61 protein-coding genes (2 of these 61 running past the window's edge) are annotated in these 56179 nt (G+C 66.3%); 25 read left to right on the top strand and 36 right to left on the bottom strand.

Features of this window, described 5'->3' with window-relative positions; all coding sequences use genetic code 11:
• Positions 1-217, top strand: partial view of a hypothetical protein gene (locus tag M1247_RS31350; protein WP_317160319.1) — the 3' portion only. It extends 83 nt beyond the left edge of the window; 217 of the gene's 300 nt are visible here — the last part of the coding sequence; its start codon lies off the left edge, out of view; its stop codon occupies positions 215-217.
• Positions 218-522: 305 nt separating this feature from the next.
• Positions 523-675, top strand: coding sequence for a hypothetical protein (locus M1247_RS31345; protein ID WP_317160318.1), 153 nt, complete (start codon positions 523-525; stop codon positions 673-675).
• A gap of 49 nt (positions 676-724) precedes the next feature.
• Here M1247_RS31345 and M1247_RS31340 read toward each other — a convergent pair whose 3' ends face one another.
• The 7 genes from M1247_RS31340 to M1247_RS31310 all read right to left on the bottom strand — a co-directional run bounded on the left by M1247_RS31340 (position 725) and on the right by M1247_RS31310 (position 7174).
• A complete protein-coding gene (locus tag M1247_RS31340) occupies positions 725-1201 on the bottom strand; it encodes a MarR family winged helix-turn-helix transcriptional regulator (protein WP_317160317.1) in 477 nt (158 codons plus the stop codon).
• A 199-nt stretch (positions 1202-1400) separates the two neighbouring features.
• The gene (gene pstB, locus M1247_RS31335) at positions 1401-2177 is read right to left on the bottom strand and encodes a phosphate ABC transporter ATP-binding protein PstB (protein WP_317160316.1); all 777 of its coding nucleotides are present in this window, start codon (positions 2175-2177) and stop codon (positions 1401-1403) included.
• A gap of 9 nt (positions 2178-2186) precedes the next feature.
• On the bottom strand, positions 2187-3101 hold the full coding sequence (pstA, locus tag M1247_RS31330) for a phosphate ABC transporter permease PstA (protein WP_317160315.1): 915 nt from the start codon (positions 3099-3101) through the stop codon (positions 2187-2189).
• Positions 3102-3132: 31 nt separating this feature from the next.
• The gene (gene pstC / locus M1247_RS31325; RefSeq protein ID WP_317160314.1) at positions 3133-4185 is read right to left on the bottom strand and encodes a phosphate ABC transporter permease subunit PstC; all 1053 of its coding nucleotides are present in this window, start codon (positions 4183-4185) and stop codon (positions 3133-3135) included.
• 48 nt (positions 4186-4233) lie between these two features.
• Positions 4234-5373: a phosphate ABC transporter substrate-binding protein PstS gene (gene pstS / locus M1247_RS31320; RefSeq protein WP_317160313.1), complete on the bottom strand. Its 1140-nt coding sequence runs from the start codon at positions 5371-5373 to the stop codon at positions 4234-4236.
• A 113-nt stretch (positions 5374-5486) separates the two neighbouring features.
• On the bottom strand, positions 5487-6386 hold the full coding sequence (mshD, locus tag M1247_RS31315) for a mycothiol synthase (protein ID WP_317160312.1): 900 nt from the start codon (positions 6384-6386) through the stop codon (positions 5487-5489).
• Positions 6383-7174 carry a winged helix-turn-helix transcriptional regulator gene (locus M1247_RS31310; RefSeq protein ID WP_317160339.1) on the bottom strand — a complete coding sequence of 264 codons (792 nt, stop codon included), beginning with the start codon at positions 7172-7174 and terminating at the stop codon, positions 6383-6385. Before M1247_RS31310 ends, mshD begins: the two co-directional genes overlap by 4 nt.
• Before the next feature lie 166 nt (positions 7175-7340).
• On the opposite strand from M1247_RS31310, the gene lmeA reads away from it, so the two are divergent.
• The 8 genes from lmeA (at position 7341) to M1247_RS31275 (ending at position 11549) form a co-directional block, all read left to right on the top strand.
• On the top strand, positions 7341-8144 hold the full coding sequence (lmeA, locus tag M1247_RS31305; RefSeq protein WP_317160311.1) for a mannan chain length control protein LmeA: 804 nt from the start codon (positions 7341-7343) through the stop codon (positions 8142-8144).
• Complete coding sequence (locus M1247_RS31300; protein WP_317160310.1) at positions 8141-8563, top strand: thioredoxin family protein; 423 nt, start codon at positions 8141-8143, stop codon at positions 8561-8563. Before lmeA ends, M1247_RS31300 begins: the two co-directional genes overlap by 4 nt.
• A gap of 29 nt (positions 8564-8592) precedes the next feature.
• Positions 8593-8682, top strand: a complete 90-nt coding sequence (locus tag M1247_RS36485) for an Ms5788A family Cys-rich leader peptide (RefSeq protein ID WP_410506970.1) — start codon at positions 8593-8595, stop codon at positions 8680-8682.
• 93 nt (positions 8683-8775) lie between these two features.
• Positions 8776-9252, top strand: coding sequence for a DUF4395 domain-containing protein (locus M1247_RS31295; RefSeq protein ID WP_317160309.1), 477 nt, complete (start codon positions 8776-8778; stop codon positions 9250-9252).
• Between the two features lie 36 nt (positions 9253-9288).
• A complete protein-coding gene (locus tag M1247_RS31290) occupies positions 9289-10125 on the top strand; it encodes a sulfurtransferase (RefSeq protein ID WP_317160308.1) in 837 nt (278 codons plus the stop codon).
• A 1-nt stretch (position 10126) separates the two neighbouring features.
• A complete protein-coding gene (locus M1247_RS31285) occupies positions 10127-10429 on the top strand; it encodes a DUF1416 domain-containing protein (protein WP_317160307.1) in 303 nt (100 codons plus the stop codon).
• 224 nt (positions 10430-10653) lie between these two features.
• On the top strand, positions 10654-11283 hold the full coding sequence (locus tag M1247_RS31280; RefSeq protein ID WP_317160306.1) for a heme-binding beta-barrel domain-containing protein: 630 nt from the start codon (positions 10654-10656) through the stop codon (positions 11281-11283).
• Complete coding sequence (locus M1247_RS31275) at positions 11283-11549, top strand: hypothetical protein (RefSeq protein ID WP_317160305.1); 267 nt, start codon at positions 11283-11285, stop codon at positions 11547-11549. The genes M1247_RS31280 and M1247_RS31275 overlap by 1 nt, the downstream gene beginning before the upstream one ends.
• Positions 11550-11789: 240 nt before the next feature.
• Here the strand turns inward: M1247_RS31275 and M1247_RS31270 are convergent, their stop codons facing one another.
• Positions 11790-12674, bottom strand: a complete 885-nt coding sequence (locus M1247_RS31270; RefSeq protein ID WP_317160304.1) for an aminodeoxychorismate lyase — start codon at positions 12672-12674, stop codon at positions 11790-11792.
• 63 nt (positions 12675-12737) lie between these two features.
• Between M1247_RS31270 and ygfZ the strand changes: the two genes are divergently transcribed.
• Both ygfZ and M1247_RS31260 read left to right on the top strand, forming a co-directional pair.
• The gene (gene ygfZ / locus M1247_RS31265; protein WP_317160303.1) at positions 12738-13805 is read left to right on the top strand and encodes a CAF17-like 4Fe-4S cluster assembly/insertion protein YgfZ; all 1068 of its coding nucleotides are present in this window, start codon (positions 12738-12740) and stop codon (positions 13803-13805) included.
• Between the two features lie 142 nt (positions 13806-13947).
• A complete protein-coding gene (locus tag M1247_RS31260) occupies positions 13948-14118 on the top strand; it encodes a DUF3073 domain-containing protein (RefSeq protein WP_317160302.1) in 171 nt (56 codons plus the stop codon).
• A gap of 39 nt (positions 14119-14157) precedes the next feature.
• Here the strand turns inward: M1247_RS31260 and purM are convergent, their stop codons facing one another.
• The gene (purM, locus tag M1247_RS31255) at positions 14158-15249 is read right to left on the bottom strand and encodes a phosphoribosylformylglycinamidine cyclo-ligase (RefSeq protein WP_317160301.1); all 1092 of its coding nucleotides are present in this window, start codon (positions 15247-15249) and stop codon (positions 14158-14160) included.
• A gap of 48 nt (positions 15250-15297) precedes the next feature.
• Positions 15298-16839, bottom strand: coding sequence for an amidophosphoribosyltransferase (gene purF / locus M1247_RS31250; RefSeq protein WP_317160300.1), 1542 nt, complete (start codon positions 16837-16839; stop codon positions 15298-15300).
• Between the two features lie 209 nt (positions 16840-17048).
• Here purF and M1247_RS31245 point away from each other — a divergent pair, with 209 nt between their 5' ends.
• A complete protein-coding gene (locus M1247_RS31245; protein WP_317160338.1) occupies positions 17049-18398 on the top strand; it encodes a DoxX family protein in 1350 nt (449 codons plus the stop codon).
• A gap of 1 nt (position 18399) precedes the next feature.
• Here the strand turns inward: M1247_RS31245 and M1247_RS31240 are convergent, their stop codons facing one another.
• Positions 18400-18780 (bottom strand): sterol carrier family protein, encoded by a 381-nt coding sequence (locus M1247_RS31240; protein WP_317160299.1) that lies wholly within the window; start codon positions 18778-18780, stop codon positions 18400-18402.
• Positions 18781-18796: 16 nt separating this feature from the next.
• Here M1247_RS31240 and M1247_RS31235 point away from each other — a divergent pair, with 16 nt between their 5' ends.
• The 3 genes from M1247_RS31235 to M1247_RS31225 are packed head-to-tail and all read left to right on the top strand — an operon-like array spanning position 18797 to position 21778.
• Positions 18797-20005, top strand: coding sequence for an MCE family protein (locus M1247_RS31235; RefSeq protein WP_317160298.1), 1209 nt, complete (start codon positions 18797-18799; stop codon positions 20003-20005).
• Positions 20006-20045: 40 nt separating this feature from the next.
• A complete protein-coding gene (locus tag M1247_RS31230; RefSeq protein ID WP_317160297.1) occupies positions 20046-20468 on the top strand; it encodes a PPOX class F420-dependent oxidoreductase in 423 nt (140 codons plus the stop codon).
• Between the two features lie 44 nt (positions 20469-20512).
• A complete protein-coding gene (locus M1247_RS31225; protein WP_317160296.1) occupies positions 20513-21778 on the top strand; it encodes an APC family permease in 1266 nt (421 codons plus the stop codon).
• Here M1247_RS31225 and M1247_RS31220 read toward each other — a convergent pair.
• Genes M1247_RS31220 through M1247_RS31195 form a run of 6 tightly spaced genes read right to left on the bottom strand, consistent with a single transcriptional unit; the run spans position 21699 to position 29831 of the window.
• On the bottom strand, positions 21699-22349 hold the full coding sequence (locus M1247_RS31220) for an Rv0804 family intramembrane glutamic endopeptidase (protein WP_317160295.1): 651 nt from the start codon (positions 22347-22349) through the stop codon (positions 21699-21701). The two genes, M1247_RS31225 and M1247_RS31220, sit on opposite strands and share 80 nt — an antisense overlap.
• A 5-nt stretch (positions 22350-22354) precedes the next feature.
• The gene (locus M1247_RS31215; protein WP_317160294.1) at positions 22355-24061 is read right to left on the bottom strand and encodes a dihydroxyacetone kinase subunit DhaK; all 1707 of its coding nucleotides are present in this window, start codon (positions 24059-24061) and stop codon (positions 22355-22357) included.
• Between the two features lie 41 nt (positions 24062-24102).
• Positions 24103-25830: an alpha/beta hydrolase gene (locus tag M1247_RS31210; protein ID WP_317160293.1), complete on the bottom strand. Its 1728-nt coding sequence runs from the start codon at positions 25828-25830 to the stop codon at positions 24103-24105.
• On the bottom strand, positions 25827-28145 hold the full coding sequence (gene purL / locus M1247_RS31205) for a phosphoribosylformylglycinamidine synthase subunit PurL (protein ID WP_317160292.1): 2319 nt from the start codon (positions 28143-28145) through the stop codon (positions 25827-25829). The genes M1247_RS31210 and purL overlap by 4 nt, the downstream gene beginning before the upstream one ends.
• A 60-nt stretch (positions 28146-28205) precedes the next feature.
• A complete protein-coding gene (locus tag M1247_RS31200) occupies positions 28206-28553 on the bottom strand; it encodes a VOC family protein (protein ID WP_317160291.1) in 348 nt (115 codons plus the stop codon).
• A 15-nt stretch (positions 28554-28568) separates the two neighbouring features.
• Positions 28569-29831, bottom strand: a complete 1263-nt coding sequence (locus tag M1247_RS31195; protein WP_317160290.1) for a M18 family aminopeptidase — start codon at positions 29829-29831, stop codon at positions 28569-28571.
• 49 nt (positions 29832-29880) lie between these two features.
• On the opposite strand from M1247_RS31195, the gene M1247_RS31190 reads away from it, so the two are divergent.
• Positions 29881-30894: a Dyp-type peroxidase gene (locus tag M1247_RS31190; protein ID WP_317160289.1), complete on the top strand. Its 1014-nt coding sequence runs from the start codon at positions 29881-29883 to the stop codon at positions 30892-30894.
• On the top strand, positions 30891-31688 hold the full coding sequence (locus tag M1247_RS31185; protein WP_317160288.1) for a family 1 encapsulin nanocompartment shell protein: 798 nt from the start codon (positions 30891-30893) through the stop codon (positions 31686-31688). Before M1247_RS31190 ends, M1247_RS31185 begins: the two co-directional genes overlap by 4 nt.
• 90 nt (positions 31689-31778) lie before the next feature.
• Here M1247_RS31185 and M1247_RS31180 read toward each other — a convergent pair whose 3' ends face one another.
• The 6 genes from M1247_RS31180 to M1247_RS31155 all read right to left on the bottom strand — a co-directional run bounded on the left by M1247_RS31180 (position 31779) and on the right by M1247_RS31155 (position 35862).
• The gene (locus M1247_RS31180) at positions 31779-32081 is read right to left on the bottom strand and encodes a hypothetical protein (protein ID WP_317160287.1); all 303 of its coding nucleotides are present in this window, start codon (positions 32079-32081) and stop codon (positions 31779-31781) included.
• A gap of 434 nt (positions 32082-32515) precedes the next feature.
• Complete coding sequence (locus M1247_RS31175; RefSeq protein WP_317160286.1) at positions 32516-33880, bottom strand: hypothetical protein; 1365 nt, start codon at positions 33878-33880, stop codon at positions 32516-32518.
• A gap of 2 nt (positions 33881-33882) precedes the next feature.
• The gene (locus tag M1247_RS31170) at positions 33883-34167 is read right to left on the bottom strand and encodes a type VII secretion target (RefSeq protein WP_317160285.1); all 285 of its coding nucleotides are present in this window, start codon (positions 34165-34167) and stop codon (positions 33883-33885) included.
• A 111-nt stretch (positions 34168-34278) separates the two neighbouring features.
• Entirely contained in the window at positions 34279-34953 is a 675-nt protein-coding gene (purQ, locus tag M1247_RS31165) for a phosphoribosylformylglycinamidine synthase subunit PurQ (protein WP_317160284.1), read from the bottom strand.
• The gene (purS, locus tag M1247_RS31160; RefSeq protein ID WP_317160283.1) at positions 34950-35189 is read right to left on the bottom strand and encodes a phosphoribosylformylglycinamidine synthase subunit PurS; all 240 of its coding nucleotides are present in this window, start codon (positions 35187-35189) and stop codon (positions 34950-34952) included. The genes purQ and purS overlap by 4 nt, the downstream gene beginning before the upstream one ends.
• Positions 35190-35199: 10 nt before the next feature.
• Positions 35200-35862 (bottom strand): ATPase, encoded by a 663-nt coding sequence (locus M1247_RS31155; protein ID WP_317160337.1) that lies wholly within the window; start codon positions 35860-35862, stop codon positions 35200-35202.
• Between the two features lie 31 nt (positions 35863-35893).
• Here M1247_RS31155 and M1247_RS31150 point away from each other — a divergent pair, with 31 nt between their 5' ends.
• The gene (locus M1247_RS31150; RefSeq protein WP_317160282.1) at positions 35894-36532 is read left to right on the top strand and encodes an MBL fold metallo-hydrolase; all 639 of its coding nucleotides are present in this window, start codon (positions 35894-35896) and stop codon (positions 36530-36532) included.
• 2 nt (positions 36533-36534) lie between these two features.
• Here the strand turns inward: M1247_RS31150 and M1247_RS31145 are convergent, their stop codons facing one another.
• From M1247_RS31145 to M1247_RS31130, 4 genes are all read right to left on the bottom strand, one after another.
• Positions 36535-38178, bottom strand: a complete 1644-nt coding sequence (locus M1247_RS31145; protein ID WP_317160281.1) for an FAD-binding dehydrogenase — start codon at positions 38176-38178, stop codon at positions 36535-36537.
• 21 nt (positions 38179-38199) lie between these two features.
• Positions 38200-38904 carry a DUF2334 domain-containing protein gene (locus M1247_RS31140; protein WP_317160280.1) on the bottom strand — a complete coding sequence of 235 codons (705 nt, stop codon included), beginning with the start codon at positions 38902-38904 and terminating at the stop codon, positions 38200-38202.
• Positions 38905-38984: 80 nt separating this feature from the next.
• Positions 38985-39482 (bottom strand): glutathione peroxidase, encoded by a 498-nt coding sequence (locus tag M1247_RS31135; RefSeq protein ID WP_317160279.1) that lies wholly within the window; start codon positions 39480-39482, stop codon positions 38985-38987.
• Positions 39483-39499: 17 nt separating this feature from the next.
• A complete protein-coding gene (locus M1247_RS31130; RefSeq protein WP_317160278.1) occupies positions 39500-40042 on the bottom strand; it encodes a TetR/AcrR family transcriptional regulator in 543 nt (180 codons plus the stop codon).
• Positions 40043-40124: 82 nt separating this feature from the next.
• On the opposite strand from M1247_RS31130, the gene M1247_RS31125 reads away from it, so the two are divergent.
• Together M1247_RS31125 and M1247_RS31120 are read left to right on the top strand one after the other, a co-directional pair.
• The gene (locus M1247_RS31125) at positions 40125-40544 is read left to right on the top strand and encodes a DoxX-related protein (protein WP_317160277.1); all 420 of its coding nucleotides are present in this window, start codon (positions 40125-40127) and stop codon (positions 40542-40544) included.
• Between the two features lie 67 nt (positions 40545-40611).
• On the top strand, positions 40612-41601 hold the full coding sequence (locus tag M1247_RS31120) for an IS481 family transposase (RefSeq protein WP_317160276.1): 990 nt from the start codon (positions 40612-40614) through the stop codon (positions 41599-41601).
• On the opposite strand, the gene M1247_RS31115 is transcribed toward M1247_RS31120, so the two are convergent.
• Positions 41598-43742 (bottom strand): S9 family peptidase, encoded by a 2145-nt coding sequence (locus tag M1247_RS31115; protein WP_317160275.1) that lies wholly within the window; start codon positions 43740-43742, stop codon positions 41598-41600. The two genes, M1247_RS31120 and M1247_RS31115, sit on opposite strands and share 4 nt — an antisense overlap.
• Positions 43739-44626, bottom strand: a complete 888-nt coding sequence (locus M1247_RS31110) for a phosphoribosylaminoimidazolesuccinocarboxamide synthase (protein WP_317160274.1) — start codon at positions 44624-44626, stop codon at positions 43739-43741. Before M1247_RS31110 ends, M1247_RS31115 begins: the two co-directional genes overlap by 4 nt.
• A gap of 30 nt (positions 44627-44656) precedes the next feature.
• Between M1247_RS31110 and M1247_RS31105 the strand changes: the two genes are divergently transcribed.
• Positions 44657-45280, top strand: coding sequence for a hypothetical protein (locus M1247_RS31105; RefSeq protein WP_317160273.1), 624 nt, complete (start codon positions 44657-44659; stop codon positions 45278-45280).
• Between the two features lie 90 nt (positions 45281-45370).
• On the top strand, positions 45371-46270 hold the full coding sequence (locus M1247_RS31100) for a PDDEXK-like endonuclease domain-containing protein (protein ID WP_317160272.1): 900 nt from the start codon (positions 45371-45373) through the stop codon (positions 46268-46270).
• Here M1247_RS31100 and M1247_RS31095 read toward each other — a convergent pair.
• The 4 genes from M1247_RS31095 to purB are packed head-to-tail and all read right to left on the bottom strand — an operon-like array spanning position 46215 to position 50383.
• Positions 46215-46820: a DUF1707 SHOCT-like domain-containing protein gene (locus M1247_RS31095; protein WP_317160271.1), complete on the bottom strand. Its 606-nt coding sequence runs from the start codon at positions 46818-46820 to the stop codon at positions 46215-46217. The genes M1247_RS31100 and M1247_RS31095 overlap by 56 nt on opposite strands.
• Before the next feature lie 19 nt (positions 46821-46839).
• The gene (locus M1247_RS31090) at positions 46840-47763 is read right to left on the bottom strand and encodes a tellurite resistance/C4-dicarboxylate transporter family protein (protein WP_317160270.1); all 924 of its coding nucleotides are present in this window, start codon (positions 47761-47763) and stop codon (positions 46840-46842) included.
• Positions 47760-48968 (bottom strand): cytochrome P450, encoded by a 1209-nt coding sequence (locus tag M1247_RS31085; protein WP_317160269.1) that lies wholly within the window; start codon positions 48966-48968, stop codon positions 47760-47762. Before M1247_RS31085 ends, M1247_RS31090 begins: the two co-directional genes overlap by 4 nt.
• Positions 48965-50383, bottom strand: coding sequence for an adenylosuccinate lyase (gene purB, locus M1247_RS31080; RefSeq protein WP_317160268.1), 1419 nt, complete (start codon positions 50381-50383; stop codon positions 48965-48967). Before purB ends, M1247_RS31085 begins: the two co-directional genes overlap by 4 nt.
• A gap of 50 nt (positions 50384-50433) precedes the next feature.
• Between purB and relZ the strand changes: the two genes are divergently transcribed.
• Positions 50434-52146, top strand: coding sequence for a bifunctional ribonuclease/(p)ppGpp synthase (relZ, locus tag M1247_RS31075; protein WP_317160267.1), 1713 nt, complete (start codon positions 50434-50436; stop codon positions 52144-52146).
• On the opposite strand, the gene M1247_RS31070 is transcribed toward relZ, so the two are convergent.
• Entirely contained in the window at positions 52143-53564 is a 1422-nt protein-coding gene (locus M1247_RS31070; protein ID WP_317160266.1) for an APC family permease, read from the bottom strand. The two genes, relZ and M1247_RS31070, sit on opposite strands and share 4 nt — an antisense overlap.
• A gap of 17 nt (positions 53565-53581) precedes the next feature.
• Positions 53582-54211, bottom strand: a complete 630-nt coding sequence (locus tag M1247_RS31065) for a TetR/AcrR family transcriptional regulator (RefSeq protein ID WP_317160265.1) — start codon at positions 54209-54211, stop codon at positions 53582-53584.
• Positions 54212-54330: 119 nt separating this feature from the next.
• Here M1247_RS31065 and M1247_RS31060 point away from each other — a divergent pair, with 119 nt between their 5' ends.
• Entirely contained in the window at positions 54331-55146 is an 816-nt protein-coding gene (locus M1247_RS31060) for an alpha/beta hydrolase (protein ID WP_317160264.1), read from the top strand.
• On the opposite strand, the gene purD is transcribed toward M1247_RS31060, so the two are convergent.
• Positions 55143-56179, bottom strand: the 3' portion of a protein-coding gene (purD, locus tag M1247_RS31055) for a phosphoribosylamine--glycine ligase (protein ID WP_317160263.1). The gene runs 232 nt beyond the window's last position; the window shows 1037 of its 1269 coding nt (coding positions 233-1269); its start codon lies off the right edge, out of view; the stop codon is at positions 55143-55145. The two genes, M1247_RS31060 and purD, sit on opposite strands and share 4 nt — an antisense overlap.

Genomic DNA, 56179 nt, shown 5'->3' with positions numbered 1-56179 from the left:
CAAACACTCGACGTTCGCGAAGCTCACCCAGTCCGACGCCCACCACTTCGCCGCCGTGATCGTCGGCGATCATCTGCACCACGACAATCCGGCCGAATCGCTACAACACCGGTTGCGCACGATATTGAGCGGCCAGGACAGCCTCACATGGGAAGACCCACAGTCGGTCTATCAAGCATTCGCGATCGCGGCTCAAGTGGCGGCCATCAACCGATGACCGAATCGCATCCAGCTTCTGCGAGTCCTGCCGCCGAGTGCTTGCGACGTCGATTCGCCCGCGCATCCGCAATTGCGGTGATCGGGGCGCTGGCCGCAACCAGTTGTCATGGACCCAATAATCCGCCGACCGCCACTGCATCCCAGCCGTACATAGGTGTGTCGATAAACCCTTACGATGCAGACGATCTCACCGAATCCATCGCCGCAGCCGGACTGCCGCTACCACACCTGCACGATGTGACCGATCGCGATTGTCCGATGATCGGGTGCCACGACAGAATCGAATCCGACACAGTTTCCGTCATGACGTTCCCCACCGCCGGTGCCGCCGAACTCTTCGCCGGTTCGACACACCGCCGCTTCCAGATCGTCAACGTCGTCATGGAATTCGCGCCCACGGTGCCCCCCGACCGCCAACAGGCATACGAAGCCGCACTCTCCCGTACCATCGAATGAATCATGAAGCGACCCACATACTCTCCGGATCGTCTTGACCCGAAATAGATCACATGCCAATGTGGGCGGATGGCTCACCGCCGGCCATAGTGAACGCGGTCAGCGCGCTGACCAGGCCACGGCGTTCACGCGCGGGCATGCTTTGTACCACCCGCGCGATCTCGGTGCGGCGCCGTGCCGTCACCGTATCCACAACCTCACAACCTCGAGGAGTCAACTCCACCATCAACTCCCGGCGGGAGCTCGGATGCGGTCGACGGTCAATCAACCCCGAGACGACCAGCCGCTCAACCATCCGCCCTATAGTCGAGGGCTGCACATCTAGCAAGGCCGCCAAAGCCGCCAGATTAGACGGTCCGCGTGAGGACAAGATCACCAAGGCCCGGAACTGCGGAATGGTTATCGATTCATCTACCTCGGCGATCGAGCGGGCAGAAATCGCCACCAACAAGCGTGAAGCGGTCACCAACGCATCGGTGATCACATCTGCCGAATCATCAACAGCTGCCTTATCCCGGACAGTCACATCGCACCCTCTCGATCACACCTGCAACCGGTATACCAGCACACTGAGCGGTCAGGCGATAACCAGATTTGACGGTGCCCAAGTCACCAGCCGCTACGCGACGTGATTCGAGAGGCAACGCTCGTCAGCGAGACGGGTTTACCCAGCATACAATGCAGTTGCTGCCAGAGTGGCAGCTGATCCGACTGGCGGCTTGGGCTCAGCCGAAGCGGCCGGAAATGTAGTCTTCCGTGGCCTTCTGCGTGGGGTTGGAGAAGATCTTCTCGGTGTCGTCGATCTCGATCAGACGACCCGGCTTACCGGTCGCCTCCAGATTGAAGAACGCCGTCTGATCGCTCACCCGGGCGGCCTGCTGCATGTTGTGGGTGACGATCACGATGGTGAAATCCTGCTTGAGCGTGGAGATCAGATCTTCGATCGCCAACGTGGAGATCGGATCCAGCGCCGAACATGGCTCATCCATCAGCAGCACATCCGGTTGCACCGCGATGGCCCGGGCAATGCACAACCGCTGCTGCTGACCGCCCGAGAGTCCGCCGCCGGGCTTGTCGAGCCGGTCCTTGACCTCGTTCCACAAATTGGCACCCTTGAGCGAGCGTTCGGCCACCTCGTCGAGGGCTTTGCGGTTTCGGACGCCCTGCAGCTTCAGCCCCGCCACCACGTTGTCACGAATCGACATGGTGGGAAACGGGTTCGGGCGCTGGAACACCATCCCGATGGTCTTGCGCACACCGACCGGGTCGACGCCGGCACCGTAGATGTCCTCGCCGTCGAGCAGCACCGAGCCCTCCACCCGGGCACCGGGAATGACCTCATGCATGCGGTTGAGGGTGCGCAGCACGGTCGACTTGCCGCAGCCCGACGGGCCGATGAAGGCGGTCACGCCGCGCGGCGGCACCGCCAGTGCCACGTCGGCTACCGCGTGGAACGCCCCGTAGTAGATGTTGACGTCTTTGAGATCCAGCCGCTTAGCCATGGATAACTCCTAAACCTTCTTGGGGGAAAAGAATTTCGCGAGCACTCGCGCCCCGACGTTGAGCACGGCGATCAGCAGGATCAGCGTCAACGCCGCACCCCAGAGCCGATCGGTGGGCACCGGGTTCGCCCCCGCCCCCGCAGAGATCTGGTCGTACATCATGCCCGGCAGCGATCCCATGAAGCCGCCGAACATGTCGAAGTTCATCGCCTGGGCGTATCCGACCAGGACCAGCAGCGGTGCGGTCTCGCCCATCACCCGGGCCAGTGCCAGCATGACGCCCGTGACGATGCCCGACAACGCCGTGGGGATGACGATGCGCATGATCGTCTTCCACTTCGGTACCCCGAGGGCATAGCTCGCCTCGCGCAGGTCCATCGGCACGATGCGCAGCATCTCCTCGGTGGAACGCACGATCACCGGAATCATCAACAGCACCAACGACAGTGACACCGCGAAACCGGACCGCTCGAATCCGAGCGTGGCCACCCACAATGCGTAGATGAACAGCGCCGCGACGATCGAGGGCACGCCGGTCAGAATGTCGACCATGAACGTGGTGAGCTTGCCCAAGCGGGTGCCGCCGCCGTATTCGACGAGGTACACGCCCACCATCACGCCGATCGGAATCGAGATCAGCGAACACACGAGGCCTTGGAGCAGGGTGCCGACGATGGCGTGATAGACACCGCCGCCTGCGGCGAACGCAGTCATACCGGACTGCGAATTGGTGAACCACAACGGCGACGTCAAAGCCTTGATGCCCTTGGTGATCACCGAGTACAGCACCCACAGCAGTGGCACCAGCGCAACCAGGACAGAACCGCTGACCAGGACCGTCGCAATGTTGTTCGTCACGGTCCGGCGCAGGCCCACACCCCTGAAAGTGGGAACCTTGACCGGCTTTTCCAGGGTGGTCGTCATCAGTACCGTCTCCTCTTCGCGCGAGCGCTCATCAGCGTCCCTTCCCGCCCACGGCAGCGCGAGCCAGCGAGTTCACCACAAAGGTGAGGATGAACAACACCAGGCCCGCAGCGATGTACGCGCCCGCCTTGTACTGATCGTTGAATTCGCTTGCGGTCGCGGCGATCTTGCTTGCGAACGTGTACCCACCGTCGAACAGCGACCACCCGAACGCGGTCTGCGTACCCCGCAGGATGATCAGCAGGGCAATCGTCTCACCGAGCGCCCGGCCCAGACCGAGCATGGCGCCACTGATGTAGCCCGACATGCCGAACGGCAGCACCGTGGTTCGCACCACCTCCCAGCGCGTCGCGCCGAGCGCCAGTGCCGCCTCGATCTGACCGCGCGGGGTCTGCACGAAGACCTCGCGGGTGACCGCGGTGATGATCGGCAGGATCATCACCGCCAGCACGATGCCTGCGGTGAAGATCGTGCCGCCACCGGCCACCGAGGCGGTGCCCGTCTTGAACAGGAACAGCCACGACAGATTCTCGTTGAGCCACAACGCGAACGGCTTGAGGACGGGCGCCAGCACGTACAGGCCCCAGACGCCGTAGACGATCGAGGGCACCGCGGCCAGCAGGTCGACCATGTAGGCCAGCGGTCCCGCCAGTCGGCGTGGGGAGTACTGCGTCAGGAAGATCGCGATCCCGAGCGCGACCGGCATGGCCAAGAGCAGCGCGAACACCGACACGAACACCGTCACCTGCAGCAGGTCGAGGATGCCGAAGTGCATCGCCGAGGTGTCGGTGGTGATCCAGTTGCCGCCGTAGAGGAAGAAGTTCTCCTCGTTGCGGGTCAGTGCGGGGATCGCGCGCCAGAGCAAAAACACCGCGATCGCCGCGATGAGCGCGACGATCAGGATGCCCGCACTCTCGGCGAGTGCCTGGAAGATCCGGTCTCCCAGGCGTACCTTCGCCCCCTTTGAAGGGTTGGTGGAGATGGGTTCCGGCTCGGGGAAGGGTGAAGCGAGGGCTTCACCCGACCCCGAATCGGCTGGATTAGGTGTGGTCACTGTTATCCCGTCGGGGACCCGGTCGGTCATATGGTCCGAAATCCATCCTCACCAGAATCGTTCTAGTGCGCCAGCCGACTAGCTGATTGCATTGATCGATGTGAGCAAACGCTCCTTGAAAGCGTCGGGCAGCGGCACGTACCCGGCAGCCGACAGGTTGGCCTGGCCTTCGTTGGCCGCCACCGTCAAGATTGATTTCACCGCGGCCGCGGTCTCCGCGTCATAACCCTTGGAGCAGACGATCTCGTACGTCGCCAGCACCAGCGGGTAGGCGCCGGGCTCCTTGGTGCCGTACAGCGAATTCAGGTCGAGGGCCAGGTCGTTGCCCTCCGCGGCGAACGTCGCGGCGTCGATGGCCTTCTTGGCCGTCTCGTCGGTGAGCTCGACCGCGCCGGCGCCACTGTCGATCTGGGCGAACGGCAGGTTGGCCTGCTGGGCGAAGCCCTTCTCCACGTAACCGATCGAGCCGGGGGTGGCCTGCACGGCCTGGACCACACCGGAGGATTTCTGGGCGCCCTCACCGGCGCCACCGTTGAACTCGCTGCCGTCGCCCTTGGTCCATGTCTGCGGGGCGGCCGCCGTCAGGTACTTCTGGAAGTTGTCGGTGGTACCCGAGGAATCCGAGCGGTAGATCGGCTTGATGTCCACGTCGGGCAGGGTGGTGCCCTCGTTGAGCGCCGCGATGGCCGGGTCGTTCCACTTGGTGATCTGGCCCTGGAAGATCTTGGCCAGCAGGTCGGCGTTGATCACGAGCTTGTCGACGCCCTCGATGTTGTAGGCCAGCGCGACCGGGCCGAACACCAGCGGCAGGTTCCACGCCGGGTTGCCGCCGCAGCGGTCCGCCGCTGCCTTGATCTGGTCACCGGACAGCGCTGAATCAGACCCTGCGAAGTCGACCTGCTTGGCGATGAACTGCTCACGACCCGCGCCGGAGCCGGTTGGGTTGTACGACAGGTTCTTACCCGCGCACAGCGTGCCCCACTCCTTGTTGAACTCCGCGATCGCGTTCTGCTGTGCCGTCGAGCCTTCGGCGGTGACGGAATTCTTGCCAGCGCACTCCGCCGAGGCCGAGGCGCTACCGGAGGTAGCAGAGCTGGACGTGGCGCCCGTGTTGTTGTCGCTGCCGCACGCAGTCAGCGCGAGTGCCGCGATCGCCGTGGCAGACACCGCGATACCGAACGGTTTGCCGACACTCTTGCCAATGCTGTTGAGCTTCACTAGTCCCACTTTCCGTTGACGGCTTTCAGACTCTCCGGCAACGTATGCGGCCGCGGTGGACAGATCGCGGATACCGAGTTAACGCGCGGTGAACAGGTTCAGCGTGTTCACAGCTAGCTGGGCTGTGGCGCGGCATAGGCCGCGTCCACGCTGACCACCTCGAAACCCAACTTTCGGTAAGTGTTCACCGCAGCTGAGTTATCTGCTTCGACATAAAGCATGACTTCAGACTGTGAATGCGCTGAAAGCTTCTTCGCAAGGTGGTGAAGGCCGGCCAGCGTCAGAACCGATCCCAGCCCGCGGCCCTGGGCGGCCGGATCGACCCCCACCACATAGACCTCGCCGAGATCGGCGGCATGGACCTTGGTCCAGTGAAAGCCCAGCAGCGCACCGGTCTGATCGTCGAACGCCAGAAAGAGGCCTTCCGGATCGAACCATGCCTCGGCCCGGCGTTCGGCGATCTCGCGTTCGGTCCAGCCGCCCTGCTCGGGGTGCCAGGAGAACGCCGCGTTGTTGACGCGGAGCAGTTCCGCATCATCACCGGGTCCACGGTAGGTACGGATCGTTGCGCCGTCGACGTCTTTGACCGCAGGGAGATCGGCCAGCGGGCGACGCATCTGCAGCAGCTCCCGGACCACCACGAGCCGCAACGACGCGGCCATCGCCCGCGCCGGTTCCAGATTGCCGTGCGCCCAGATCCGGGCGGCCGCGCCGCCCTCGGTCAGCGCGGTGCGTGCCATGTCGGAGCCGATCCCGCGACGCCTGGCGTGCGGGTGCACCACGAGTTCGGCCATCGCCGGCTCGTCATCGCCCGCAGGGGTCAGGTTCAGGTAGCCGACCAGGTCCTGTCCGTCGGTGGCCACCAGGTGTCCGGTGCGATCGTGTGCGAGCTCGCGCAGCACCTGATCACCGACCGGCGCCACCCCGTCCTCGGCAGTCCCCGCCGCAATCAGGTCGCGGATCTGCTGCTGATCGGCGCCCGACAGCTCGGTGCGCCAGTCGATCGCGGTCATGAACTGGGCAACCGGCCGGCCAACGGTCCGTCGACATCGTTACGTACGGGTCCCAATCCCGCGTCCTCCCCGTCCTCGTCGAGATCATCGTCGGGCACCTCGGGCACCGGTGTCCGTCCCCTGGACGGCCGCACCGCCTTGTATCCGACGTTGCGGACGGTGCCGATCAAGGATTCGTATTCGGTGCCGAGCTTGGCGCGCAGCCGCCGTACGTGCACGTCGACGGTGCGGGTACCGCCGAAAAAGTCGTATCCCCACACCTCCTGCAGCAGCTGGGCACGGGTGAACACCCGACCGGCATGCTGCGCGAGGTACTTCAGCAGCTCGAATTCCTTGTAGGTGAGGTCGAGCGGGCGACCGCGCAGCCGCGCGGTGTAGGTGCCTTCGTCGATGACCAGTTCACCCAGCGTGATCTTGCCGACATTCTCCTGATTGGCCGCACCCCCGCGCCGTCCGACCAGCAGGCGCAGGCGCGCATCGATCTCGGCGGGTCCGGTGCCCGGCAGCAGGATTTCGTCGAGACCCCACTCGTGGTTGACCGCGACCAGCCCGCCCTCGTTGATCACCGCGACGACCGGGATCGAGGTTCCTGTCGTTCCCAGCAACCGACACAGGCCGCGAGCGGCGGCCAGGTCTGTGCGCGCGTCGACGATCGCGACGTCCGCATTACCCGCCTCCAACAGCGAAGACACCTCTGTCGGCGCGGTGCGCACCGTGTGCGCCAGCAGCGCCAGCGACGGCAATATGGACTCGGGATGCGGGTCGACGGTCAGTAGCAGCAGATCCAAGAGGTCCTCCGGCGCGCCGGGAATCGCTGACGGAAATCCCCGGACCCCGATGTCCGGTTGATCGCCCAGATTCATGACTGACATGTAGCCGTTACCGGCTGTTAGTCACCTAACGATAACGCGTCACCAGGTGATTAGCCTCGCCGAGCTGTCGGTGGGCAACAATATGCCAGTGCGGAAACTGCTGATCGGACTCGCCGCGGCCGTGACCGCGCTCGTCGTGGCTGCCGTCGGAACCGATTTCGGTGCCGCCATCTACGCCGAATACCGGCTGGCCCGGACCGTGCGCAGCGCTGCAGGCCTGGGCAACGACCCGTCGGTGGCCATCCTGGGTTTTCCCTTCATCCCACAGGCCCGCGACCACCGGTACCGGGAGGTCGAGATCCATGCCGGCGGGGTCGATCACCCGGTGGTCGGCAAGGCCTCCCTGGAGGCCACGCTGCACGACATCGACCTGACCCACAGCTCGTGGCTGGTCCGACCCGATGCGCCGATGCATGTCGGCAAGGCGGAAAGCCGCATCATCGTCGACTCCACGCACGTGGGACGGTTCATGGGCATCGATGACCTGCTGGTGGAGGCGCCTGCACGCGAGACCAACGACGCCACCGGCGGTACCACCGAATCCGGGATCTCCGACAACCACGGGCTGGTGTTCACCGGCACCCCGGCGGCCGCCGGGATCGACGAGCGCGTCAGCGTCGCGGTCGACCTGACAACCGCCGGAGAAGACCAGACCACGCTCGTGCTCACCGCCACCGGCATCCTCACCGGCCCCGGCACCGCCGACCACGCGGTCGCCGAGGATGCGACCGCCGCGGTGCTCAAAGAATTCAGCACCACGATCACCGGGCAGAAGTTGCCCTTCGGCATCGCACCGACCAGTGCGGGCGTCCGTGGCTCCGACATCATCGTCGAGGGCATCGCCGAGGGAGTAACCATCGACCTGAGCGGGTTCAGACAGACATGAGCGCATCCTGGGTCGCAGTGACCGCAGTGCTGATCGCGGCACTCGGGTTGGCATTCGTGATCGGCCGGCTGCTCACCCTGCGGGCCGGATTGCTGAAAGCGGCCGCTGAACCCATCGACGTGGACACCACCGGCCTCGGTTTGTCCAGCACCGGGCCGACCATCCTGCATTTCAGTGCGGTCTGGTGCGGGCCGTGCGCCGGGGTGCGCCGCGTGGTCACCCAGGTGTGCACGGAACTGCCTGCCGTCGCCCACGTGGAGATCGACATGGACGCCAATCCTTCGGCAGCGCGACAACTTTCGGTGCTGTCGCTGCCGACCACATTCATATTCGATGCCGACGGGCGTCAGCGGTACCGCACCAGTGGGGTGCCCAAGGCCGCTGACCTGCACTCGGCGCTGGAGCCACTGTTGGCTTGACGCCACAATCATTGGGTAAGCTGTCGCACGTGTTCGCCCGCCTTGAGCTTGTGCTCACCAAGCGCCGCGCAGTCGATCTGTGCCGCACCGCGGGCTGCTGCTGTTGTTGTTGCTGTTGAGCGCAGTCGCGCGTCACTGACGCGTCCGCCCGGAGCCTGTGCTCCGAGCCTGCCCCCAACCAGACGATCCGCAACAACAGGAGTTTGTGTTCGATGTCAGTTTCCAGGTCAGTTCCCAGCACCGTCCCGCCCGCCGGCGTGGACGTGCGTGGCCCCCGGTTCAGCGCCTGGGTCACCACCGGGGTGCTGATCCTCACCGTGCTGGTGTCCGGTGTCAGCACCGTGGCCGCGGCCGTGCTGCTCGGTGTGCAGGCCGTGGTCTTCGCGATCGGCGCCTACGGTGGCCCCCGCAGGCATCCCTATGGCCGGTTGTTCGCCACTCTGGTGGCGCCGCGGTTGGGCCCGGTCACCGAGCGCGAGCCGGTGGCGCCGCTGAAGTTCGCTCAACTCGTCGGGCTCGTATTCGCCGTCATCGGTGCTGTCGGGTTTGCACTCGGCGTCACCGCACTGGGTCTGCCCGCCACCGCGTTCGCGTTGGTGGCGGCCTTCCTCAACGCCGCCTTCGGCATCTGCCTCGGCTGCCAGATTTACCCGCTGGTGGCGCGGTTTCGCACACCCACCACCGCGTGAAACGTCAAAAGTAAAGTAATCGAAAGGATTTCGTACATGGCACGCTCCGACGTCCTGGTCTCAACGGATTGGGCCGGGAACAATCTCGATACCGCTGGCGTGGTATTCGTCGAGGTCGACGAGAACACCAGCGCCTACGACGACGAGGGACACATCCCCGGCGCCGTCAAACTGGATTGGCGCGACGATCTGCAAGACGCCGTCAAGCGTGACTTCGTCGATCAGCAGCAGTTCTCGAAACTGTTGTCCGACAAGGGCATCAGCAATGACGACACGGTGGTCCTGTACGGCGGCAACAACAACTGGTTCGCCGCCTACGCCTACTGGTACTTCAAGCTGTACGGACATGCCGACGTCAAGCTGCTCGACGGCGGCCGCAAACGCTGGGAACTCGACGCCCGCCCGCTGGTCAAGGACGCCGTGAGCCGTCCCGCGACGTCGTACACGGCCCAGGCGCCGGACAACAACATCCGGGCGTTCCGCGACGAGGTGATCGCCGCGATCGGCGCGAAGAACCTGGTCGATGTGCGCTCCCCCGACGAGTTCTCCGGCAAGATCCTTGCGCCGGCACACCTTCCGCAGGAGCAGAGCCAGCGCGCCGGGCATATCCCGGGCGCCATCAGCGTTCCGTGGAGCAAGGCTGCCAACGAGGACGGCACGTTCAAGTCCGATGAGGAGCTGGCCAAGCTGTACGCCGCGGCCGGCCTCGATGGCGAGAAGGAGACCATCGCCTACTGCCGAATCGGTGAGCGTTCTTCGCACACCTGGTTCGTGCTGCAGGAGCTCCTCGGGCACAAGAACGTCAAGAACTACGACGGCAGTTGGACGGAATACGGCTCCCTGGTGGGTGCCCCGATCGAGTTGGGAAGTTGATATGTGCTCTGCACCGAAGCAAGGACTGACGTTGCCGGCCGGCGTTGACTTGGAGAAGGAAACCGTGATCACCGGTCGCGTCGTCGACGGCGCCGGTCAGGCGGTCGGCGGCGCGTTCGTGCGTCTGCTGGACGGCTCCGACGAGTTCACCGCCGAGGTCGTGGCGTCGGCAACCGGTGACTTCCGGTTCTTCGCCGCCCCGGGCACGTGGACGCTGCGCGCCCTGTCCCCCGCGGGCAACGGCGACGCCAGCGTCGCACCGACCGGCGCAGGCATCCACGAGGTCGACGTCAAAGTCGCCTGACAATCCGCTCGAACGTGAGCTTGTTTGCGAGATTTTCGCGAATCCTCGTAAACAAGCTCACGTTCGGCTGGTGCCCGGCGTCCCCACCCGGGGCGCCGGCATCCCCGACCAGGAACTAGACTCATCGCCGTGGTGCTCTTCTTCGAGATCCTGCTGGTTGCGGCCGTGGTTGTCATCACGTGGTTCGCGCTCTACACCGTCTATCGACTGGTCACCGACGAGTCGTGACCTCCGGTGACGAGGCAATAGCCGCGGCCGCCGAACGGGCCCGAGTCACGGCGGCCAGAAACGTCCCGACGTTCGGGGATCTGCCCGTACCCGCCGATACCGCGAACCTTCGCGACGGCGTCAGCCTGAACGACGCACTGCTCGCCCTGCTGCCGCTGGTCGGCGTCTGGCGTGGCGAAGGCGAGGGCCGTGACCTCGGCGGCGATTACCGGTTCGGCCAGCAGATCGTGGTGTCCCACGATGGCGGCGAGTACCTCAACTGGGAAGCCCGGTCGTGGCGACTCACCGAGACCGGCGAGTACGACACCCCCGATCTGCGCGAAACCGGCTTCTGGAGGTTCGTCGACGATCCCGGCGATCCGGCTGAAACCCAAGCCATCGAACTGCTGCTGGCGCACTCCGCGGGCTACGTGGAGTTGTTCTACGGGCAGCCGCTCAACCAGGCGTCCTGGGAGCTGGCCACCGATGCGCTGGCACGCACCAAATCCGGCACGCTCGTCGGCGGCGCGAAACGGCTGTACGGAATCGTCGAGGGCGGCGATCTGGCCTACGTGGAAGAACGCGTCGACGCCGATGGTGGCCTGGCGCCGCACCTGTCGGCCCGGCTGTCCAGGTTCGTCGGCTGATGCGGCGCATACGGTACGCGGCAGCAGTTGCGGCTGCGGTGGTTGTCCTGATGCCGGCCGCGGCCTGCTCGTCGGGTGAATCGACACCGGAAGAGTCGTCGACGTCAGTCGAACCGGCCAGCCACGGCTCGTACGCCCAGTGTCTGAGCGAACACGGTGTGCCCACCGCCCCGGGACCCGTCGTCGGCGCCCCGCCGGGTGTCGATCCCGAGACCTGGACTCAGGCAGTGCACGCCTGCTCATCGCTGGCGCCCGGACCCGGTTAGCGTCCCGGTCAGCCCCACCCGGATATGGAGCGGCCCCCGAGCCGTAGATCCGGTTGGACTGACCGAGGGCTCGGGGGCCGGGTGGCTGCGGGGAATTCGCCAGCGCGCGCAGGCGTGTCCCCGGCGCTGCTAGCGGGCAGCCACCTCACATGTCCATAAACCAATCAATTTCTCGGACCACCTCCTTCCCTGTGTACGAGCGACCGTACGCGCGTCCCGGCACCGGAGACAAGCGATTTTTCACACCTCCCGATCACTCGTGATTGCGGTGTCGATCAGGGCGGTGATCTCGGTTGCCAACGGTGCCGCCGGAAGCTGCCTACCGTCCAGGGTGTGCACCCGCGCCGCAAGGGTGATGCTCGAAATCAGCCAAACACCGTGCGCGGTAAGCAGGTCGGCGGGGCTCAAGGCGCGGTAGTCGCAGTCGAGCCCCTTGTCGCGGGCGACTTCGAACAGCGCCCGCTGGGTGGTTCCGCGCAGGATCGGGTACCAGGGCGGCGGGGTGAGCAACACCGGATTGCCACCTTCGCCGGCGACCGCGATCACCACGGTGGAACGCGGCCCCTCCAGAACATGGCCGTCCGAACTGATGAAGATCACGTCGCCGGCGCCCTGGCGATCGGCATGCCGCAGTGCAGCCATGTTGACCGCGTACGACAGCGTCTTGGCGCCGGCCAGAAGCCAGGGCAGCTCCGCGGCCTCGGAGGGCAGGCCCCGGTCCAGCGTGATCGCCGCCACGCCGTCGCGTCGCGCGGCCGCCACCCGGTCGGGCAGTGCGCCGATGGTGGCGAACGCCGTCGGCGGGCCGCCACTCTCCCGGCCCCGGCTGTAGGACAGGCGCAGCACCCCGTCGTCGTCGTGTCCGGACGCCCAGTGCTGTGCGGCCACGGCGACGGCGGCCCGCCACGCCGACAGGTCGGGTGCGGGGAGATCCAGCATGCGGGCGGAGTGCGACAGCCGTTCCAGATGGGCATGGAGCAGGCACGGCCTGCCGTCGCGCACCAGCAGGGTTTCGAAGATGCCGTCACCGCGCACCGCCCCGAGATCGTCGGCGTGCAGTAGTGGCGTCTGCGGGTCGTGGAGCTTGCCGTCAAGGGTTACCAGCACTGCTGGTGGGCTGGCCATGGGGCGTCAGCGTAGCGCCGATGAGCCGCTTGCGCGAAGAGCACCGAACCGTAGTGTTGATGTATGTCAGCAGTCCTCGCACCTGACACCGGGCCCGACGCCGGTGTGGTTTGGCACTTCGGCGATCCGCTCGGTGAGCAGCGCGCCGCGGCCTCCAACGCAATCCTGGTCGATCGGTCGCACCGTGCGGTGCTGACGCTGACGGGCAAGGACCGCCAAACCTGGTTGCACAGCATTTCCACGCAGCATGTCAGCGCGCTGCCCGATGGTGCGGTCACCGAGAATCTGAGCCTCGATCTGCAGGGGCGTGTTGAAGATCACTGGATTCAGACCGAGCTCGGCCGCATCACGTATCTGGACACCGAGTCCTGGCGCGGCGAACCGTTGCTGGCTTACCTGCGCAAGATGGTTTTCTGGTCCGACGTGCAGGTCGAACCGGCCGAGTTGGCGGTGCTGTCGTTGATCGGGCCCGGGCTGACCAGGGATCCGGTGCTCAATGCGCTCGGGCTGACTTCGCCACCGGAGGAATCGACGGCTGTGGCGTTGCCGAGCGGTGGTTTTCTGCGCAGACTCGCCGCTCCCGGGATGGAATTCGACCTGGTCATCGGCCGTGACCGCGTCGACGAGTGGACACAGCGGCTGACCGCCGCGGGCGTGCAGCAGGCCGGGGTGTGGGCTTACGAGGCGCACCGGGTGGCCACAAAGCGCCCCCGCCTCGGCGTCGACACCGACGAGCGCACGATCCCGCACGAGGTCGGCTGGATCGAGTCCGCCGTCCATCTGGACAAGGGCTGCTATCGCGGCCAGGAGACCGTTGCCCGGGTCCACAACCTGGGCAAACCGCCGAGGATGCTGGTGTTGTTGCAGCTGGACGGTTCCGCCGACCGGCCGGCCACCGGTGACCCTGTGACGGCGGGCGGACGCACGGTGGGCCGGTTGGGCACTGTCGTCGAACACGTGGACGAAGGCCCGATCGCACTGGCACTGCTCAAGCGCGGCCTACCTGCTGACACCGAGCTCGTCACCGGTGGCGAGGTTGCCGTTCCCGCGGCCATCGATCCGGACTCGATGCCCGCGGCCGACACCGCAGGTGCGGGACGCCTCGCGGTGGAACGGCTGCGCGGCCGATAGCAGCCGCGTGCCGCCTGCGGCGAGGAGGGCCTGCCAGCACTTCCCGGGCGGGCACGGTAAAGTGTTGGCAGGACAATAAAGACACACAGATCGGAGCCGCCTAGTAATTGGGCCGCTCCGTTATTGCGCGAGGGGGTCCCCCATGGGCCGCGGCCGGGCGAAGGCAAAGCAGACCAAGGTTGCACGTGACCTGAAGTACAGCTCGCCACAAACCGATTTTGATCGGCTGCAGCGCGAGCTGTCGCACGATACCGGTGCCGACGAGTTGAAGGACGCCGACGACTGGGCGCCCGAGGACGACTGGCGGCGCTGAGCCCGCCAGCGTCGTCCCTGCGGCGCCCGGTGATCTTTCCTAGAACCGCGGGTGCTGGCCGACCATCTGGGCACGCAAGGCATCCTTGCCACCCTTTTCGACGGTGCCCAGGGTCCAGCAGGTCAGGTGCCGGGCAGTCAGGATGGCCAGAGCGCGATCGGTGTCCTCCGGCGCGACGACAGCCACCATGCCGACACCCATGTTGAACGTCTTCTCCATCTCGGCGCGTTCGATGCGTCCCCGCTGAGCAATCATCTGGAACACCGGTGCGGGCGTCCAGGTACCGCGATCCAGCTCGGCGGTGAGCCCCTGCGGGATGACGCGTTCGAGGTTGCCGGCCAGACCACCGCCGGTGACATGGCAGAAGGTGCGCACCTGCGTTTCGGCAGCCAACGCCAGGCAGTCCTTGGCGTAGATGCGGGTCGGCTCGAGAAGCTCCTCACCGAGGGTGCGGCCGAACTCCTCGACATGGCCGGCCAGGTTCATCCGGTCGATCTCCAGCAACACCTTGCGGGCCAGCGAGTAGCCGTTGGAGTGCAGCCCGCTCGATGCCATGGCGATGATCACATCGCCCGGCCTGACACGATCCGGCCCCAGCACATCGTCGGCCTCGACAACGCCGATTCCGGTCGCCGAGATGTCGTAGTGGTCGGGCTCCATGAGGCCCGGATGCTCGGCGGTCTCCCCGCCCAGCAGGGCACAGCCCGCCTGCACACATCCGTCGGCGATGCCGGACACGATGGCGCTGACGCGTTCGGGGACCGTACGCCCGACGGCGATGTAGTCCTGCAGGAACAGTGGCTCGGCCCCGCACACCACCAGGTCATCGACGACCATGGCGACCAGGTCGAGCCCGACGGTGTCGTGCTTGTCCATGGCCTGGGCGACCGCGAGTTTGGTGCCCACCCCGTCGGTCGAGCTGGCCAGCACCGGCTCGCGGTACCCGCCCCGTAGCGCGAACAGCCCGGCGAACCCGCCGAGACCGCCCCGCACCTCGGGTCGGGTCGCCCTGGCGGCGAGTGGTTTGAAGAGCTCGACGGCACGGTCACCGGCTTCGATATCCACCCCGGCCGATGCGTAGGAAATGCCGTCTTGTTCGGCGATGCCGTGCTGTGCGGCGCCTTTAGTCATCGCAAGCAAGGTTACCGCCCCCGTGCCTGGGTGGTGGCAGGAGATGCGTTAAGGACGCCTCAACGCCGACACGTTGTCATTGTCGGACTGCAGCGGGATGCCGGTGCGGGCGGCGGTGGTCAACATCTGTTCGATGACGTTTTTGCCCAGCGCTGTTTCACCCGGCAGCTCGATCGGGTAGTTCCCGTCGAAGCAGGCCGAACACAGCCGGCTGGTCGGTTGTTCGGTGGCCGCGATCATGCCCTGCTGGGAGATGTAGCCGAGGCTGTCTGCACCGATGGCGTGCCGCACTGCCTCCAGCATCTCGCCCTCGTGCTCCTTGCTGGCCGCGTTGGCGATCAGCTCGGCGGGAGTGGCGAAGTCGATGCCGTAGAAGCACGGCCACCGGACCGGCGGGGAGGCGATCCGGACGTGGACCTCCACGGCCCCGGCCTCACGCAGCATTCGGATCAGGGCCCGCTGGGTGTTTCCGCGCACGATCGAGTCGTCGACGACGATCAGTCGCTTGCCCCGGATCACCTCTTTGAGCGGGTTGAGCTTGAGTCGGATACCGAGTTGCCGAATCGTCTGGGAGGGCTGGATGAAGGTGCGGCCCACGTAGGCGTTCTTCATCAGACCCTGGCCGTATGGGATACCCGAGCCTTGGGCGTAGCCGACGGCGGCGGGGATGCCCGATTCGGGGACGCCGATCACCAGGTCGGCCTCGACGGGATACTCACTGGCCAGGCGACGGCCGATGTCTACGCGGGTGGCGTGCACCGAACGTCCGGCCAGGGTGCTGTCCGGGCGGGCCAGGTACACGTATTCGAACACGCAGCCCTTGGGCGTCGGATTGGCAAAACGCGTGGACCGGACGCCGTCGGCGTCGATGGCGAGCAGTTCGCCGGGTTCGATGTCGCGGACGAACGAGGCGCCGACGATGTCGAGCGCCGCGGTCTCCGAGGCGACCACCCATCCGCGGTCGAGCCGGCCCAGCGACAACGGCCGCACGCCGTGCGGGTCGCGCGCAGCGTAGAGGGTGTTCTCGTCCATGAAGGTCAGGCAGAACGCGCCGCGCACCGTGGGCAGCAGCTCGAGGGCGGCCTGCTCGAGGGTGGCATCGGCGGCGCCATGGGCCAGCAATGCGCCCAGGATGTCGGAGTCCGTGGTGGCGGCGGCCATACCGGCCGGTCCCCTTTTGCTGATGAGCCCCGCTTCGCGGGCCCGTCCGGCCAGCTCGGTGGTGTTCACCAGGTTGCCGTTGTGCCCCAGCGCGACGCCGGTGCCTGCCGCGGTGTTGCGAAATACCGGTTGGGCGTTCTCCCAGGTGGTGGACCCGGTGGTGGAGTACCGGCAGTGGCCGACGGCGACGTGGCCCGGCATGGCCGCCAGCGTCTGCTCGTCGAATACCTGACTTACCAGGCCGAGATCCTTGAACACCAACACCTGCGACCCGTCGGCAACCGCGATGCCTGCGGCTTCCTGTCCACGGTGTTGCAGCGCGTAGAGGCCGTAGTAGGTGAGCTTGGCGACTTCCTCGCCAGGGGCCCATACCCCGAATACGCCGCACTCTTCACGAGGCTCGTTTTCTTCGAGCTGCTGATCGGTCACGATAGGGCTGCTCCCGGGGCGGCGGTTGGTGACATAGGCGAGTCTACGGTCAATGTGGGTCCAGAACGGAATCGAACATCCTCGACCCGCCATCATTTGCAGCAGCGAACGCCGCGATCTCATTCCCGGCCGGGGAATTCATGGTGTGGCCTGCCGTACCCGCACTCGGCGGGATACCCCCATCGACCGACCCGAACAGGCACGAGACGATGGTTCCCGTGACGCGTCAACTCTCTGAACAGACCGCTGACCCCGTCGATTCCGCTCCGGAGCACGCGACCCGCCCGTGGTCGATGGTGACGAAAATCGCATTTCGGTTCTGCTTCGTCTACTTCGGTGTGTTCTGTCTGGCCTTCGCCCAGATCACCTTCGCCTTCCTCGGCATCGTCGGCACGTGGCTGCCGCAAGAGGCGGTGATGTGGCAGATGGTGACGCTGGACCCGGTACTCGGCTTCGTCGGCCGCGCGGTGTTCGGTGTGGACGCGGGACTGAACCGCGATTCGGGCAGCGGTGATCAGGCCGTGATCTGGGTGCTGGTGTTCTGTGTCCTGGTCGTCGCCATCGTCGCCACCATCGTCTGGTCGGTCCTCGACCGGAGACGACCGGCGTATCCACGCCTGTGGGCCTGGTTTCTGACGTTCCTGCGGTTGTGTGTGGCCGGCCAGATGCTGTTCTACGGTTTCGCGAAGCTCATCCCGACCCAGATGCCCGAGCCGTCGTTGACGGCGCTGCTGCAGCCGTACGGAAACTTCAGCCCGGCCTCGGTGCTGTGGTTGCAGGTGGGTAGCTCCCAGCCGTACGAGATCATGCTCGGCGCCGTGGAGGTCGCGGCCGGGCTGCTGCTCTTCATTCCCCGCACCGCGACCCTGGGCGCCCTACTCGGCCTGACCAGCATGGCTCAGGTGTTCCTGTTGAACATGACCTTCGATGTGCCGGTCAAGATCCTGTCCGGACACCTGCTGCTGATGAGCCTGGTACTGCTTGCCCCGCAGGTGCGGCGGTTGGCGAATGTCCTTGTATTACAGCGTCCGTCTGGCCCGATGAGTCAACCTGAACTGTTCACCGGGGCTCGGGCCAACCGGATCTCGACCATGGTGCAGGCCATTCTGGGACTCTGGGTGCTGGTCGGCTGCGCGGTCGCAGGCGTGCAGTCCTGGACCGAGTACGGGGGCGGGCGGGCCAAACCCGAGCTCTACGGGATCTGGGCGGTGACCGAGTTCAGCATCGACGGCAAACCCGTCGCACCGCTGACCACCGATGAGACACGTTGGCAGCGCCTCATTTTCGACGCACCCGGGGCCATGACCTACCAGCGGATGAACGGTGAACTCGTCGACGCACCCGGCGAGATTGATGCCGATTCCATCGTCGTGTCGGCGCCGGACGGATCTGCACTGGCCGACTTCACGGTGTCACGGCCATCGCCGCAAGAGCTGCACCTGGAGGGCCGACTCGCAGGCCGCGCCGTGCAGATATCTGCCGACAGGGTCGATCTGAACCAGTTCACCCTGCGCAACCGGGGTTTCCACTGGGTCCAGGAGTATCCGTACTTCCGGTGAGTCAGCCCTGAATCGGCACCAACGGCAACCACTGCGCCACTTCCCCGGCACGCGATCCCGACAGTTGCACCGCGGCGTCTGCGAGCGACAGCAGCCCGGTGGCCAGGAGCAGCCAGGTGCGCGGATCGGTTTCGACGACGTTCGGCGGGTTGCCGCGTGTGTGTTTCGGGCCCGAGATGCATTGCACGGCAACAAACGGAGGTACCCGAACTTCGACGCTGGCACCCGGTGCGATGGCGGCCAGGGTCCGGGCGGTCAGCCGCACCGCTTCCGCGAGCTCGGCGCGGGCCGGCTCCGGCCGGTCGCCGTCGCGCAACCAGTCAGTCACCGCCGCCACGGCCGCTCGGGTCTTGGCTGGATCGGCACTACGGCGGGCTGCCATACCCTAGTGTCTCAAAGTGTTTGTCGATCGCCACGATCCGCCGTACAAGGTGGCCGGAGCCGTGTTCATGGCGATCCTTGCGCTGGTGTTGGGACTCATCGCATTGCAGTTCCGGGGAGCGTTCGAACCAAAAAGCCAGTTGACCCTGCTGGCCTCGCGCGCCGGACTGGTGCTGGATCCCGGGTCCAAGGTGACGTACAACGGTGTGCCGATCGGCCGGGTCGCCAGGGTCACCACCGATGCCTCCGACGGGGTGCGGGCGCGGGTGCTGCTCAACGTCGACCCGCGTTACCTCAGCATATTGCCCGCAAACGTGGAGACCTCGATTCAGGCCACCACGGTGTTCGGCAACAAGTACGTCGCGTTCCGGTCGCCGCCACAGCCCAGCTCCGACCGGGTGACCAGTGACACGCCGATCGACGTGACCGCGGTGACCACCGAGTTCAACAGCCTGTTCGAGACCGTCACGGCAATCACCGAACAGGTCGACCCGATCAAACTGAACCAGACCCTGACAGCCACCGCACAGGCGCTGACCGGCCTCGGCGCGAAGTTCGGTCAGTCACTGGTCGACGGCAACACGATTCTCGACGACCTCAACCCGCGGCTGCCGCAGTTGCACCGCGACATCGCGGGGCTGGCCGATCTGGGCGAGGTCTACGCCGGAGCAGCCCCCGACTTGTTCGGGGGCCTCGACAATGCCGCGCGCACCGCGGCCACCTTCAACGCCCAGCGCGGGAATGTCGATGCGGCGCTGCTGGCGGCGATCGGGTTCGCCGGCACCGGCGCCGACATCATCGAGCCGGGCGGGCCCTACCTCGAGCGCGGCGCGCAGGATCTGATTCCCACGTCGAAGCTGCTCGACGAGTACCAGGGGATGATCTTCTGCACCCTGCGCAACTACCACGACGTCGCGCCCGGTCTGCATCAGGCACTCGGCGGTGACAACGGCTTCTCCCTGGAAGCCACCGGGACGCTCTACAGCTTCGGTGTCGGCAACGCCTATGTGTACCCCGACAATCTGCCACGGGTGAATGCCAAGGGCGGCCCCGAGGGGAGGCCGGGGTGCTGGCAGCCGATCACCAGGGAGCTGTGGCCGGCTCCCTATCTGGTGATGGACACGGGCCTGTCGATTGCGCCGTACAACCACATCGAGCTCGGATCGCCGATCTTCGTCGACTATGTCTGGGGCCGCCAGATCGGCGAATCCACCATCAACCCATGATGTTTGACATCAACATTCGTTGAGGTTCTACCGTGGGCGCATGCTATTCAAACCACATGAGATCACCTTCCTCCGTGATGCCGACCTGGGCCGTCTGGCCACCGTCCAACGCGACGGCACGCCACAGAACAGTCCGGTCGGCTTCACCTTCAACGAGGAGCTCGGCACCATCGACATTGCCGGCTACCAGATGTCACGCAGCCAGAAGTTCCGCAACATCGCACATCACCCGAAGGTGGCGTTCGTCGTCGACGACATCACCTCGCGTGACCCGTGGCGGGTGCGCTGCCTGGAGATCCGTGGCATCGCCGAGCAGGCCGAGATGCCAGCGGCCACCGGGGGCGCGGGCGATGAACTCGACACCGCGATCATCCGGGTGAGGCCCCGACGCATCATCAGCTTCGGCATCGACGACCAGGAATCCGAACCGCACCAGCTCATTGCCGACATCAGGACGGTCTGACCGGCTCTACGATCGGTCGATGGGATCCACACGGGGGTATGGCGATGCCTAAGCGGGCGGTGTCCGAATTCGACGATGCCGACCGCTCCTGGCACACCGCACTGCCCGATTGGCGCGCGACGGGTCTGTCGATGGCGGTGGTGGGCAGCGCCGCCTTCAACGGTGTGGGCGCACTGGGCGCCGCGGCGATCGCCGCGGTGGTGATCTACGCGCTGGACCGGTTACACCGCCACGCGCCACAGTCAGCGTCGACGGCCGACCTGGTCGGGTCGACGCTGGGCGGCGCGGCGGCACGGTTCAGCAGCCTGATTCAGCTCGCCGCCTACACGGTCCTGGGCGCCGCCACCGCCATCGGCCTCGGACTGCAGCCGCTGACCTCCTCGGCAGACATCGTCGCCGCGTTGAGCAGTTGGTGGTGGCCGGCGTGGTCGGTGGCCGTGGTCGTCATCGCGGCGGCGGTGGTGGCGCTCGTGCCCACCAGGACACTGGGGGCGGTGACCGCGGTGCTGGCCGCCGCAGGACTGCTCGTCTTCTTCTACCTGGCGCTGGCAATTGTGGCGCGGGTGGCATCGGGGACCGATCCCGTCCCGTTCGGCTCCGCAGAGTCGACGTCCACGCTGCTGGTGGTGACCGCACTGATTCCACTCGGGCTGGGACTCGTGGGTTTCGAGGCCGCGACGGCGGGCCGCGGTCGGCTGCGCTCGGTCGGTCGTCCGCTGGGCGCCGCCGTGGGAGTCACCGCGCTGTGCGCGACGACGGTGCTGCTGGCCACCAACGTGGGTTTGACCGGCGGATTCCAGTACGACACCAACAATTTCTCACTGATCGTCATGGAGTTCTTCGGGACGCCGGGCCGCTACTGGCTGATCGTCGGAACGGTGTCTCTCGGCTCTGCGGCTGTCCTGGCACTGATCTGGGCGACGACGCGGGTCGCGGGCCGGGTGTTCGGAGCCGGCCCGGCCACCTCGATACTCACCGCGGCCGCGACGGGAGCTGTCGCGGTGGTGCTGTGCCGCTTCCATGACACCGTGGACAGCACGCTGTTGACTGCGGGCGCGCTGCTCCTTCTCGTGTTGTACGTGGTTATCACCGAGGCAAATTCGCGTCTGGCAGGCACTCCGGCAGCCACTCAGACACCGCGGGTGCTGATGGCCGTGGTCCTGGGATGCGTGGTGCTGATCCCGTTGCGGGCCAACGACTTCGTCGTCGAATCGCTGTGGCCGGTGGCGGTCACAGCGGTGGTTGCCGGTGCCGCGGCGCTCCTGGCCGGCGTTGGTAGGTCAGCGCAGCCAGCGCCCCAGCCTCGTTGAGCGCCAGGTGCGTGAGCATCGGGGCGGCCAGACTGCCGGACCATTGCGCGAGCCGACCCAACACCCATCCGGCCAACCCCGTCACCACAACGGTTCCGATGACCGGTTCGCCCGTGCTGCGGGCATCGGCGAGATGTGACAGCCCGAATGCGGTTGCCTGCAGCAGTTCACCGCCGTCCGGCCCGAACGCCGCGACGCCCATGGTGCGCAACGCGGCACGGAATGCGGCCTCCTCCGACCACACCGTGCCGACCGGAATCCGCAACAGCAGCCAACGTGTCGGTGCCGGGGGCAGTTCGCGGCGGCGCAGCTCGGCCCGCATCACCGGCACGGTTGTCGTGGCAGCCACACCCGCGATCACCGCACCCGCCGCCACCGCACCGAGACGCAGCCCCGACCACAGCGCGGGTGGACGCATACCCAGCGGAGCGCGGCTGAACGCCACCAGCCCCGTGCCCAAGGCCGCCCGCACCAGCGGTTGCCAGTGCGCCGGTAACCGCGGGTCCGCCAGACCGTTCCATGCCACGAGTCCCGCGGCCAGGGCGACTGCGCGGATCCTGCTGGTGGGCACCGGGTTCAGTGCCCGTCGGTCCGAGCCAGCAGTTCTGCGATGATGGCGCGGCAGTCCTTGGCGGCCGACGGGTCGAGTTCGGCGGCGATGAGGCCGATGAGCACCGCGATTCCCACCGCGCCGGCGTCAGCGCTGCCCAGTGCCCGCTCGCCGACATAGCTGGCACGTCCGAAGCGCGGCCTCATCTGCGCGGTCTCGGCGGCGCCGTCGGCCGCGCCGCGCACGACATCGGCCACGCCGTGCGCCTGCGCGCGGCAGGCACCGTCCAGCGCGTCGAGCATGGTCCGGTCTCCCGGGCTCGCACCACCGGCACGCTGAACGGACTCCATGCCCCTGGCGATGCCCCGCTGCAGGGCCGCCGCAGCCGCCGAATCGACCGATGCGGTCTCGTCGGCGATGGCATCGAGAACGAGACCGATCAGGGGCCCACTCGATCCGCCGACGGTGTCGAGAAAGCTGCGGGCGAGTCGCCCCAGCCCATCCTGCGATGACGGCAGCCGGTTCGCGTTCTCGACGCCGGCGAGCAGGTTGTCGCCGAAATCGCCGTCTCCGGCGAGCTGGTCAAGGCGGGTCAGCGCGGCGTGCGCCTCCTTGGCGGTCTCGGTCACCGACCGCAGGAAAGCGTCGTCGGTCGCAGTTGCGGTTTCCGCGGCGTTTTCCGCGGCGGGCGACCGCGTGGCCGGTGTCGCCGAGACGAATGCCGACATCGGCGGGAGGCCCGGCACCGCGGCGTCGGCAAGCCACAGCGCAATACGCTCGTCGTCGGAGCGGGTCAGGGTGAGCAGGAATCCCCGCATGTCCAAGGCGGATACGTACGTGCCCACCAACGCGCCGTCGATCGCGACGCCACGGCGGCCCAGTGCTTGATCGACCAGGCCACTGATCGCGCCGAGTTCGAGCGCGGTCGTGGACCCGAGCCCGTTCACGAGCACCAGCACACGGTCGGTGTCGCCGGGGAGCGCATCGAGAAGGGTGCCCAGCATGCGTTCGACGAGTTCTTCCAGGCCACCGAATTCGACCGAATCCTGTGCGGGCTCACCGTGGATGCCGATGCCATACTCGATCGTCCCCGCCGCGATGCCGAAAGCCGGCTGGCGGGTGGCGAATGAGGTGTGCGGCCCCGAGGCAACGGCGATGCTGCGGCTCCCGCTCACCACGCGATCCCCGAACTGCTTGAGCTGCTGCAGATCTGCTCCGGTGTCGGCGAGTGCACCGAGGAGCTTTTCCAGGATCACCGTCGCACCCGTGCCGCGCCGCCCGGTGCCGGTTTCGTCGCTTTCGGTGGCGATGTCGTCATCGACGAGCACCCTTGCGACCGGTACGCCTTCGGCTGCCAACCGCTCGGCGGCGATGCCGAAGTGGATGCGGTCACCGGTGTAGTTTTTCACCAGGTGCAACACCCCGCCTTCACCCGCGACGCGACGCGAGGCCTGGTAGATCTGGCGGTTGTGCGGGCTGGCGAACACCCGTCCCGGCACCGCGGCGTCGAGGCCGCCACGGCCGACAAAGCCGGCATGCATCGGCTCGTGGCCGCTGCCGCCTCCGGACACCAACCCGACGCGGCGGCGCTGGTCACTGTGGCACGCATACACATAAAGCGGATCCGGGTTCAACGCAATCGTGTCCGCGTGTGCACTGCAGTACCCCTGAAGCGCCGCCAACTCGACATCGACCTCGGGAAGGAACAGCCGCGTCGGATTCGTCACACTCATTGGGTGCCTTTCTTTTTCGCTGTCATGCCCTATCGGCGATATCAGTATTCGGGGCCGTCTTCGCCTGCCGACTTCTGCAGTGCGACGCGGATACGTTCGGTGTCCTCGGCAGTCCAGCCGTCCGGTGGCGCCACCGCCGCCCAGCCGTCGAGGATGGATTCACCGTAATTGTGTCCGTGCCCCGCAGGCACCCCGGACGCGTTCGTCATGTCCGCTGCCACCTGCCAGAACGTGATGATCGGATACCAACGCATGGAGGCGGTGCGATCGCCGCCCGGCGGTTCCACCAGCCAGTCGGGGCGGGAGAACAACAGATCCGTCGACCACCAGACGATCGGATCCGACGGATGCTGCAGGAACAGCACCCTGGTGCCCTCCCACGGCTGGCTGGTGTCATGGGCAATCTCACGGGCGTCCGCACCTTGGGAGAACCGGACCGTGCGGCCATTGTCGTAGCGCGGCAAGATTTCCGGAGTTCCCGGATCCCGCCGCACGGTCAGACCGTGCCACAACGGGCTCGCATTCGGCGGCCCCACCCACAACACCGATGAGAAACCCATCCTGGCGATGTCGGGCAACCAGTCGAACGCACCCTGCCCGGCCATCGATCCAAGGCTTTCGCCGTACAGCACCAACTCGGGACGGCGGTCCGGAGGCAGTTTCTGCCAGCGGTCGTGGATGGCGTCGATCATCAACCGGCCGGTGTCCATCGACTTCTGCCGGTCACCCATGAACGAAATCCAGCTCGGCAGATAGGAATACTGCATGCCGACCAATGCGGTATCGCCGTTGTACATCAGCTCGAGCGCCCGTGCCGCCACAGGGTTGACCCAGCCGGTCCCGGTCGTCGGGATGATGACCAGCAGTTTGCGGTCGAACGCGTGCGTGCGTTCAAGTTCACTGAGCAACACCGCAATCCGCTGTTCGGCGGTGTCTGCGCTCTGCAGGCCTGCGTAGACGCGGATGGGTTCGGCGGCAGGAGCTCCGTTGACCGCCTCCAGTTCGTCGGCGTGCGGGCCAGTCGCGACGAAGTTGCGGCCCTGGAAACCGAGCGTGTCCCATGCCGCGAAAGACTCTGGGCTACCTGATCTTTCAGGTTCGTCCGGTTGCCCGACACCCTCGCGGGTGGTGGTGTTCTGCGGCTGGAACACGCGGCTGGCTCCGGCGAGGAATCCGCGGTACAGCACGCCGTTCACCAAGGTGATCACCAGCACCACCACAATGGCCGTGCCGATGAACTGTGCAACCTCACGGTGCAGGTGCCAGCGCCGGATCAGCACTTTCGCCAGCAGCCGGATCAGGTCTCGCAACACCCGCGCGGTCGCGATCAGCGCACCGGCCACCGCGACGGCGATGATGAGCGTGCGGAGATAGCCCAGCGTGGCCGGACCCTCGATGCCCATCAGCGCCGACACCTGCCGTTGCCAGGCCGCGGCTGGAATGAGCACAAGCACACATGCGCTCGCCGAACCGGTGATGGTCAGAACCTTGGCCCAGTACAGCACGCGCTTTGCCGGTGGCCACCAGGGCCTTTCACGCAGCGCGAAGCGGCGCACCGCTTTTCCGACGAATACGCCGAGGCCGTACCCGATCGCAGCATTGATGCCGCCGATCAGACCGGCGAACAACCAGTCACGGGGCAGCAACGACGGGGTCAGTGACAGGCAGAAGAACAGGGCGCCGACAGCAATGCCGACGAAGTCGAGACGGACCAGGCTCCAGGCCCAGAGCAGCAGGGGGTGGCGTTCGTTGTTGGTACGGGCCCTCACCCGAACAGCCCGGGCAGCACGCCCTCCGACGTGCTCCGCAACTCCGACAGGGTGACGCTGAACTGGCCCTGGACTTCGACCGAGTCGCTACCTTGGTCCACCACTCCGACCCGGTCCACGGGAAGACCACGGGCTTCGCACATCGCCCGGAAGCGACTCTCCTCGGTGCGCGGTACCGCAACCAGCACACGGCCGGCCGACTCGGAGAACAGCGCGACAAATGCTTCCTCGGCTGTGTCGATACCGCTGGGAAGGATTACCCGGCAACCGGTTTCACCTGCCAGTGCGGCTTCCACCACTGCCTGCATCAGGCCACCTTCTGACAGGTCATGAGCCGCGGAGATCAGTCCGTCACGGGAGGCCGCCGTCAACACCTCGGCCAGCAGCTTCTCGCGGTCCAGGTCCACCTTCGGCGGCACGCCGCCGAGGTGATCGCCGGTGACCTGTGCCCACACGGACCCGTCGAACTCGTCGTGGGTCTCGCCAAGCAGCATCAGCGTCTCGCCGTCCTCCGTGCCGAGTCCGGTGGGGATGCGCCGTTTCACGTCATCGAGGACCCCGAGCACACCGACCACCGGCGTCGGCAGGATCGGAGTCGTTCCGGTCTGGTTGTAGAAACTGACATTGCCACCGGTGACGGGAATGCCCAGTGCCGCGCATCCATCGGCGAGGCCGCGGACCGCGTTGCTGAACTGCCACATCACGCCCGGATCCTCGGGAGAACCGAAGTTGAGGCAGTTGGTGACCGCAACCGGGGTGGCCCCGGTGACCGCGACGTTGCGGTAGGCCTCGGCCAGCGCCAACTGTGCCCCGGTGTACGGGTCGAGTTGTGTGTAGCGGCCCGACGCATCGGTGGACACCGCGATGCCGCGCCCGGTGGCCTCGTCGATACGCAGGACACCGCCGTCGGCGTGCTCGGCGAGCACGGTGTTGCCGCGCACGTACCGGTCGTACTGCTCGGTGATGAACGCCCGGCTGCACAGGTGCGGGCTGCCCAGCAGCGCAAGCAGAGTCGCCTTGAGCTCGTCGCCGGTCTTCGGCCGGGGCAGCTTCGCCGAGGTGTCGGCGATCAACGCGTCCTGGGTGTCGGGCCGGGTGACCGGCCGCTCGTACACCGGCCCTTCGTGCGCCACGGTGCGCGGCGGCACATCGACGACGGTGTCCCCGTGCCAGGTGATCTGGAGCCGATCGCCGTCGGTGACCTCACCGATGACAGTGGCCAGCACCTCCCACTTGGCGCACACCGCCATGAACTTGTCGACGTTCTCCGGTGTGACAACCGCACACATCCGTTCCTGCGATTCGCTCGACAGGATCTCCGCGGGGGTCATGTTGGCCGCGCGCAGCGGTACCGTGTCGAGCTCGACGTGCATCCCGCCGTCACCGGCCGATGCGAGTTCGGATGTGGCGCAGGACAATCCGGCACCACCGAGGTCCTGGATGCCGACCACCAGCCCGGCCGCGTACAGCTCAAGACAGCACTCGATGAGCACCTTCTCGGTGAACGGGTCGCCGACCTGAACGCTGGGCAGTTTCTTGCGGCCTGCGCCGCCCTCGTCGCCACCGAACGTCTCCGAGGCCAGCACCGACACCCCACCGATGCCGTCGAGCCCGGTGCGTGCGCCGAACAGGATGATCTTGTTGCCCGCGCCGGAGGCGAACGCCAGGTGCAGGTCCTCTTTGCGCAGGGCGCCCACACACAGCGCGTTCACCAGGGGGTTGCCCGCATAGGACGGGTCGAAGATGGTCTCGCCGCCGATGTTGGGCAGGCCCAGTGAGTTGCCGTATCCGCCGACGCCGCGCACCACCCCGTCGAGCACCCGACGGGTGTCGGGGGCGTCTGCCGCGCCGAACCGCAGCTGGTCCATCACCGCGACCGGACGGGCACCCATCGCCATGATGTCGCGCACGATGCCGCCGACGCCGGTGGCCGCGCCCTGGTAGGGCTCGACATAGGACGGGTGGTTGTGGGATTCCACCTTGAAGGTGACGGCCCAGCCGTCGCCGATGTCGACGACCCCGGCATTCTCGCCGATGCCTGCCAGCATGCCTGCCCGCATCTGTTCGGTGGTGGTCTCACCGAAGTAGCGCAGATGCACCTTGGAGGACTTGTAGGAGCAGTGTTCGCTCCACATCACCGAGTACATCGCCAGTTCGGCGTCGGTGGGGCGGCGCCCCAGGATCTCCCGGATGCGCTCGTACTCGTCGTCCTTGAGGCCGAGTTCGCGGTAAGGCTGGGGCTGATCGGGGGTGGCGGCTGCCCGCTGCACCGTGTCCTGGGTCGATGTACGGCCGTGGGTGAGCTCAGACGTCACGTGACCAGTCTAGATTGTGCTCTTCGGTGGGCGCGGGCAGGCGCATGGGATCACGTGAGGCTACTGGCCCGCTATGCAGAACGCGTTGCCCTCGGGATCGGCCAGCACCACCCAGCTGAAGTCCGCACCGAAGCTGTGCCGTCCGGTCTCCGAGGCACCGAGGGCAACCAACCGGGCCACCTCGGCCTCCACCGCCGCGCCCGTGAAGTCGATGTGGACGCGGTTCTTCCCCGGCGTCGGGTCCGGAACCTTCTGGAACCCCAACCGCGGGCCGTCCGCGGTCATCAGTACCACGAATTCGCCTGGCGCAAAGGCGTTCACCTCGCCACCGACGGCCTGTGCCCACCACTGGGCCAGCGCGTCAGGATCGGCGCAGTCGAACGTGATCATCTCCACCGTGAGTGCCATACCGCCGACCCTAGATCAGCCCGGTGACAAGAAAGCCTGCAATGCCGCCGCATAGGCGGGGACGTCGGCCGCGCCCATGAATTCCCGTGCCGAATGCATGGCGAGCTGGGCGGCACCGACGTCGACGGTGGGGATGCCGGTGCGTGCCGAGGCCATCGGCCCGATCGTCGATCCGCACGGCAGGTCGGCGCGGTGCTCGTAGCGTTGCAGCCCGACCCCGGCCTGCTCGCAGGCCAGGGCGAAGGCCGCCGCGGTGCGCCCATCGGTGGCGTAGCGCAGATTCGGCTGCACCTTGAGCACCGGGCCCGCGTTGACGGAGATCTGATGGCCGGGCTCGTGGCGGTCCGGGTAGTTGGGGTGGGTGGCGTGTGCCATGTCACCGGAAGCCATGATCGACCCGGCCGCCCGGCGCAGGAAATCCTCCCTACTCCCGCCCGCGGCGAGCACGATCCGCTCCAGCACGGTCGGCAGCAGCTCGGACTGCGCACCGTGGTCCGAGGTGGAGCCGACCTCCTCGTGGTCGAAAAGCGCCAGCACCGGTGTGTGCCCGGTGTCCGACGCCGAAGCGGCCAGAAACGCCTCCAGCCCCGCATAACAGGTGGCCTGGTTGTCCAGCCGCGGCGCGCTCACGAACTCGCGACCGGCACCGGTGATGGCCGACGGCGCCAGGTCGTGGGTCATCAGGTCGAAGCCCAGCACGTCGGCCTCGGCGACACCGGCCCGCTCGGCCACGAAACCGAGGAACGACCCCGGCCGCTCCCCCAGGCCCCACACTGCGTTGAGATGACGCTGCGGGTCCGGGCTGACCCCCCTGCGGTCCTCGGACAGGTGGATGGCCAGCTGCGGGACGCGCAGGATCGGCTCGTCTATCCGGACGAGCGGGTGCGCGATCCCGCCCGCTGCCGTGCCGCTGCGCACCGAGAGCCGGCCGCTGAGCCCCAGGTCGCGGTCCAGCCAGGAATTGAGCCAGGCCCCGCCGTACGGCTGCAGTGCCACCACCTGCCAGCCCGCGACGACCCGGTCCGGATGCTGTTTGACCCGCAGGTTCGGGCTGTCGGTGTGGCCTCCAACAATTCGGAACGGTCCGTCACCGCTGCGCCAGGCGACCAGCGACCCCGCCCGCACGGTGAAGAACCGGCCGCCGGCCGGCCAGGCCTCGGTTTCGGCGAGTTCGGTGAAACCCGCCGCTGCCAGCCTTCCCGCCGCGGTGGCACATACGTGAAACGGTGACGGCGATGCGTCGATGAACTCACAGAGGTTCTGGGGGCTGGCTGCCATATCTCTATCTTGACGGGGATTTCGACGCGCGCCGCGTTAGGGTCCACATGTGCCTGCACCACAACCCCAGCCGGTTCTGGCGCCGTTGACACCGGCCGCCATCTTCCTGGTCGCCACGATCGACGAGGGGCAGGAGGCGACGGTCCACGACGGACTGACCGATATTTCGGGCCTGGTGCGGGCCATCGGATTCCGCGATCCGAGCAAACGGCTGTCGGCGATCGCCTCCATCGGTTCGGCGGCGTGGGACCGGTTGTTCTCCGGTCCCCGGCCTGCGGAACTGCATCCGTTCGTGGAACTGAGCGGGCCGCGCCACCATGCCCCCGCCACGGCGGGCGACCTGTTGTTCCATCTGCGGGCCGAGTCGATGGACGTGTGCTTCGAGCTGGCCACCAAGCTTGTCGAGTCGATGGCCGGTGCCATCACCGTCGTCGACGAGGTGCACGGGTTCAAGTTCTTCGACAACCGGGACCTCATGGGTTTCGTCGACGGCACCGAGAATCCCGACGGTTCGGTGGCGGTCTCGGCCAGCCAGATCGGCGATGAGGACCCGGACTTCACCGGTGGCTGCTACGTGCATGTGCAGAAGTACGTGCACGACATGGGGTCCTGGAACTCGTTGTCCACCGAGGAGCAGGAGCGGGTGATCGGCCGCACCAAACTCGACGACATCGAGCTGGACGACGCGGTCAAACCCGCCAATTCCCACGTCGCGCTGAACGTCATCGAGGATGACGACGGCAACGAACTCAAGATCATCCGGCACAACATGCCGTTCGGCGAGATCGGCAAAGGCGAGTTCGGCACGTACTACATCGGCTACTCCCGCACCCCGGTGGTGACCGAACGCATGCTGACAAACATGTTCATCGGCGACCCGCCCGGCAACACCGACCGGATCCTGGATTTCTCCACCGCCGTCACCGGCGGGATGTTTTTCGTCCCCACCATCGATTTCCTCGATGATCCACCGCCGCTTCCGATTCCGGCCGGTGAGTTGGCGGATCGCACGGCGCACGACAATTCACTGGCAATCGGTAGCCTGAAAGGAACACCGCAATGAACAACCTGTACCGCGGGCTCGCCCCGATCACCGAGGTCGCCTGGGCCGAGATCGAGTTGGAAGCCGGCAGGACGTTCAAGCGACACATCGCGGGTCGACGGGTGGTCGACGTCAGCGAGCCCGGCGGTCCGGTGACCGCGGCGATCAGCACCGGTCACCTCCTTGATGTGAGCCCACCTGGTGACGGCGTGGTGGCACACCTGAGGGACAGCAGGCCCCTGGTGCGGCTGCGGGTGCCGTTCACGGTGTTGCGTAAGGACATTGACGATGTCGAACGCGGATCGCAGGACTCCGACTGGGATCCGGTCAAGGACGCCGCCAAGAAGCTGGCCTTCGTGGAGGACCGGGCCATCTTCGAGGGCTACCCGGCTGCATCGATCGAAGGTATCCGCAGCTCCAGTTCGAATCCGGCGCTGGCGCTGCCCGACGATGCCCGCGAGATTCCCGACGTGATCGCCCAGGCCCTTTCGGAGCTGCGCCTGGCCGGCGTGGACGGGCCGTATTCGGTGCTGCTGTCGGCAGAGGTCTACACCAAAGTCAGCGAGACCACCGCACACGGCTATCCGATTCGCGAGCACCTCAGCCGGCTCGTCGACGGCGACATCATTTGGGCGCCCGCGATCGACGGCGCGTTCGTGTTGTCCACCCGCGGCGGCGATTTCGACCTGCAACTCGGCACCGACGTGTCGATCGGCTACCTGTCCCATGACGCCGAGAGCGTGCAGTTGTACATGCAGGAGACGATGACGTTCCTGTGCTACACCGCGGAAGCCTCGGTCGCCCTCACCGCGTGACCCTTGCACGTGCCTAAGCTGCAAGTGAGCGTGAGTGCCGACGAATGCGCAGCACGCACGAGGCAAAAGCCCAAACACGTTAGCGAGTTACTAGGACGCGGCCCGGAAGTCTTCGTTCTCAAGGCGTGCGAGTGCCTTACCGTCAGTGAGCTCGTCGCGGCAGTCGGGGTGCTGCCAGTAGAAGTGCACGAACCTGCGTAATGCGCGACCCTCAGACGTGAATGAGGCTCCAGGAAGCTTGATCACGCTGTGATCTTTCAGCACTATCACGACCGTGTTGGGGTCATCTGCAGCGGTCCGTCCGGGCACAGCATCAGTGACGTCAAGAACTTGCGGCCAGGCTCCGGTGCGCGGACCGCCTCCGCTGTAGATATCGAATCCGTCCGGCGTCATATGCAAGCGGTACAAGCCTCGCAATCGGAATATCCGCCACAAGATCGGAAGGCCGACAACCGCGGCCATCGCACATGTGAACGGAAGAGCGAACCGAAGGCTGTGAGGTACCGGGAGATCAATCTTGCCGAACGGGAAGAGCACCGAGAACAATATGCTTGCAATAACCCCACTGAACGTCCCTGCGACAGCTGGAATTTCGATGGCCCGATCTGGCCTGATCGTCGTTCCTTCGCGATCCCACTTTACTCGTGGAGAAACCTTCCCCGAGACCACTTTCACTAATGGCGCCGAAAACCCAAGGCAAAGCACTGCAAATCCGACTACGACCACTGCAGTCAAATACTCGGCTCGCGATACGCTGAGGACCGCCCAAACAGTGGCAGCGATTCCCATGGAACCGAACAGTAACCCTCCGAAAAATGCTGGAACACTCATGGCGGGCACACGATGTTTCCGACGATTCCCCCAACATATCCGAACGCCAAACCGCCCACCGCGTCTCCGAAGAACGCGCCCACTGGCGCCAGCATTGGAAGACCCATCGCTGAAACGGCGGCCGCTCCCATCGGACCGCCGACGAGACTTCCCGCGACGCCCGCGGCCCCTGAGAAAGTTGCGACACAGGCATCGTGCAGATTCTCCGCAGAGGTCAAGTCATACAACGCCGTAGCAATGCCGATCGCTGGACCGCCGAATTTCGAACCGACTCTCACATCCTCGAGCGCCTCGGCGCTCAGCTTCGGAATGCCACGATCCGCTTGCTTTTCGAGCCCGGAAAACGTCGCGCCAGCAGCCGTCGGAATCGGATTGGTGAAGAACTCGTCAGGTAAAACACCATGCCTACCGTCGGCAGTTATTACCCCACCGGAACAGTGACCGTCGGCGCCCTCAGATATCGTGACCTTCGTACCGCCCGCGTACCAAATTTCGGTGAATTTGGTGCCGTCCTCCCGAGGAATCGTCAAGCTCTCTGACACATAGTTCCCGTTCTTGTCTATTTGCTCGACCTCCACGGTCCCTTCGGGATATAACATCGCGCTGGGCAGCGATTCCGTGTACTCGGTAATCACCTGTTTGCCACCATCGAGCATTGTAAATGTCGTGACTTTGTTTCCCTTGACATCCTCAGTCTCGCTGATATCACGGACAGTCGTTGCCATGTCCCCGGCCCGTGTCACTTCCTGCAACTTCCTGCCATCATCGGTGCTCGGGTCCGGCACCTCGTCAGCGGGACTGGCAGGGATAACCCTCGGCCCGGGAACCTGCACATCGTTGAAAGCCCCACCAGTATCCGAACCGGTTCTCGCCAGCAGCAGGTTCTGCGCAGTTTCTTGGTCTGCCTCTCCAACTGCGGTCAACAGACGGTTGATCTCACCTTGTGCTGCCTCTGCTGCGCGCTGTAAATCGGCGGCCTTTTCCGCAGACATGCCTGCTGGATCGATCAACACCACCCACTGGTCGGTGACGTTCAGTTCGCCTTGATCAATTTCGTCGGCCTTGTTTAAAAGCGCAGTGCGAGCCCTGCCGATCGAGCCGCTACCACCGTTCAAGGCGCGGGCAACAGCCTCGGTGTAGTCCTTGAAACGCGACGATCTGTCAGTTGCCCGGCCAAACATTGCCGCCGCTGCGTCATGCGCTTTTCCTGACCACGTGCGCGTCTCGTCCAGTCGATTGACCCCATCGTCGAGATTGCGCACCGCACCGTAGACAGACGCGCCAGCGGAACTGATTGATGCTGCGGCGGTCGACAGTGAATCCGGATTCCAGGTGATCAACCGCGAACGCGACGGCAACACGTTTAGAACAGTCCTTTGAAGCCACCAGCGAGTGCGCCGTCGTCCACCTCGTACCGATCACCAGCACCACGGATCGCCACGCCTACAGCCGATACATCCTTGGCAATATCCATCAGCACCTGATCCAGATGGGCGCCCACCTCGCGAGCCGTCCACTGTGTCGTCGATCCCGGGAGCCCGTCAGCCCCCGCGCTTGCCGCCATCCCCGTATCCGATTCACGGATATTGGCAGCGGCAGAATCGACCTGAACGGCAAAGGCACGAAGAAGCTGCGGATCGACTAACATCGGGCCCCCGTACGGTGTTTCAGCTTCGCAAGCTCTGTCTTAGCACACGACTGATCGACTTGAATCTAACATCAGGCACGCGGGGGTAAGCGCACCAAATTGCGAGCGTGCCTAAGCTGCGAGCACCGTATCCAATGCCGAGTAGAACAGCCCCAGCCCGTCGTCGGACGGACCGGTCAGTGCCTCGGTGGCGTGTTCGGGATGGGGCATCAGGCCGACGACGCGACGGTTGGCCGAACAGATGCCTGCGATGTCGCGCATCGACCCGTTGAGGTTCTCGCGGTAACGGAAGACCACGCGGTCTTCGCCTTCGAGTTCGTCGAGCACCGATTCGGAGGCCACGTAACGGCCCTCTCCGGATTTCAGCGGCACCAGCAGATCGGCGCCCACCTCGTAGCGGGTGGTCCAGGCGGCGGTGTTCGACGCGACCTGCAGCCAGACGTCGCGGCAGATGAAGTGCAGCCCTTCGTTGCGGGTCAGCGCCCCTGGCAGCAGGCCTGCCTCGCACAGCACCTGAAAGCCGTTGCAGATGCCCAGCACCGGCATGCCCTTGCCTGCGGCCTCGATCACCGAACCCATCACCGGGGCGAATTTCGCGATGGCGCCGCAGCGCAGATAGTCGCCGTAGGAGAAGCCGCCGGGCACCACGACTGCGTCGACACCGCGCAGGTCAGCGTCGGCGTGCCAGAGGTTGACCGCCTCGGCTCCGGCAAGACGCACCGCCCGGGCCGCGTCGATGTCGTCGAGCGTGCCGGGAAAGGTGATGACGCCGATCCGGGTGGTCACGAATCGCCCCGGCTGACCGAGAACTCCTCGATCACGGTGTTTGCCAACAGCGATTCAGCGATCTCGGCGAGTGTCTCGTCCGCCACGGAATCGTCGACCTCAAGCTCAAACCGCTTGCCCTGCCGCACGTCGGAGATACCCGCATGCCCGAGCCGGCCGAGCGCCCCGACGATCGCCTGCCCTTGCGGGTCGAGGATCTCAGCCTTGGGCATCACATGCACAACCACCTTTGCCACGGCGCACACTCTACCGGCAGGACCCGATGTAGGCGGAGCACAGTGGGGCGGCCATGGCGTCGAGCACCCGGCTATCAACAATGGTCGGCCACGGAACGCGCGGAGGAGTCGCTGACCACATCGCCAGTTCGACGACGGTGCTGTTACGGGGATCAGCCAGCAAATATTGATGCAGCACCCGGTTGTCACCGAGGCTGATCACTGCGGCCAGCCGACCCGGCACGTCGGTGGTGACCGACGGTGAACTCTGCGGGGAGCTCAACTGACAGGCGCGCAGAGCCCCGGCGGCGGTCTGCACGGCCGAGGTGGCCAACTGGCCGCCGCGCCAGGTCTCACCCCGCCAGTGCAACACCTGGACCTGCAGCTGCCACTGCCCCGCTGGTTGCGGCACCACCGCACGCGCGGCCACTGCGAAGGCCCGCGGATCGCCGAACGGCGGTGGCGTCGCGCAGTCCTCCTCGAACCGGAACCGGGGTGCTGCCGCGGTCACTGCCACCCCGGCCAGTCCCGGCCAGCGGTACTCGCGGTACAACGGGATGTCCGAAGCCGCGATCCACGCCGATGCCGGGATGCGGTCGCACATCGGCGGGCAGTCCATCGGCTGCGACCACGCCACGCCGGGCACGCCGACAAACCCACAGACAGCGAGCGCCGTCACCGAGAACATCCGCATCAATCGAGCCACCGAGGGCAACAATATAGGTATGCAACTCACGCATTTCGGACATTCGTGCCTTCTGGCCAGCATCGCGGACACCACGGTCTTGTTCGACCCGGGCAATTTCTCGCACGGATTCGAGGGCATCACCGGGCTGTCGGCGATCCTGATCACCCATCAACATCCCGATCACGCCGACACCACCCGGTTACCCGCGCTGATCGACGCCAACCCGCAGGCCGCGCTGTACGCGGACCCGCAGACCGCGGCTCAGCTCGGCCCGCCCTGGCAGGCGGTGCACGTCGGTGACGAGTTCGCCATCGGCAGCCTCAACGTGCGCGGAGCCGGCGGCAGGCACGCGGTGATCCACCCGGAAATACCCGTGATAGACAATATTTCGTACCTGATCGGGGACGACGAGCATGCCGCGCGTCTCATGCACCCCGGCGACGCCCTGTTCGCGCCCGGCGAACCCGTCGATGTGCTGGCCACCCCGGCGGCGGCCCCGTGGATGAAAGTCTCGGAGGCAGTGGACTTTCTACGGGCGGTGGCTCCGGCGCGCGCCGTGCCGATCCACCAGGGCATCATCGAGCCCAACGCGCGGGGCATCTACTACGGACGCCTGGCCGAGATGACCGACACCGACTTCCAGGTGCTCGACGAGGAAAACGGTACGGAGTTCTAGCCCTACGCGATGTCCGCGGCCGCGCCGCGCCCCGCGGCCCGGCCGGAGAAGATGCAGCCTCCCAGGAAGGTGCCCTCCAGCGACCGGTAGCCGTGCACCCCACCGCCGCCGAATCCCGCGGCTTCGCCGGCGGCGTACAGGCCGCTGAACGCGGTGCCGTCGGATTTGAGAACCCGGGAATCGAGGTCGGTTTCCAGTCCGCCCAACGATTTTCGGGTCAGGATGTGCAGCTTCACCGCGATGAGGGGCCCCGCTTTCGGATCGGTGAGGCGATGCGGGGCGACGACCCGGCTGAACCGGTCACCGAGATAGCTGCGCGCCGCACGGATCGCGGTGATCTGGCCGTCCTTGGTGAATTTGTTGGCGACTTCACGATCACGCGCGGTCACCTCCGCCGCCACCGTGGCGTAGTCCAGTGGTTCGACATCGGGTACCGAGTTCATCGCCGCCACCAGCTCCCGCAGAGAGTTCGCGCTGACGAAGTCCACGCCACGATCCACGAACGCCTGCACCGCGGCGGGCGCGCCGGGGCGTACCCGTGCCAGCACGTCCCGCACGCTGCGGGCGGTCAGATCGGGGTTCTGTTCCTGCCCGGACAGCGCGAATTCCTTGGCGATGATCCGCGCATTGAGGATGAACCAGGTGTAGTCCTGCCCGGTCCGGCAGATGTGCTCGAGGGTGCCCAACGTGTCGAAGCCCGGGTACAGCGGCACCGGGAGACGTTTGCCATTGGCGTCCAACCACAGTGACGACGGGCCCGGCAGAATGCGGATGCCGTGGTCCGGCCAGATCGGATCGTAGTTGGTGATGCCCTCGGTGTAGTGCCACATGCGGTCGCTGTTGATGACATGCCCGCCTGCGACTTCGGCGATGCCGATCATTCGGCCGTCGACGTACTCCGGCACACCACTGAGTAGCTGTTCGGGCACCCGGCCCATCCGGGCCGGCCAGTTGCGGCGCACCAGCTCATGGTTTCCCCCGATACCGCCGCTGGCCACGATCACCGCCGACGCATGGAACTCGAAGTCGCCGACAGCTTTCCGTGACGTCGCCACACCCCGGGCGGCATCCGTCGGTTCCAGCACCGAGCCCCGCACCCCGGTCACCGCACCGTCGGACACGATCAGTTCGTCGACGCGGTGGCGGTGCGCGAACCGCACCCGGGCATTGCCCATGACCCGCCGGGCGAAGATGTCGACGAGCGCCGGGCCGGTACCCCAGGTGATATGGAACCGTGGCACCGAATTGCCATGTCCCAGCGCGTCATAACCACCGCGTTCGGCCCAGCCCACCAACGGGAAGGTCTGCAGCCCACGGTTCCGCAGCCAGCTGCGTTTCTCTCCCGCCGCGAAATCGACGTAGGCGTGTGCCCACTCCCTGGGCCAGTGGTCCTCGGGTCGGTCGAATCCGGCGGTGCCCAGCCAGTCCTGCAAGGCCAGCTCCTGGCTGTCCTTGATACCGAGCCTTCGCTGTTCGGGGCTGTCGACGAAGAACAGTCCCCCGAACGACCAGAAGGCCTGCCCACCCAGGTTGGCGGCGTTCTCCTGGTCCACGATGAGCACCCGGTGCCCCCGGGCGACCAGTTCAGCTGCGGCGACCAGCCCGGCCAGACCCGCTCCCACCACGATGACGTCGGCATCTGCCATGAGACGCAAGGGTAGCGCGTGTCAGGCGGCGTCGGTCAGTGCCGGATAGGGTTGCCATTGATAGACCGTGGGCTCGGCGTGATGCAGCAAAGCCAGGTCAATCGCGTCGAGCATGGCCTGGCGCGGTCCTGGCCTGCGCAGGTGTCTGGCCGCGACGGCAACCCGCACCACCCCGTCGCGACGCGCGGTCCGCTCTGCGGCGAGCACCAATGTCCGACACCACCATGGCTCGGTCAGAAAACCTTCACCGATACCGAGCACCCGGGCGCGCACCGTGGTGTGACGTACCAGGTCGGTGACGCCGGAAAGTCCGGCCAGCAATCGAAAACCGTTGCGCGGCAGCACGGTGACAGTGCCCGGTGAGACCGTCCACCCCGGCGCCGCAAACAGCCTGGTGCGCAGGCCGAGGTGCTCGAGCACCCGGTCGGCGCCCATCAGCCGCAGATTGGCCTCGTGAGCGGGCAGGCCGGCGAACTCCCCGCGCCGCTTCTTGGTGGCGGCCTCGTCGAAGCCGTGCAGGACCACGGCGTCGCCCGCGGCACGGCGGGTAACCAGCCACTGCACGGTCGGTGCGTCCCGGTCCAGCTGGTAGCCGCCCTTGAGCCGCGGCGCCACCAGCAACGAGGCGGGCACTGCGCGGGAGTCCAGCTCGGCGCAGAATGAGTCGACGTCGGCCAGCGTGCGTTCGCTGATCTGCGATATCGACACGATCAGTTGTCCGGTCACGCCACCAGTGTGGCAACGTCAGGTGTCGCAACGGTTTCGAACACTCTGACACAGAGTGTCGATTCGGCGCTGCCTCCCGGCTAGCCCGGCAGGACTGCCTCGATGGCCGCGACCACCTCGGGGGCGTCCGGTTCGGTACGGGGCCGGAACCGGTTGACCACTGCCCCACCGGGGGCAAGGAGGAACTTCTCGAAGTTCCACTGGATGTCGCCGGCTTCGCCATCGCCGTCGGCGGCCTTGGTGAGCTGGTCGTAGAGGGGATGCCGGTCCGGGCCGTTGACGTCGGTCTTGGCCAGCAACGGGAAGCTCACGCCGTACGTGGTGGAGCAGAAGGTCTGGATCTCCTCGGCGTTGCCCGGCTCCTGACCCATGAACTGGTTGCACGGCACCCCGATGACCGTGAAACCGCGATCACCATAATCCTGCGCGAGCTTCTCCAGCGCGCTGTACTGCGGTGTGAGGCCACATTTCGAGGCCACGTTGACCACGAGTGCGGCACCGGTGGCCAGTTCGGCCAGTGTGGTCGGCTTGCCGTCAAGAGTTTCCAGGGCGATGTCGGTCAGCGGCGTATCGGTCATGGCCGCACGCTACCGCACTACTCGTCGAACAGAATCCGGCCGATGCGCTCGACGGAGGCAACCGGGTCTTCCGATGCCACAGCCCCGTTGAGCCACAGCAGCGAGAATCCGTGCACCAGCGACCAGGCCGCCAGGGCCGCGCCTGTCGGGTCCGCCTTGGCCTTGGCGTCGGCCAGCGTCCCCACACCGCGGTTCAGCTCGGCGCCTGCGGCGGTCTGCGCGGCGATGAGCCCGCTGTCGATGTCGTCGTACAGCGAGGTATCGAACATCACCGCGTAATGCCCGGGGTGGTCGATCGCGAACTGGACGTAGGCGCGCGCGGCGTCGATGAAATGCGGGCGCGCATCGGTGAGCGCCGCGGCCAGCAGCCGGAACCCTTCGGTGGCCAGGGCGGTGAAAAGTCCACGCCGATCGGTGAAGTGGTGTGCCGGTGCGGCGTGGGAGACCCCGGCCGCACGGGCGAGTTCGCGCAGTGAGATGCCGTCGGCGCCCCGTTGCGCGACGAGCTTCGCAGCCTGTTCCAGGATCACGGCCCTCAGATCCCCGTGGTGATAGCTCATGAGGGTCATCCTATCCGGCAATCTTGACATCGACTAGATATTGCGTACGGTCAATCTTGTCGCTGACTAGATGGAGGTTGTGATGGCGGTCTTCCTGACCCTGGCGCTCGGCAGCGCGGCCGCCCGGGTGATCGGGCTGTTCGGTGTGGCCTACCTCGACAGCTGGCCCGAGGCCATCGCCGTCGGCCTGGCCGGCATGTTCGTGATGACCGGCGGCGCGCATTTCGTGAACCCGCTGCGACGGGACATGATCGCGATCGTGCCGCCCCGGCTCCCGACGCCCGGACTGCTCGTGACGATCACCGGCATCCTCGAATTGGCCGGCGCCGCAGGACTGCTCTACCCACCCACACGCGTGGCCGCCGCGGTGTGCCTGATCGTGCTGATGCTCGCGATGTACCCGGCCAACATCTACGCCGCCCGGATGCCGAACCCGCCGAAGTCGATGACCGCGCGGCTAGGTGTACTGACCACGGACGTTAGGTACGGCGTGGCGTGGTGACATAACGAAGACCTCCGAGTGAAGTGCGAGCTGTCTAGGAACGCACCAACTCACTCCGGAGGTCTTCGTGTCCCACCGTAATGCCCCTTTGTCAGAAACCGGTCGCCTGCGCCTGGCTCGTTGCGTCGTCGAGGACGGGTGGCCGCTGCGGCGAGCCGCTGAACGGTTCCAGGTCGCGGTGAGCACGGCGGCGCGCTGGGCCGACCGCTACCGCGAACTGGGCCCGGCCGGGATGGCTGATCGCAGCTCACGACCGCACCGAAGCCCGAACCAAACCCCGACCCGCACCGAGCGGCGAATCATCAAAGTCCGCGTACTCCGCCGGTGGGGCCCAGCCCGGATCGCCTATCTGCTGGGGTTGCAACCTTCGACAGTGCACCGCGTCCTGACTCGCTACGGCCTGGCTAAACTGCGCTGGCTGGACCGCGCGACCGGACAGGTGACCCGGCGCATCGAGTCGGCGCAGCCCGGGGATCTCGTCCACGTCGACGTCAAGAAGCTCGGCAAGATCCCCGCCGGTGGCGGCTGGCGGATGCTGGGCCGCACCGCCGGCAATCGCAACTCGCAAGCGGACAAAAGTTCAGGACGACAAAGCAAACACCGCCATCCATTGCGCGGGCACCACTTCTTGCACACCGCGATCGACGGCTACTCCCGGTTGGTCTACAGCGAGATGCTCGCCGATGAACGCAAGGAGACTGCCGCAGAGTTCTGGACCCGCGCCAACGCCTGGTTCGAACAGTGGGGCATAACAGTCCGAAAAGTGCTGACCGACAACGGGTCCTGCTACCGATCTCACGCCTTCCGTGACGCGCTCGGAGACATCGAACATCGCCGCACCCGTCCGTATCGGCCCCAAACCAATGGCAAGGTCGAACGCTTCCACCGCACCCTGGCCGACGAATGGGCCTACGCCCGGCTCTACACCAGCGACGCCGAACGCTGCGCCGAGTACCCACGATGGCTGCACACCTACAATTACCACCGCGGCCACACCGCACTCGGGGGTCAACCACCCGCCAGCCGCGTACCTAACCTCTCAGGTCAGTACAGCTAGGTGTCCGGACCGCCGAAGAGGCTGTGTACCTGGCCGCTGCCGTAGTTGTCGCGGTCGGCGGCGGCCAGTAGCCAGGCGTACTGGAACGCCGCCTCCTTCCAGCGCTCGTAGCGGCCGCTGATGCCACCGTGCCCGGCCGTCATCTCGGTCTTCAACAGCACCGGATGATCATCGGTCTTGGTATGCCGCAGTGCGGCAACCCATTTGGCTGGCTCGACGTAGAAGACCCTGGTGTCGTTGAGCGAGGTCATCGCCAGGATCGCCGGATAATCCTGCGCCGTGATGTTCTCGTACGGCGTATAGGACTTCATGTACCGGTAGACGTCGGCGTCCTCCAACGGGTTTCCCCACTCGTCCCATTCGGTGACGGTCAGCGGCAAGCTCGGGTCGAGGATCGTCGTGAGCGCATCGACGAACGGCACCTGGGCGAGGATCCCGGCGAACAGTTCCGGCGCCATGTTGGCAACGGCGCCCACCAGCAGCCCACCAGCACTGCCGCCCAGCGCGACCAGATTCTGCGCCCGTGTCACGTCCGCGGCGATGAGATGGGAAGCCACCGCGATGAAATCGGTGAAGGTGTTCTTCTTCTCCAACAACTTGCCGTGCTCGTACCACGGCCGGCCCAGCTCGCCACCACCACGGACATGGGCGATGGCGAACACCATCCCACGGTCCAGCAGTGACAGCCGCGCGATCGAGAACCGGGGATCCTCACACGATTCGTAGGCGCCGTACCCGTAGAGCAGGGTCGGGGCCGGGAACTGCAGACCGGCTCGGTGGATGATCGAGATCGGCACCTTCGCTCCATCGGGCGCAGTGGCCCAATCACGGCGCTCCACATAGTCTTCCGGACGGTAGTCGCCGAGCACCGGCTGCTCGCGCAGCAACGTCCGCTCTCCCGTGGCCAGATCGAGGTCATAGACCCGTGCGGGGGTGACGAACGAGGTGGCGCCGATGCGCAGCTTCGGCGAGGACCAGTTGGGATTCCCGCCGAGCCCGGCCGCGGTGAGCTCCGATTCAAACGTCAGCTCCTGGGCCCCGCCGTACGCGCCGTCGGCGTCGATCGGCCACAGCTGGATCTTCGGCAGCGCCTCGCTGCGGTAGCTGACCACGAGAAACCCGTCGAACGCGTCGACCGCGTCCAGCCGCACATCGTCGCGGTGCGCGATGAGGGTACGAACCGCAGCGGGGTCACCGACCGGGGCTTCGACCAGAGTGAAATTCTCCGCACCGTCGTTGTGCAGGATCAGGAACCGGTCCTCGCCCCCGACCACGGCGTGCTCGACGGAGTACTCGACCAGATCGCGGCGTTCCCACACCGTGGTGAACGGGGCGTGCGGATCGTTGGCGTCGGCGTAGCGGATGTCCGAGGTGACGGCGCTACCCGCCGCGATGAACAGATATTTGTCGCTGCGGCTGCGTCCCACGCCGACCCAGAACCGTTCATCCGCTTCGTGATACACCTTCTCGGAAGGCAGTCCGGCAGCGAGCCGGTGTCGCCACACGGTGTCGGGCCGCCAGGCGTCATCGACGGTGGTGTAGTAGATCGTGTGGTTGTCGGCCGCCCAGGTGGCGCCTGCGCCGATGCCCACAATCGTGTCATCGTAGTACTTGCCGGTGCGTAAATCCTTGAACTTCAACGTGTATCGCTCGTCGCCCAACACGTCGACCGAGTACGCCAGGATATTGCCGTCCAGGCTCACAGACGCCGCACCCAACGCGAAGTAGTCATGTCCGTCGGCTTCGACGTTCTCGTCGAGAAGCACCTGCTCACCGGGTATCTCGGTGTGCTCGTCGAGCTTCGGCGGCGCCCAGTCGTCCGGGTCGGCCACCGGGCACCGGCAATGCACCCCGTACTGCTTGCCCTCGAAGCTGCGCGCGTAATACCACCAGTCACCGCGACGCATGGGGACCGACAGATCAGTCTCCTTGGTGCGGGCTTTGATCTCGTCGAAGATCTTCTGCCGCAGCGGTTCCAGGTGTGCGGTGGCATGTGTGGCGTAGTCGTTCTCCGCCTCCAGGTAGGAGATCACCTCGGGATCGTCCTTGTCACGCAGCCACTCATAAGGGTCGGTGAACACGTCACCGTGGTGCTCGCGCCGGTGATTGGCACGCTTGGCGGTCGGTGGTTTCATGGTCATCCGCCGATCCAATCCGCGAAGCGCAGTCCCGAAATCCGTTCATAGGCTTCGATGTACCGATCCCGCGTGGCCGCGACGATCTCGTCGGGCAACGGTGGTGGCGGGGTTTCACCGTGGCGGTCCCAGCCGGACTCCGGCCCGGTCAGCCAGTTGCGCACGAACTGTTTGTCGAAGCTGTCCTGCACCACACCCTGCTGATAGGAGTCCGCCCGCCAGTACCGCGAGGAGTCCGGGGTGAACACCTCGTCGGCGAGTACCACGTTGCCAGACTGGTCGACTCCGAACTCGAACTTCGTGTCGGCGATGATGATTCCCTTCGTCAACGCGTGATCGGCGCCCTGCAGGTAGGTCTGCAGCGTGCGCTCTCGCAGCTGGTTGGCCAGCACCGGGCCGACAAGCTCGATCACCGCAGGGAACGAGATGTTCTCGTCATGCTCGCCAAGCTCGGCTTTGGTGGCCGGGGTGAACAGCGGCTCGGCGAATCTGCTGGCCTCACCGAGCCCCGGTGGCAGCGGGATGCCGCACACCGAACCGGACTTCTCGTAGTCGATGAGCCCCGACCCGGTCAGGTATCCCCGGGCCACACATTCCACCGGCAGCATCTTCAACTCCCGCACCACCAGCGCGCGGCCCAGCACCTCGGCGGGGATGCGCTCGTCATCCGGCGGCCCGGCCAGGTGGTTGGGCGCGCTGACATAGTCGAAGAAGAACACGCTCATCGCGGTGAGGATGCGGCCCTTGTCGGGGATCTCCGAGTCGAGGATGTAGTCGTAGGCCGAGATGCGGTCGGTCGCGACGAAGAGCAGGTGTTCCTCGTCGATGCGGTACAGCTCGCGGACTTTGCCGCTGGCCAGATGCTGGTAGTCGGACAGAGCGGGGCGCATCGGGCCAGCCTATGTGTTGGGATCGCTTGCATGAGATCGCGGTACCTTCCCTACGCCAGCCGCCCCGGCCGATTGTTGGCCCAGTTGTTCAGCGACCTGGCCGTGGCCGTCTGGTTGGTGGTGTGGGTGGTGGTCGGGCTGGCCGTGCATGACGCCGTCTCGACGATCTCGGCGGTGGGCAGGCAAGTCCAGGACGGCGCCAACGGGGTGGCAGACAACCTGGGCTCGGCCGGCGACAGCGCCGACCACATCCCGCTGGTCGGCGACACCCTGAGCAAGCCGCTTCGGGCGGCCAGCGATGCCGCGGTGGACATCGCCGGGGCCGGTCACAGCCTCGACACCACGGCGAGCTGGCTGGCCTGGGTGCTGGCGCTGGCGGTGGCCGCCACGCCGATCTTCGTCGTCGGGATGCCCTGGCTGTATCTGCGGATCAGGTTCTTCCGGCGCAAGTGGACCGCGATAACGCTCGCCTCCACCTCGGCGGGTGAGCAACTGCTCGCGCTGCGCGCGCTGGCCAACCGTCCGCTGGCCAAGCTGACGGCGGTTTCCGATGACCCGGTGGGTGCGTGGCGGAGCGAGGATCCGGCCACCATCCGCGGCCTGGCCGCCCTGGAACTCCGCTCGGCCGGCATGCGACTGCGCCGCATCCAGTGATTTGTGGAGTTTTGGCCGTCACGAGTGCGGTTAAAACTCCACAAATCACATCGGTGGGAACCGTTTGCCGCCGCACAGCGTCGAAATTGCGTGATTGACGACTATTTGCGCGACCACGACGGGGTCATCACGCTCGCACAAGCGCTGACCGCCGGTCTGACACAGGACGCTGTCGACTACCGGGTGCGGACCAGTCGCTGGCTGCGCTGCGCCCGTGGCGTGTATTTCGCCGACGATCGGCCGTTCACCGACAGTGCGCGCGTGCGGGTCAGCGTGTGGTCGTATGGCACTCGCGCGGTTGCGAGCGGGCTGACGGCTGCCTGGTGGCACGGAATCTCGAAATACCTACCGGAGGTGCTTGAGGTGACTGCTCCGCGGGCCAGCCGCCTACAACTTCGTTCAGGTACCAGGCTCCGCCGCCGGGACCTTGCGCCCACCGACGTCGTGGAACGTCGCGGCCTGCGCGTGACGACGCTGCCGCTGACGGTTGTGGAAGCCGCCGCACGACGTGGCGGCGGCCCGAAATTGATGGACAACGCGCTACAACGCCACGTTGAGCTGCCCGCGCTGTGGCGGGCACATCTGCGCAACACGGGCCGACACGGCTCCCCCGCCGCGCGCAGGCTGCTGCTGGCCGCCGCCGACGGCGCGCGCAGCGAGGCCGAACGGCTGCTGGTCCGCCTGCTGAAGTCGGAGAGGATCACCGGGTGGAAAGCGAACTACCGCGTCGGGCGCTACCAGGTCGACGTGGCATTCCCCGTGCACAAGGTAGCCATCGAGACCGACGGTTGGGCGTTCCACAGTGATCAGGAGGACTTTCAGCACGACCGGATCAAGCAGAACGAGATCGCGCTTCTGGGTTGGCAGGTGTTGCGGTTCACCTGGCTGGACCTCACCGAGTACCCACAGCGGGTGATCGCCGAGATCCGGTTCGCTATTGAGTCCCGTGCAGGCGTCGCAGCCAGGTTCCGAACGGATGCCGAACGGTGACCGAACCCATCCGGACACGTCCGCGCACGATGAGGTGCAGCCGGTCCGACGGCGGGCTGGTCCGAACCTTGACCGTGGCGCTGCCGGCGAACGCGTCGACACCGTTGAGGTCGGCGGTCGCTGTGGGCGGCACGATCAGCTCCGTCGAACTGCAGTAGTCATCGACAACCACCTCCACGACCGGACCGGGCAGGATCGCGGAGGTGAAGTCCAGCGTGGTGCTGCACAGGCGGGTGTTGAGGTGCAGGGCGGGCGCCACCGTCCACTGCCCCCGACGCACGATGGAGGACATCCATCCGCTCAGCGCCTCGGGTGCGCTCACCGGCCGGGGCACCGAAGCGCCCGACGGCGCTGCGAGTTGCATGTCGGGAAGGTCGTCGAGCACGACCTTCAGCTCGCCGCGGGTGCGGGCAGCCAGCGCGATGTCAACGCGCTCGGCGTACTCGTCCAGCGTCAGCATGCCCTCACCGACCGCGCGTTCGAGCAGTTGACGCACGTGTGTGCGCTCCGCGTCAGAGACTCGCAGGTGCTCGTTCTGGCCTGAGTCCATGCCAACGAGGGTAGGCGGTCTAGCGGCGCAGGCCTGCCACCCCGACCGACAGCCAGGCTGCCAGCGCGATCCAGAAGAACACCAGAGATACGGTTTGCATTGCCTGCCAACCTGTTTCGACCCGCATGGTGTGGGTGGCCGCCGCATACATGCCCAGCGGGAATACCATCGCCCACCACAGGCCGGCGAATCGCAGGCTGCGGGCCACCCGGGACAGGCGCAGTACGAGGAAGACCACCAGCGGCACCAACCACAACGTCGCGACGAGCCAGGTCAGCACCGTCACGACCTCGATCGCACTCAGCGCACCTGCCGACCAGCCCAGGTCGCGCCCGGCGTGGTGGATGTGGTCGCCGGCCAGTGTGGCGATCGCCAACCCGCCCATGAGGATCCAGCTGTCGGGTTCGAAGCCGTGGGGATCGAGCCGTTCATCGAATGCCCGCGCCAGGATCAACCACGTCATCAGCAGATACACCGCGATGGCCACGGTCCAGAGCACCAGTGCAACCGGTACCACGTGCAGATCCGCGGCAACCGTGGCCAGCCCCGAGGTGCCCACGCTCGCCAACAACCAGCCGCCACGGGATTCCGTCCGTAGCCGGGCCCAGCCTCGGATCCTCATGCTGCGAACGGTCAACGGCACCAGCACCAGCCAGCCGAGCAGCGCGATCGTGCCCATCGCCCACAGCGCGGCGGGCCAGAATTCCAGTCGGCTGCCGACCACGGCGCATGCGGCCACGAATGTGAACAGCCGCAACACCACACTCGGATCCCGGACATCACCGAAGTCCAGACGTTTGACCACCGCCGTCACCGCCAGTACCGCCAGCGCCACGCAGGCCACGACCGCCAAAGCGTTACTGATCCACCGGTAGTCGTGATCGGCAGCAGCAACCGAGACGATGCCCGTCGCCATCACGAGCGCAAATGCATCTGGCCTCACGAGTCCAGCTCGACCACCAGGTGCCGGATGCCGGTGTGCCGATTGCTGCGGGCCCACTCCACAGGCTTGACCAGCCGGGCGCTGCCGAACCGGGACAGCAGTTCCTCGAACAACACCCGCAGTTCCAGCCGAGCGAGGTTCGCCCCGAGGCAGTAGTGGACACCCTGCCCGAAACCCAGGTGCGGGTTGGGTTTACGGCCGATGTCGAACACGTCGGGGTCGGTGAACGCCAGTGGGTCGCGGTTGGCCGAGCCTTCCCAGATCTGCACCTTCTGCCCTTCCTCGATGGTGGCGCCACCCAATGTCACGGTGCGGGTCGCGGTGCGACGCTTCGACGGCGACGGCGTGCTCCAGCGCACCATCTCCTCGATCGCCGTCGGCAGCAGGCCCAGATCCGCACGCAGTGCGCGCATCTGATCGGGGTTCTCGATGAGCGCCAACAGCCCACCTGCGACCGAGTTACGGGTGGTCTCCGCACCGGCGCTGAACAACAGGCTGAAGAACAGGTACAGCTCCAGATCGGAAAGGTCGGCATCAGAGGCGTTGGCGACCACCGAGAGCATGTCGTCACCTGCCTGAGCTCGCTTGGCGGCGATCAGCTCCTGACCGTAGGAGTACATCCGCGACCCGGCCTCCTCGACCGACATCCGGGACAACGACGCCGACCGCGAGCCGCCGAAGTCGAACTGCGGCTCGATCGCTTCGAACAGCCAATGCCGTTCGGACTCGGGCACTCCCAGGAGAATGCAGATCATCTGCATCGGTAGCTCGGCGGCGACGTCCACCAGAAAATCGAAGGGTTCGCCCGGCACCACGGCGTCGAGCAGACGGCGCGCCCGCGCACGGAGATCATCTTCGACGCGGGCAATCATCCGTGGGGTCAGCCCAGAGCTGACCAGCCGACGGATGTCCGAATGCCGCGGGTCGTCCATCATGTTGAGTACCTGTCCCGCGATGGGCAGATCCTGCAGCAGCGTCCCGCCGTAGGGCCGGTCACCACCGGTCACCGAGGAGAACACCTCCGGGTCCCGCAGGACGGCAAGGGTTTCGGCATAGGTCGCCACCGACCAGAAACCCTCGCCGTCCGGGGTGTGTTCGGTCGGCCGATGCCAGTAAACCGGGGCCTCGCGACGGTGCACCGCGAACAGCTCATGGGGAAACCCGTGAGCGAAATTATCCAGATCGGTCAGATCTGCCAGTGTCACAAGATGGCACCCGAGGTGTACTTGGCGGCCTCGGGGTAGCGGCTCACGAGCTCGTCGACGGCCGCGACCACGCCGTCGACCTGTGCGCCGGCGGCCCCGGTGAACGCCTGCTTGTCGGCCAGTGCGGCGTCGAGGGCAACCCGGTCCAACGGCAGCCGTGAGTCGGCGGCGAGGCGGTCCAGCAGATCGGGCTCCTGGCCCTTTTCCCGCATGGCCAGCGCCACAGCGACCGCATGCTCCTTGATCACCTCGTGGGCGGCCTCGCGGCCCACCCCGGCGCGGACCGCAGCGATCAGGATGCGGGTGGTCGCCAGGAACGGCAGGTAGCGGTCCAGTTCCCGCTGGATCACCGCCGGATAGGCGCCGAACTCGTCGAGCACGGTCAGGAAGGTCTCGGTCTGCCCGTCGACGGCGAAGAACGCGTCGGGCAGTGCGACGCGGCGCACCACCGAACAGAACACGTCACCTTCGTTCCACTGCGCACCGGCCAGCTCACCGGCCATCGAGGAATATCCGCGCAGCACCACCTGCAGGCCGTTGACCCGCTCGCACGACCGGGTGTTCATCTTGTGCGGCATGGCCGAGGATCCGACCTGCCCCGGAGCGAAACCCTCGGTCACCAGCTCGTGGCCGGCCATCAGCCGGATAGTGTGTGCCATCGAGGACGGGCCGGCTCCGAGCTGCACCAGTGCGGACACCACGTCGTGGTCCAGCGACCGGGGATAAACCTGCCCGACGCTGGTGAAAACATCTGTGAAACCGAGGAATTCGGCAACGCGGCGCTCCAGTTCGGCCAGTCTCGTGGTGTTGCCGTCGAACAGGTCGAGCATGTCCTGCGCAGTGCCCATCGGCCCTTTGATGCCGCGCAGCGGGTAGCGGTCGATCAGGTCCTGCACGCGGTTGAGCGCCAGCAGCGTCTCCTCGGCGGCCGAGGCGAACCGCTTGCCCAAGGTGGTGGCCTGCGCGGCGACGTTGTGGCTGCGCCCGGCCATCACCACATCGCGGTACACCACGGCACGCTCTGCCAGCCGGGCCACCACCGCAACTCCATGGGAGAACACCAGCTCCAGGGAGCGGCGGATCTGCAGCTGCTCGACATTCTCGGTGAGGTCCCGGCTGGTCATGCCCTTGTGCACGTGCTCGTGGCCGGCCAGGGCATTGAATTCTTCGATGCGGGCCTTGACGTCGTGGCGGGTCACGCGCTCGCGGGCGGCGATCGAGGCCAGGTCGACGCTGTCCACCACCCGCTCGTAGTCGGCGATCACCCCGTCGGGAATGGGCACACCCAGTTCGGTCTGTGCGCGCAACACCGCAAGCCACAGGCGCCGTTCGGCGACGATCTTGGCTTCCGGCGACCAGATCGCCACCATCTCGTCACTGGCATAGCGGTTGGCCAGAACATTCGGAATCGTCACGAACACACAGCTTACGGTCCGGGCGGACGCACCAATGAGACAGTGGACGGATGTACTTCGTCGGGCTCGACCTCGCCTGGGGCGAGAAGAATCAGACCGGTGTCGCGGCAATCGACTCCGACGGGCGACTCCAACACGTCGGCGCTGCCCAGGATGACGACAGTATCGCCGCAGCGATCAAGCCGTATGTCAGCGGTGACTGCGTGGTCGCCATCGACGCGCCGCTCATCGTGAACAACCCCACGGGGCACCGCCCGTGCGAACGGGATCTCAACCGGGACTTTCAGCGATTCGACGCCGGCGCCCGCCCGGCGTTCACCGACCGGCCCGAGTTCAAGCACCCGCGTGGGGCGCGTATCGCATCTGCGCTCGGCCTGGATCTGGATCCGTCCTCGTCATCGGGTCGACGCGCCATCGAGGTCTACCCGCACCCGGCAACCATTGTGCTGTTCGGTCTCGACAAGACGTTGAAGTACAAGCGGGGCGCGTTCGACGATCGTCAACGCGAGCTGCTGCGGCTGATGACCTACATCGAGGACCTCGACGAGGCGACGCCGAGACTGCGAGCCAACCGCAGCGTCGGCTGGGTGGAACTGCGGAAGCGTGTCGAAGCGGCCACCCGGCCCAGCCAGCTGGATCGCGACGAGGATCCCGTCGACGCCCTGCTCTGCGCCTACGTCGCGCTGTACTGGTACCACCGTCCCGAGGACGTGACGATCTACGGTGACGTCGCGTCGGGTTACATCGTCACCCCGTCCCTGCCCGCGGATCGGCGGCCGCGAGGGCGAACCAGTGTCGCGCCCGAATCGGCACCGTCGAGCGCTGTCGCGGAGTACGCGGCCCGACGGCCATCGCTGGTGGCTGCCACCGAGCAGTACCTCACGCTGGTCACAGGGTTGCTCGACGAGGCGGGCATCAACTACCTCAGCATCACCGCGCGCACCAAGAGTGTCGATTCGTTTGCGGCCAAGGCCGACCGCCGCGGGCCCGACGGCAGCCTGCTCTACACCGATCCGCTGGTGGAGCTCACCGACCAGATCGGACTGCGGGTCATCACCTACCTGCGTGAAGACGTCGGCGCGGTGGCGAACCTGCTGTCCGAGGAGATGCGGCTGCTCGATGACCGCGACATGGGACAGGAAACCGCCCGCGCGGGCCGGTGGGGCTACGCCAGCAGGCACCTGCTGGTCGGTATCGAGGGCGTGCAACAACCGGCATCCATCCAGGTCCGCACCGTGCTTCAACACGCGTGGGCGGAGTTCGAACACGACATCCGGTACAAGGGCTCTATCCCCGCCGAGCACGTCACCGAACTGGATCGACGGTTCACGCTGGCGGCCGGGCTGCTCGAACTGGCCGACCGGGAATTCACCGAGATCCGAGATCGGTTGCGCACCACCATGACCGAGGAGGAGCCCGAATGGTCGACGGATTCGCGCATCGCCACCCCGGTGCTGGCGACCTACCTGGGTAACCGGTATGCCGATGCCGGCTGGTCGCGCACCGACCACTACGGCTGGATTTCGGGCCTGCTGCTCGAGCTCGGCATCACCTCGCTGGACACATTGACGGCGGTGCTCGATTCCGTGGACGCCGACGAGATCAACCGTGCGATGGGGTACCGCTACCCGGCCGGCGCGGTGCGTCGCCTCGACGATGCACTGCTCGCGGTGTTCGGCGACCGGTATATCGGCCTGCAGGGCAATTCACACCGAATTGAGCTGCTGCAGAACAGGTTGGAGCGCCTTGGTGCGAAACCCTAGGGTGCGTCACCGAGGTGCGTCGGATCGGTGATGCCTGCGTCGCGGATGCCGAGCTGACGGTTGATCAGCGTGGTGAGCCCGAACAGTACGACACCGATCACGATGAGGATCCCGGCCAACAGATACTGCTGCGCGGGGCGGCCCGAGAACGGCAAGACCAGATACAGCGACGCCACGAAACCGATGACCGGCAGGGCCGTCGGCGTCTTGAAATGACCGCCCTCCTTGCGGACATCACGCCGCAGCACCAACACCGCGACGTTGACGACCGCGAACACCGCGAGCAGCAGCAGTGAGGTGGTGCCGCCCAGCACGGCAATCGCGCTGCTGTCGGCGAAGGCCGACACGTAGAAGATCAGGCCGAAGGCAATCAGTGTGGTGAAGGCAATCGCCACCCACGGGGTGAGGCGGCGCGGGTGCACGGTGCCCAGCACTGGTGGCAACACGTGTTGTCGCGACATGCCGTAGATGAGCCTGCTGGCCATCAGCATGTTGATCAGCGCGGTGTTGGACACCGCGAACATCGAGATGAACGGGAGGATTTCCTCGATCGGCAGGCCCGGGGCGCCGGCTTTGACCACCTCGACGAGCGGAGTCTCGCTGGCGGCGAGGACTCCGACGGGCACCAAGGCCACCGCGACGATCGCCACCACGACGTAGACCAATCCCGCGATCCCAAGCCCGGACAGCAGCACCTTCGGGAAGATACGCACAGGGTCCTTGGTCTCCTCGGCCATGTTGACCGAGTCCTCGAACCCGACCATCGCGAAGAACGCCAACGACGTGGCCGTGGTGACGGCCAAGAAGGTGCCCTTGTCCGTGGCGGTGTCGAAGGCCACGACGCGAGAGAAGTCGACGTCGACGCCGCCGGCGAACGCCCACAGCCCCACCAGGATGACCAGCAGCAGGCCGGTGATCTCGATGATCGTGAGAATGACGTTGAGCTTGACGCTTTCACCCACGCCGCGGAAGTTCACCATCGCCAGTAACGCCATGAACAACAGCGCCAGTACCACCACACCGGCCTTACCCCAGCTGAAGTGGAATGCGGTGAAGAAGTTGGCGGCGAAGAATCGGGAAGCCGTTGAGGCAGAGGTGATTCCGGAACACATCACCACAAAGGCCACCAGGAAGGTGACGAACTGGATGCCGAATGCCTTGTGCGCGTAGAGCGCCGCACCCGCCGCCTGCGGATATTTGGTGACAAGTTCCAGGTAGCTGAATGCGGTGACGGTGGCGATCAAAAACGCGACCAGGAACGGAAGCCACGCCGCGCCGCCGACTTCCTTGGCCACCTGGCCGGTCAATGCGTAGACGCCCGTACCGAGAATATCCCCGACAACGAACAACAGCAGTAGTCCCGGACCCATCACCCGCCGCAGTTCTGGCTGCTGGTCAACGGTTTCAGGTTTGGTCATTCCCCCTCCTTCATCGATCAGACGCGAACCACCCGTTCGTCGACAGGTGCGAGCACGTCGATGACGTCGATCAGTGTCGCGCGGGCACTGGCCCTGGGCCCGTCGCCTTCGTCCACCAGCGATGCCACCACAGCTCCGTCGACCGCGCACACCAAAGCGGTGAGCAGTTCGGCGCGCACGGAACGACCGGAGCGTTCCACGACTTCGACCACCGCGTCGGCACGTTGCTGGAGCATCCGCCGCTGGACATCGCGGAGACCGGGCTGGCGCGCGCACGCGATGTAGCGCTCGTAGCGGGAGATCAACTGTTCCGTGACGCGTGTTTCGGGTGATTCGCCGACCAACAGGTCCACCAGAATGTCGGCGGTCGATTCGGCGCCGCGACGCCGACGCGACAGCGCGGCCACCCCGACCCGCAACTGTTCGGTTTCCCGGGTGCCGATGTATTCAACTGCCTTCGCGATGAGGTCGTCGAGGGAGGAGAAATAGTAGGTCGTCGACGCCAAGGGCAGGCCGGCCCGGCGCGCCACCGCGCGATGGCGGACCGCGTCGAAGCCGCCCTCGCACAGTAATTCAGCGGCCGCCCTGACGAGGGCGTACCGCCGACGCTCCCCTTTCGGAGTGACCGCTGCCGTCACCTGGAACATGCTGCCAGGAGGGTCGGAGTCACACCGCGCTTTCGGCCAATCATAAGGCTTTACTCAGGTTTTTCGGCTTCGACGATGCCATTGGAGGATGCCTACCTGGGCGATGGCAAGATGTCCAGATGCCTACGTTGAACCGTCGCGCGGTGCTGCGCCTCGGCGTCGGTGCGGCCGCCGGCGCCTACGCCCTGGGGTCCGCCCCCATGGCGTTGTCCAGTCCCGTGGCGGCACCCACCTACGTCAGTGGATCGTTCGTCTCTGCTGCGCGCGGAGGGGTCAACACGAACTGGGCCATCGCCCGTCCGCCCGGCCAGAGCGGCACGCTGCGGCCCGTCATCGCGTTGCACGGCAAAGGATCTGACGCGGCCCAGGTGATGGCAGGCGGTGTCGAGCAAGGCCTGGCGCAGGCGGTCGAGGCCGGTTTGCCACCGTTCGCGGTGGTCGCGGTCGACGGCGGTGGCAGCTACTGGCACAAGCGCGCCTCCGGCGAGGATTCCGGGGCGATGGTGCTCGACGAACTGATCCCCCTGTTGGGCGAGCAGGGACTCGACACCTCCCGGGTGGGCTTTCTCGGCTGGTCGATGGGCGGGTACGGGGCCCTCCTGCTGGGTTCCCGTTTTGGCGCGGCGCGAACTGCGGCGATCTGCGCGGTCAGCCCGGCACTGTGGACCTCGTCGGGGGCCACCGCACCGGGCGCGTTCGACGGGGCCGACGACTACGCCGCCAACACGGTGTGGGGATTGCCCGCCCTGGGCTCGATCCCGATCCGGATCGATTGCGGCAACAGCGATCCGTTCTATTCGGCTACGCAGCAGTACATCTCGCAATTGCCGAATCCGCCTGCGGGTGGGTTCTCCCCCGGTGGGCACGACGGCGGATTCTGGAGCTCCCAGCTGCCTGCCGAGCTGACCTGGATGGCCCCGCTGATTGCTGCTTAGATGCTGATCCGGCCCTCGGCCGCGGCCAGGCCGATGTCGGTGCGAAAGTGGCTGCCGGGCAACTTGATTGACTTCATCAACGCGTAGGCCGCTTCGCGCGCGGCGGTCAGGTCGGCCCCGGTGCCCACGACCGACAGCACCCGTCCCCCGGATGACACGATGGCGCCGTCACCGCGGCGAGCTGTACCGGCATGCAGCACGCCGTCCGCTTCAGACCCGACGATGATGTCGCCCACGCGCGGCCTGCCGGGATAATTTTCGGCTGCCAGCACCACGGTCACCGCAGCGCCGTCGCGCCAGTGCAGATCGCCGAACGAGGCCAGCTCGCCGGTGGCGGCAGCCATCAGCAGCTGGCCCAACGGGGAATCCAGCAGCGTCAGCACCGATTGAGTCTCGGGATCGCCGAAGCGGCAGTTGAATTCGACGACGGCGGGTCCGTTGGAGGTGATTGCCAGACCGGCGTAGAGCAGGCCGGCAAATGAGCTACCACGCGCAACCAACTCTGCGGCAACGGGTTTGACGATATCGTCGACAATCTGCGTCAGCACCGCTTCAGGCAGCCAGGGCAGCGGAGCGTACGCGCCCATGCCGCCGGTGTTGGGACCGGAGTCTCCGTCACCAACGCGTTTGAAATCCTGCGCGGCCAGCAACGGCACCACAGTCTCGCCGTCGACGACACAGAACAGCGACACTTCCGGGCCGTCGAGGAACGATTCGAGCAATACCGGGTGACCGGAATCGAGCAGGCTGGCGGCGTGTGCCCGCGCTGCGTCACGGTCGGCGGTGACCACCACACCCTTGCCCGCGGCCAGACCGTCGTCCTTGACCACCCATGCGGCCTGCCCGGCGGGCGGGCCGAACCGGTCCAGCGCCGCGTCCAGGTGGGCGGGGTTGTCGACGATCTCACTACCCGCGGTGCGAACCCCGGCAGCGGCCATCACATCTTTCGCGAACGCCTTCGACCCTTCGATCCGGGAGGCGTCCTTGGTGGGCCCGAAGCAGGCGATCCCGGCGGCCCGCACCGCGTCGGCCA

This window comes from Mycobacterium appelbergii, from assembly GCF_032883035.1.
GTDB lineage: Bacteria > Actinomycetota > Actinomycetes > Mycobacteriales > Mycobacteriaceae > Mycobacterium > Mycobacterium appelbergii.
The sequence above is the reverse complement of the archived record's forward strand: the minus strand, read 5'-3'. Positions and strand labels throughout refer to the sequence as shown.

What these genes read in the sequence shown, in the direction of transcription:
- M1247_RS31345 (WP_317160318.1), top strand. Translation starts at nt 523, where the DNA reads ATGACGTTCCCCACCGCCGGTGCCGCCGAACTCTTCGCCGGTTCGACA.
- pstB (WP_317160316.1), bottom strand. Translation starts at nt 2,177, where the DNA reads ATGGCTAAGCGGCTGGATCTCAAAGACGTCAACATCTACTACGGGGCG.
- pstA (WP_317160315.1), bottom strand. Translation starts at nt 3,101, where the DNA reads ATGACGACCACCCTGGAAAAGCCGGTCAAGGTTCCCACTTTCAGGGGT.
- pstC (WP_317160314.1), bottom strand. Translation starts at nt 4,185, where the DNA reads ATGACCGACCGGGTCCCCGACGGGATAACAGTGACCACACCTAATCCA.
- mshD (WP_317160312.1), bottom strand. Translation starts at nt 6,386, where the DNA reads ATGACCGCGATCGACTGGCGCACCGAGCTGTCGGGCGCCGATCAGCAG.
- lmeA (WP_317160311.1), top strand. Translation starts at nt 7,341, where the DNA reads ATGCCAGTGCGGAAACTGCTGATCGGACTCGCCGCGGCCGTGACCGCG.
- M1247_RS31300 (WP_317160310.1), top strand. Translation starts at nt 8,141, where the DNA reads ATGAGCGCATCCTGGGTCGCAGTGACCGCAGTGCTGATCGCGGCACTC.
- M1247_RS31295 (WP_317160309.1), top strand. Translation starts at nt 8,776, where the DNA reads ATGTCAGTTTCCAGGTCAGTTCCCAGCACCGTCCCGCCCGCCGGCGTG.
- M1247_RS31290 (WP_317160308.1), top strand. Translation starts at nt 9,289, where the DNA reads ATGGCACGCTCCGACGTCCTGGTCTCAACGGATTGGGCCGGGAACAAT.
- M1247_RS31285 (WP_317160307.1), top strand. Translation starts at nt 10,127, where the DNA reads ATGTGCTCTGCACCGAAGCAAGGACTGACGTTGCCGGCCGGCGTTGAC.
- M1247_RS31275 (WP_317160305.1), top strand. Translation starts at nt 11,283, where the DNA reads ATGCGGCGCATACGGTACGCGGCAGCAGTTGCGGCTGCGGTGGTTGTC.
- M1247_RS31270 (WP_317160304.1), bottom strand. Translation starts at nt 12,674, where the DNA reads ATGGCCAGCCCACCAGCAGTGCTGGTAACCCTTGACGGCAAGCTCCAC.
- ygfZ (WP_317160303.1), top strand. Translation starts at nt 12,738, where the DNA reads ATGTCAGCAGTCCTCGCACCTGACACCGGGCCCGACGCCGGTGTGGTT.
- M1247_RS31260 (WP_317160302.1), top strand. Translation starts at nt 13,948, where the DNA reads ATGGGCCGCGGCCGGGCGAAGGCAAAGCAGACCAAGGTTGCACGTGAC.
- purM (WP_317160301.1), bottom strand. Translation starts at nt 15,249, where the DNA reads ATGACTAAAGGCGCCGCACAGCACGGCATCGCCGAACAAGACGGCATT.
- M1247_RS31245 (WP_317160338.1), top strand. Translation starts at nt 17,049, where the DNA reads ATGGTTCCCGTGACGCGTCAACTCTCTGAACAGACCGCTGACCCCGTC.
- M1247_RS31240 (WP_317160299.1), bottom strand. Translation starts at nt 18,780, where the DNA reads ATGGCAGCCCGCCGTAGTGCCGATCCAGCCAAGACCCGAGCGGCCGTG.
- M1247_RS31230 (WP_317160297.1), top strand. Translation starts at nt 20,046, where the DNA reads ATGCTATTCAAACCACATGAGATCACCTTCCTCCGTGATGCCGACCTG.
- M1247_RS31225 (WP_317160296.1), top strand. Translation starts at nt 20,513, where the DNA reads ATGCCTAAGCGGGCGGTGTCCGAATTCGACGATGCCGACCGCTCCTGG.
- M1247_RS31215 (WP_317160294.1), bottom strand. Translation starts at nt 24,061, where the DNA reads ATGAGTGTGACGAATCCGACGCGGCTGTTCCTTCCCGAGGTCGATGTC.
- M1247_RS31200 (WP_317160291.1), bottom strand. Translation starts at nt 28,553, where the DNA reads ATGGCACTCACGGTGGAGATGATCACGTTCGACTGCGCCGATCCTGAC.
- M1247_RS31195 (WP_317160290.1), bottom strand. Translation starts at nt 29,831, where the DNA reads ATGGCAGCCAGCCCCCAGAACCTCTGTGAGTTCATCGACGCATCGCCG.
- M1247_RS31185 (WP_317160288.1), top strand. Translation starts at nt 30,891, where the DNA reads ATGAACAACCTGTACCGCGGGCTCGCCCCGATCACCGAGGTCGCCTGG.
- M1247_RS31180 (WP_317160287.1), bottom strand. Translation starts at nt 32,081, where the DNA reads ATGACGCCGGACGGATTCGATATCTACAGCGGAGGCGGTCCGCGCACC.
- M1247_RS31170 (WP_317160285.1), bottom strand. Translation starts at nt 34,167, where the DNA reads ATGTTAGTCGATCCGCAGCTTCTTCGTGCCTTTGCCGTTCAGGTCGAT.
- M1247_RS31155 (WP_317160337.1), bottom strand. Translation starts at nt 35,862, where the DNA reads ATGCGGATGTTCTCGGTGACGGCGCTCGCTGTCTGTGGGTTTGTCGGC.
- M1247_RS31150 (WP_317160282.1), top strand. Translation starts at nt 35,894, where the DNA reads ATGCAACTCACGCATTTCGGACATTCGTGCCTTCTGGCCAGCATCGCG.
- M1247_RS31145 (WP_317160281.1), bottom strand. Translation starts at nt 38,178, where the DNA reads ATGGCAGATGCCGACGTCATCGTGGTGGGAGCGGGTCTGGCCGGGCTG.
- M1247_RS31135 (WP_317160279.1), bottom strand. Translation starts at nt 39,482, where the DNA reads ATGACCGATACGCCGCTGACCGACATCGCCCTGGAAACTCTTGACGGC.
- M1247_RS31130 (WP_317160278.1), bottom strand. Translation starts at nt 40,042, where the DNA reads ATGAGCTATCACCACGGGGATCTGAGGGCCGTGATCCTGGAACAGGCT.
- M1247_RS31125 (WP_317160277.1), top strand. Translation starts at nt 40,125, where the DNA reads ATGGCGGTCTTCCTGACCCTGGCGCTCGGCAGCGCGGCCGCCCGGGTG.
- M1247_RS31115 (WP_317160275.1), bottom strand. Translation starts at nt 43,742, where the DNA reads ATGACCATGAAACCACCGACCGCCAAGCGTGCCAATCACCGGCGCGAG.
- M1247_RS31110 (WP_317160274.1), bottom strand. Translation starts at nt 44,626, where the DNA reads ATGCGCCCCGCTCTGTCCGACTACCAGCATCTGGCCAGCGGCAAAGTC.
- M1247_RS31105 (WP_317160273.1), top strand. Translation starts at nt 44,657, where the DNA reads ATGAGATCGCGGTACCTTCCCTACGCCAGCCGCCCCGGCCGATTGTTG.
- M1247_RS31095 (WP_317160271.1), bottom strand. Translation starts at nt 46,820, where the DNA reads ATGGACTCAGGCCAGAACGAGCACCTGCGAGTCTCTGACGCGGAGCGC.
- relZ (WP_317160267.1), top strand. Translation starts at nt 50,434, where the DNA reads ATGTACTTCGTCGGGCTCGACCTCGCCTGGGGCGAGAAGAATCAGACC.
- M1247_RS31070 (WP_317160266.1), bottom strand. Translation starts at nt 53,564, where the DNA reads ATGACCAAACCTGAAACCGTTGACCAGCAGCCAGAACTGCGGCGGGTG.
- M1247_RS31065 (WP_317160265.1), bottom strand. Translation starts at nt 54,211, where the DNA reads ATGTTCCAGGTGACGGCAGCGGTCACTCCGAAAGGGGAGCGTCGGCGG.
- M1247_RS31060 (WP_317160264.1), top strand. Translation starts at nt 54,331, where the DNA reads ATGCCTACGTTGAACCGTCGCGCGGTGCTGCGCCTCGGCGTCGGTGCG.